General features: G+C 68.0%; 52 protein-coding genes and 3 tRNA genes (2 of these 55 only partly in view). 21 read left to right on the top strand and 34 right to left on the bottom strand.

The genetic code is table 11. The annotated features are described in order from the left end of the window. The 3 genes in view from E8D38_RS09090 to E8D38_RS09100 are tightly spaced (at most 10 nt apart) and all read right to left on the bottom strand, a layout consistent with a single transcriptional unit that may run on beyond the window. Positions 1-90, bottom strand: partial view of a two-component system sensor histidine kinase NtrB gene (locus tag E8D38_RS09090; RefSeq protein WP_140628184.1) — the start only. Its footprint begins 1848 nt before the window's first position; 90 of the gene's 1938 nt are visible here — the first part of the coding sequence; it begins with the start codon at positions 88-90; its stop codon lies beyond the left edge, outside the window. Continuing rightward, entirely contained in the window at positions 87-353 is a 267-nt protein-coding gene (locus tag E8D38_RS09095; RefSeq protein ID WP_140628187.1) for a PP0621 family protein, read from the bottom strand. The genes E8D38_RS09090 and E8D38_RS09095 overlap by 4 nt, the downstream gene beginning before the upstream one ends. Before the next feature lie 10 nt (positions 354-363). Further along, positions 364-1203 (bottom strand): cytochrome C assembly family protein, encoded by an 840-nt coding sequence (locus tag E8D38_RS09100; RefSeq protein ID WP_140628190.1) that lies wholly within the window; start codon positions 1201-1203, stop codon positions 364-366. A 76-nt stretch (positions 1204-1279) separates the two neighbouring features. Between E8D38_RS09100 and ffh the strand changes: the two genes are divergently transcribed. Both ffh and E8D38_RS09110 read left to right on the top strand, forming a co-directional pair. Continuing rightward, positions 1280-2647 (top strand): signal recognition particle protein, encoded by a 1368-nt coding sequence (gene ffh, locus E8D38_RS09105; RefSeq protein ID WP_140628193.1) that lies wholly within the window; start codon positions 1280-1282, stop codon positions 2645-2647. Positions 2648-2747: 100 nt separating this feature from the next. Beyond that, positions 2748-3476, top strand: a complete 729-nt coding sequence (locus E8D38_RS09110) for a DUF2726 domain-containing protein (protein WP_140628196.1) — start codon at positions 2748-2750, stop codon at positions 3474-3476. A gap of 18 nt (positions 3477-3494) precedes the next feature. On the opposite strand, the gene ftsY is transcribed toward E8D38_RS09110, so the two are convergent. Next, complete coding sequence (gene ftsY, locus E8D38_RS09115) at positions 3495-4565, bottom strand: signal recognition particle-docking protein FtsY (RefSeq protein WP_140628199.1); 1071 nt, start codon at positions 4563-4565, stop codon at positions 3495-3497. 69 nt (positions 4566-4634) lie between these two features. On the opposite strand from ftsY, the gene rsmD reads away from it, so the two are divergent. The 3 genes from rsmD to E8D38_RS09130 are packed head-to-tail and all read left to right on the top strand — an operon-like array spanning position 4635 to position 6055. Further along, positions 4635-5249, top strand: coding sequence for a 16S rRNA (guanine(966)-N(2))-methyltransferase RsmD (rsmD, locus tag E8D38_RS09120; RefSeq protein WP_246099412.1), 615 nt, complete (start codon positions 4635-4637; stop codon positions 5247-5249). After that, entirely contained in the window at positions 5246-5746 is a 501-nt protein-coding gene (coaD, locus tag E8D38_RS09125; protein ID WP_140628205.1) for a pantetheine-phosphate adenylyltransferase, read from the top strand. The genes rsmD and coaD overlap by 4 nt, the downstream gene beginning before the upstream one ends. A gap of 15 nt (positions 5747-5761) precedes the next feature. Continuing rightward, positions 5762-6055, top strand: a complete 294-nt coding sequence (locus E8D38_RS09130; RefSeq protein ID WP_140628210.1) for a YfhL family 4Fe-4S dicluster ferredoxin — start codon at positions 5762-5764, stop codon at positions 6053-6055. Positions 6056-6057: 2 nt separating this feature from the next. Here E8D38_RS09130 and E8D38_RS09135 read toward each other — a convergent pair whose 3' ends face one another. From E8D38_RS09135 to E8D38_RS09170, 8 genes are all read right to left on the bottom strand, one after another. Next, positions 6058-6510 carry a hypothetical protein gene (locus E8D38_RS09135; protein ID WP_140628212.1) on the bottom strand — a complete coding sequence of 151 codons (453 nt, stop codon included), beginning with the start codon at positions 6508-6510 and terminating at the stop codon, positions 6058-6060. 33 nt (positions 6511-6543) lie between these two features. Then, positions 6544-7164: an aminoacyl-tRNA hydrolase gene (pth, locus tag E8D38_RS09140; RefSeq protein ID WP_140628216.1), complete on the bottom strand. Its 621-nt coding sequence runs from the start codon at positions 7162-7164 to the stop codon at positions 6544-6546. A gap of 82 nt (positions 7165-7246) precedes the next feature. Then, entirely contained in the window at positions 7247-7873 is a 627-nt protein-coding gene (locus E8D38_RS09145; RefSeq protein ID WP_140628219.1) for a 50S ribosomal protein L25/general stress protein Ctc, read from the bottom strand. 87 nt (positions 7874-7960) lie between these two features. Further along, positions 7961-8923, bottom strand: coding sequence for a ribose-phosphate pyrophosphokinase (locus E8D38_RS09150; protein ID WP_140628222.1), 963 nt, complete (start codon positions 8921-8923; stop codon positions 7961-7963). Between the two features lie 86 nt (positions 8924-9009). Continuing rightward, positions 9010-9086: transfer RNA gene (locus E8D38_RS09155), tRNA-Gln, on the bottom strand. A 47-nt stretch (positions 9087-9133) separates the two neighbouring features. Further along, on the bottom strand, positions 9134-10012 hold the full coding sequence (gene ispE, locus E8D38_RS09160) for a 4-(cytidine 5'-diphospho)-2-C-methyl-D-erythritol kinase (RefSeq protein ID WP_140628225.1): 879 nt from the start codon (positions 10010-10012) through the stop codon (positions 9134-9136). A gap of 5 nt (positions 10013-10017) precedes the next feature. Beyond that, positions 10018-10533 (bottom strand): outer membrane lipoprotein LolB, encoded by a 516-nt coding sequence (locus tag E8D38_RS09165; protein ID WP_246099413.1) that lies wholly within the window; start codon positions 10531-10533, stop codon positions 10018-10020. After that, positions 10530-12353: a tetratricopeptide repeat protein gene (locus E8D38_RS09170; protein ID WP_140628228.1), complete on the bottom strand. Its 1824-nt coding sequence runs from the start codon at positions 12351-12353 to the stop codon at positions 10530-10532. The genes E8D38_RS09165 and E8D38_RS09170 overlap by 4 nt, the downstream gene beginning before the upstream one ends. A 179-nt stretch (positions 12354-12532) precedes the next feature. Between E8D38_RS09170 and mutM the strand changes: the two genes are divergently transcribed. From mutM to mutY, 3 genes are all read left to right on the top strand, one after another. Further along, positions 12533-13363, top strand: a complete 831-nt coding sequence (mutM, locus tag E8D38_RS09175) for a bifunctional DNA-formamidopyrimidine glycosylase/DNA-(apurinic or apyrimidinic site) lyase (protein ID WP_140628231.1) — start codon at positions 12533-12535, stop codon at positions 13361-13363. Positions 13364-13534: 171 nt separating this feature from the next. Next, on the top strand, positions 13535-15610 hold the full coding sequence (locus tag E8D38_RS09180; RefSeq protein ID WP_140628234.1) for a dynamin family protein: 2076 nt from the start codon (positions 13535-13537) through the stop codon (positions 15608-15610). Positions 15611-15632: 22 nt separating this feature from the next. Continuing rightward, complete coding sequence (gene mutY, locus E8D38_RS09185; protein ID WP_140628237.1) at positions 15633-16745, top strand: A/G-specific adenine glycosylase; 1113 nt, start codon at positions 15633-15635, stop codon at positions 16743-16745. Here mutY and E8D38_RS09190 read toward each other — a convergent pair. Genes E8D38_RS09190 through E8D38_RS09205 form a run of 4 tightly spaced genes read right to left on the bottom strand, consistent with a single transcriptional unit; the run spans position 16742 to position 20869 of the window. Further along, on the bottom strand, positions 16742-17365 hold the full coding sequence (locus E8D38_RS09190) for an LON peptidase substrate-binding domain-containing protein (protein WP_140628239.1): 624 nt from the start codon (positions 17363-17365) through the stop codon (positions 16742-16744). The two genes, mutY and E8D38_RS09190, sit on opposite strands and share 4 nt — an antisense overlap. After that, entirely contained in the window at positions 17362-18306 is a 945-nt protein-coding gene (rapZ, locus tag E8D38_RS09195) for an RNase adapter RapZ (RefSeq protein ID WP_140628241.1), read from the bottom strand. Before rapZ ends, E8D38_RS09190 begins: the two co-directional genes overlap by 4 nt. After that, positions 18303-19991, bottom strand: a complete 1689-nt coding sequence (recN, locus tag E8D38_RS09200; protein WP_181179005.1) for a DNA repair protein RecN — start codon at positions 19989-19991, stop codon at positions 18303-18305. Before recN ends, rapZ begins: the two co-directional genes overlap by 4 nt. Next, complete coding sequence (locus E8D38_RS09205) at positions 19991-20869, bottom strand: NAD kinase (protein WP_140628246.1); 879 nt, start codon at positions 20867-20869, stop codon at positions 19991-19993. The genes recN and E8D38_RS09205 overlap by 1 nt, the downstream gene beginning before the upstream one ends. A gap of 68 nt (positions 20870-20937) precedes the next feature. On the opposite strand from E8D38_RS09205, the gene hrcA reads away from it, so the two are divergent. From hrcA to E8D38_RS09220, 3 genes are all read left to right on the top strand, one after another. Then, complete coding sequence (hrcA, locus tag E8D38_RS09210) at positions 20938-21963, top strand: heat-inducible transcriptional repressor HrcA (protein ID WP_140628458.1); 1026 nt, start codon at positions 20938-20940, stop codon at positions 21961-21963. A gap of 30 nt (positions 21964-21993) precedes the next feature. After that, a tRNA-Ile gene (locus E8D38_RS09215) sits at positions 21994-22070 on the top strand. Between the two features lie 204 nt (positions 22071-22274). After that, positions 22275-23261, top strand: coding sequence for a sigma-54 interaction domain-containing protein (locus E8D38_RS09220; protein ID WP_140628248.1), 987 nt, complete (start codon positions 22275-22277; stop codon positions 23259-23261). Between the two features lie 44 nt (positions 23262-23305). Here the strand turns inward: E8D38_RS09220 and E8D38_RS09225 are convergent, their stop codons facing one another. From E8D38_RS09225 to E8D38_RS09290, 14 genes are read right to left on the bottom strand one after another with little or no spacing between them, the layout of a single operon-like run. Further along, a complete protein-coding gene (locus E8D38_RS09225) occupies positions 23306-23689 on the bottom strand; it encodes a DUF3467 domain-containing protein (RefSeq protein ID WP_140628250.1) in 384 nt (127 codons plus the stop codon). Between the two features lie 10 nt (positions 23690-23699). After that, positions 23700-27839 (bottom strand): hypothetical protein, encoded by a 4140-nt coding sequence (locus tag E8D38_RS09230; RefSeq protein ID WP_140628252.1) that lies wholly within the window; start codon positions 27837-27839, stop codon positions 23700-23702. A gap of 31 nt (positions 27840-27870) precedes the next feature. Then, complete coding sequence (locus tag E8D38_RS09235) at positions 27871-29154, bottom strand: hypothetical protein (protein WP_140628255.1); 1284 nt, start codon at positions 29152-29154, stop codon at positions 27871-27873. After that, complete coding sequence (locus tag E8D38_RS09240; RefSeq protein WP_140628259.1) at positions 29139-30764, bottom strand: hypothetical protein; 1626 nt, start codon at positions 30762-30764, stop codon at positions 29139-29141. The genes E8D38_RS09235 and E8D38_RS09240 overlap by 16 nt, the downstream gene beginning before the upstream one ends. Further along, on the bottom strand, positions 30761-31774 hold the full coding sequence (locus E8D38_RS09245) for a hypothetical protein (RefSeq protein ID WP_140628261.1): 1014 nt from the start codon (positions 31772-31774) through the stop codon (positions 30761-30763). Before E8D38_RS09245 ends, E8D38_RS09240 begins: the two co-directional genes overlap by 4 nt. A gap of 14 nt (positions 31775-31788) precedes the next feature. Next, the gene (locus E8D38_RS09250) at positions 31789-33012 is read right to left on the bottom strand and encodes a hypothetical protein (protein ID WP_140628264.1); all 1224 of its coding nucleotides are present in this window, start codon (positions 33010-33012) and stop codon (positions 31789-31791) included. Between the two features lie 19 nt (positions 33013-33031). Beyond that, entirely contained in the window at positions 33032-34357 is a 1326-nt protein-coding gene (locus E8D38_RS09255) for a hypothetical protein (protein WP_140628267.1), read from the bottom strand. Positions 34358-34382: 25 nt separating this feature from the next. After that, entirely contained in the window at positions 34383-35492 is a 1110-nt protein-coding gene (locus E8D38_RS09260) for a hypothetical protein (protein WP_140628269.1), read from the bottom strand. Between the two features lie 15 nt (positions 35493-35507). Continuing rightward, complete coding sequence (locus E8D38_RS09265) at positions 35508-37538, bottom strand: hypothetical protein (protein WP_140628271.1); 2031 nt, start codon at positions 37536-37538, stop codon at positions 35508-35510. Between the two features lie 3 nt (positions 37539-37541). Further along, a complete protein-coding gene (locus E8D38_RS09270) occupies positions 37542-38912 on the bottom strand; it encodes a S8 family peptidase (RefSeq protein ID WP_140628274.1) in 1371 nt (456 codons plus the stop codon). Then, on the bottom strand, positions 38909-40000 hold the full coding sequence (locus E8D38_RS29295; protein ID WP_140628277.1) for a hypothetical protein: 1092 nt from the start codon (positions 39998-40000) through the stop codon (positions 38909-38911). Before E8D38_RS29295 ends, E8D38_RS09270 begins: the two co-directional genes overlap by 4 nt. A 4-nt stretch (positions 40001-40004) precedes the next feature. Then, the gene (locus E8D38_RS09280) at positions 40005-40235 is read right to left on the bottom strand and encodes a hypothetical protein (RefSeq protein WP_140628280.1); all 231 of its coding nucleotides are present in this window, start codon (positions 40233-40235) and stop codon (positions 40005-40007) included. Position 40236: 1 nt separating this feature from the next. Then, positions 40237-41472, bottom strand: a complete 1236-nt coding sequence (locus tag E8D38_RS09285) for a hypothetical protein (protein ID WP_140628283.1) — start codon at positions 41470-41472, stop codon at positions 40237-40239. Positions 41473-41490: 18 nt separating this feature from the next. Continuing rightward, positions 41491-43626 carry a lysozyme family protein gene (locus E8D38_RS09290; protein WP_219851695.1) on the bottom strand — a complete coding sequence of 712 codons (2136 nt, stop codon included), beginning with the start codon at positions 43624-43626 and terminating at the stop codon, positions 41491-41493. Between the two features lie 347 nt (positions 43627-43973). Here E8D38_RS09290 and E8D38_RS09295 point away from each other — a divergent pair. The 9 genes from E8D38_RS09295 (at position 43974) to E8D38_RS09335 (ending at position 52362) form a co-directional block, all read left to right on the top strand. Next, positions 43974-44050, top strand: a tRNA-Met gene (locus E8D38_RS09295). 77 nt (positions 44051-44127) lie between these two features. Continuing rightward, positions 44128-45858 (top strand): site-specific integrase, encoded by a 1731-nt coding sequence (locus tag E8D38_RS09300; protein ID WP_140628288.1) that lies wholly within the window; start codon positions 44128-44130, stop codon positions 45856-45858. 66 nt (positions 45859-45924) lie between these two features. Further along, complete coding sequence (locus E8D38_RS09305) at positions 45925-46902, top strand: hypothetical protein (protein ID WP_181179006.1); 978 nt, start codon at positions 45925-45927, stop codon at positions 46900-46902. Between the two features lie 11 nt (positions 46903-46913). Continuing rightward, complete coding sequence (locus E8D38_RS09310) at positions 46914-47675, top strand: AAA family ATPase (RefSeq protein ID WP_140628294.1); 762 nt, start codon at positions 46914-46916, stop codon at positions 47673-47675. After that, a complete protein-coding gene (locus E8D38_RS09315) occupies positions 47672-47908 on the top strand; it encodes a hypothetical protein (RefSeq protein WP_140628298.1) in 237 nt (78 codons plus the stop codon). The genes E8D38_RS09310 and E8D38_RS09315 overlap by 4 nt, the downstream gene beginning before the upstream one ends. Positions 47909-48064: 156 nt before the next feature. After that, positions 48065-49111 (top strand): ParB/RepB/Spo0J family partition protein, encoded by a 1047-nt coding sequence (locus E8D38_RS09320; protein WP_140628300.1) that lies wholly within the window; start codon positions 48065-48067, stop codon positions 49109-49111. After that, complete coding sequence (locus E8D38_RS09325) at positions 49108-49800, top strand: hypothetical protein (protein WP_181179007.1); 693 nt, start codon at positions 49108-49110, stop codon at positions 49798-49800. Before E8D38_RS09320 ends, E8D38_RS09325 begins: the two co-directional genes overlap by 4 nt. A gap of 10 nt (positions 49801-49810) precedes the next feature. Beyond that, positions 49811-51241 (top strand): DEAD/DEAH box helicase, encoded by a 1431-nt coding sequence (locus E8D38_RS09330; protein ID WP_181179008.1) that lies wholly within the window; start codon positions 49811-49813, stop codon positions 51239-51241. A 296-nt stretch (positions 51242-51537) separates the two neighbouring features. Beyond that, positions 51538-52362: a hypothetical protein gene (locus E8D38_RS09335; RefSeq protein ID WP_140628310.1), complete on the top strand. Its 825-nt coding sequence runs from the start codon at positions 51538-51540 to the stop codon at positions 52360-52362. Here E8D38_RS09335 and E8D38_RS09340 read toward each other — a convergent pair. Genes E8D38_RS09340 through E8D38_RS09350 form a run of 3 tightly spaced genes read right to left on the bottom strand, consistent with a single transcriptional unit; the run spans position 52300 to position 54419 of the window. After that, positions 52300-53511 (bottom strand): DUF4417 domain-containing protein, encoded by a 1212-nt coding sequence (locus E8D38_RS09340; protein WP_181179009.1) that lies wholly within the window; start codon positions 53509-53511, stop codon positions 52300-52302. The genes E8D38_RS09335 and E8D38_RS09340 overlap by 63 nt on opposite strands. A 7-nt stretch (positions 53512-53518) precedes the next feature. After that, positions 53519-53866: a hypothetical protein gene (locus E8D38_RS09345; protein WP_140628316.1), complete on the bottom strand. Its 348-nt coding sequence runs from the start codon at positions 53864-53866 to the stop codon at positions 53519-53521. Next, positions 53859-54419, bottom strand: coding sequence for a hypothetical protein (locus tag E8D38_RS09350; protein ID WP_140628319.1), 561 nt, complete (start codon positions 54417-54419; stop codon positions 53859-53861). Before E8D38_RS09350 ends, E8D38_RS09345 begins: the two co-directional genes overlap by 8 nt. Before the next feature lie 149 nt (positions 54420-54568). Here E8D38_RS09350 and E8D38_RS09355 point away from each other — a divergent pair, with 149 nt between their 5' ends. Then, complete coding sequence (locus E8D38_RS09355) at positions 54569-55282, top strand: NYN domain-containing protein (RefSeq protein ID WP_140628322.1); 714 nt, start codon at positions 54569-54571, stop codon at positions 55280-55282. A gap of 314 nt (positions 55283-55596) precedes the next feature. Here the strand turns inward: E8D38_RS09355 and E8D38_RS09360 are convergent, their stop codons facing one another. Then, positions 55597-56111, bottom strand: partial view of a hypothetical protein gene (locus E8D38_RS09360; RefSeq protein ID WP_140628325.1) — the 3' portion only. It continues 289 nt past the right edge of the window; only the last 515 of its 804 coding nucleotides appear in the window; the start codon falls outside the window, past its right edge — the gene reads right to left on this strand; it ends in the stop codon at positions 55597-55599.

Consider the following 56111-nt stretch of genomic DNA (forward strand, 5'->3'; position numbering starts at 1 on the left):
GGGTGCGGTGCGTCCTTCCTTGCGGGCTGCCGCCTGGTGGGCCGACTGCCGCCGCGCCCCTCGACTGCTCGGCCGGGTGCCGGTGCTCAAGCCTTGCCCTCTTGCAGGTGTCGATGCGACTCGCTGCAGTAGAGCCGGCCCCCGGACCCGGTCAGGGCTTCGCTGCGGGGCAGGTGCACGCCGCAGTGCGAGCAGGCCACCACCTGCTGCAAGCCAGGCTCCGCGCCACGTCTCGCGGGGGCCTGGGACGGCGCAGCGCCTGAGGCGTCCTTCGAGCCCGTGCCGGCACCCCGGCCCGAGCGCATGAGCCACAGCACTGCGACGACGATCAGCAGCAATACCAGGTACTTCACGAGGGCACCGTCACATCGTCGCCGAGGCGCGTTTCAACACGACCTCGAGCACGAAACGAGACCCGACGTACCCGAGCAGCAAGAGCACGGCGCCGAAGTAGAGCCAGCGGGTTGCGTTGCGCCCACGCCAGCCGAAGGCAGCGCGCCCGGCCAGCAGGCCGGCGAACACCGCCCAGCCAAGCACCGAGAACACCGTCTTGTGGTCCCAGCGCCAGGGGCTCGCGTACCACCAGCCCAACAGCAGGGCCATCGAGAGCACGACGAAGCCGGCCGCCACGAATCGGAAGGTGAGTGTCTCCAGGCGCAGCAGCGGCAGCCCCATCGGCGTGGGCGGCTGCCTGAGCGTGCCCGCGCCGTTGGGCTTCAGGCGCATCTGCCGCTCTGCGTTGCTCAGCAGCGCGGCATGCAGCACCGCCGCGCCGAACAGTCCGTAGGAGGCAATGCCCAGCACCCAGTGCAGCGGCGCCCACGCCGAGCCGGCGTGAGGACGAAACTCCCCCGGGAAGAGCAGCGCCAGCAGCACGGCCGTGGCGCCCAGCGATGCCAGCACGCGGCGCACGCCGGGCAGCGGCACCAGCCGGCTTTCCACTGCGTAGACGGCCAGCACCAGCCACAGGGTCACCGACAGCGCCGGCGCAAAACCGAAACGCGCGCCGGGCTGCGCCGAGCCGATGCCGAGGGTGTCGACCAAGATCGCGGCGGCATGCGCCACCCAGCCGGCGAGCAAGCCCACGCGCAGTGCGTGGGCTTCGCCGCGCAGCGTCGCCGCCGCATAGCCGGCCAGCGCCAGCACGCTGGGCAGGGCCAGGGCCCACCAGCCGGGCGAGTCGAGACGGGGCAATAGAATCATCGGCCACAGTGTACTTTCGGGTACGCGCCCTCACGCCGAGCATTCACGTCCGCTGGCTCCAACGTTCCGCTTCAGCATGGCCACCTCCGCCCTTTCCGAACGCCTGTCGCGCCTGGTCAAGACCATGCGGGGGCAGGCCCGCATCACCGACTCGAACGTCCAGGACATGCTGCGTGAAGTGCGCATGGCGCTGCTGGAGGCCGACGTGGCCCTGCCCGTGGTGCGCGACTTCATCGCGCGGGTGAAGGAGAAGGCGCTCGGGCAGGAGGTGATCGGGTCGCTGTCGCCGGGTCAGGCGCTGGTGGGCATCGTGCACAAGGAACTGGCCGCCACCATGGGCCAGGGCATCGCGGACATCGATCTCGCGACCCAGCCTCCGGCTGTCATCCTGATGGCCGGCCTGCAGGGCGCCGGCAAGACGACCACCACCGCCAAGCTCGCCAAGCACCTGATCGAGAAGCGCAAGAAGAAGGTGCTCACCGTCTCGGCCGACGTCTACCGCCCGGCCGCCATCGAGCAGCTCAAGACCGTGACCCGGCAGGCCGGTGCCGAGTGGTTCCCCTCCTCGCCGACCGACGCCCCCCGCGACATCGCGCACAAGGCGCTCGACCATGCACGCAGGCACTACTTCGACGTGCTGCTGGTCGACACCGCCGGCCGCCTGGCGATCGACGAGGCCCTGATGGCCGAGATCCGGGACCTGCATGCCGAGCTCAAGCCGGTGGAGACGCTCTTCGTCGTCGACGCCATGCAGGGTCAGGACGCGGTCAACACGGCCAAGGCCTTCAAGGAGGCGCTGCCCCTCACCGGCATCGTCCTCACCAAGCTCGACGGCGACTCCCGCGGCGGCGCGGCCTTGTCGGTGCGCACGATCACCGGCGCGCCGATCAAGTTCGCCGGTGTGTCCGAGAAGATCGACGGGCTCGAAGTCTTCGACGCCGACCGGCATGCGGGCCGCGTGCTCGGCATGGGCGACATCGTCGCGCTGGTCGAGGAAGTGCAGAAGGGCGTTGACGTCGAGGCCGCACAGAAGCTCGCCGCCAAGGTGAAGGCCGGCGACAACTTCGACCTCAACGACTTCCTGTCCCAGATCTCGCAGATGAAGAAGATGGGCGGGCTGTCCGGCCTGCTCGACAAGCTGCCCACCGAGCTGGCCGGCAAGGCCGGAGCCGGTGACATGGACCGGGCCGAGCGCGACATGCGGCGCATGGAAGGGATCATCAATTCGATGACACCTCTTGAGCGCCGCAAGCCGGAGCTGCTGAAGGCCAGCCGCAAGCGCCGCATCGCCGCCGGTGCAGGCGTGCAGGTCCAGGAGGTGAACCGCCTGCTCAATCAGTTCGAGCAGATGCAGGGGATGATGAAAAAGATGAAGGGCGGCGGCCTGATGAAGATGATGAAGCGCATGGGCGGCCTGAAGGGCCTGCCCGGTATGGGACGCTGACGGGCCGCTGACGACCTGCCAAGGCGTCGAAGTTCGGATTGACCGCAATGCGGGCGCCCGCTAACGTAATTTGCTCCGTTTTTCCTGGATATCGGTACCGATGGATCCTCTATTGATTGGCCTGGTCGTGGTGGCGGTTCTGGCCGTCCTGTGGCTTGCGACACGCAAGCGCCAACCGGCTGCGCCTGCCGCAAAACCCAAGGCCAAGGCACTCGATGCCCTGGACACCGTGGTCGCGTGGCCGCCATCGGCCACGCGGCTAATGACCAACTCCGAGCGCAAGGCCTATGCCGTGCTGCGCACGGCCCTGCCCGAGCACATGGTGCTGGCCCAGGTCCCGCTGGCGCGTTTCATCAAGGTGCCCACCCGCTATTCGTATGCCGAGTGGATGCGCCGCGCCGGCCAGCTGTGCGTGGACCTGCTGGTGTGCGACTCGAGCTCCCAGGTGGTGGCGGTCGTCGACGTGCGCCAGGCCGACATCGACGAAAGCGAGCGCGCGCACAAGCGTCATGCCCGCATGGACCGCGTGCTCAAGGCTGCCGGCATTCCGGTGCACGTGTGGCGCGAAGGCCACCTGCCCAGCGCCAATGCGGCACGCGAGCAGGTGCTGCAAGGCATGCCGCCCGAGCTGTCCCAGCAGGAAGGCGGCGCCAGCGTGCGCACCCGGTCGGCAGCCGCACGGCTGGCCCCTTCGCTCGACTCCGGGCTCGAGGACGACGACGCCGTGCCGCGCGATCCGCCGCCCTCCACCTGGTTCGACGAGCTCGATTCGGCGCCCGCGCCACTCGATGGTGGGGCCCCCACCAACCGGCCGGGGCCCCGGCCCTGAACCGGCCGCCGGCCGACCTCAGCCCATCAGCAGCGCCTGCGCGAATTCGCGGGCGCCGAAGGTCTCCAGGTCTTCGAGCTTTTCGCCCACGCCGATGAAGTAGACCGGCACGGCTTTCGCGTGGGCACGCGACCACAGCGCGATGGCCGCCAGCACGCCACCCTTGGCCGTGCCGTCGAGCTTGGTGACGACGAGGCCGGTCAGGCCCAGCGCCTCGTCGAAGGCCTTCACCTGGGCCAGCGCGTTCTGGCCGGTGTTGCCGTCCACCACCAGCAGCACCTCGTGCGGTGCGCCATCCATCGCCTTGCCGATGGTGCGGCGGATCTTCTTCAACTCTTCCATCAGGTGCAGCTGCGTCGGCAGGCGCCCCGCGGTGTCGGCGATCACGACGTCGCAGCCGCGCGCGGCGCCGGCCTTCACCGCATCGAAGGTCACCGCCGCGGGGTCGCCGCCTTCCTGGCTCACGATCTCGACCTGGTTGCGGTCGGCCCACACCGCCAGCTGCTCGCGGGCCGCGGCACGGAAGGTGTCCGCCGCCGCGAGCAGCACCTTCTGGTTGGCGCCGGCGAGGTGGCGCGTCAGCTTGCCGATGCTCGTGGTCTTGCCCGCGCCGTTGACGCCGGTGACCATGATCACCGTCGGCGTGTGCTGCCCCACCACGAGCGGCTGCTCCAGCGGCTTGAGCAGGTCGGCCAGCGCATCGGCCAGCAGGTTTCGCACCGCGGCCGGCTGGGTCGCCTTGGCCTCCTTGACGCGGCGCTTCAGGTCGGTGAGCAGGTATTCAGTCGCGGCCACGCCGGCATCGGCCATCAGCAGGGCCGCCTCCAGATCCTCGTACAGCGCGTCGTCGATCTGCGTGCCGGTGAAGACCTGGGTGATGTTGGAGCCGGTCTTGCGCAGTCCCGACTTGAGCCGGTCGAGCCACGAATCGCGTGCGGGTGCCAGCTCCGGTGCAGGCGGCAAGGACGGAGCAACCGCCGAGGGAACCGCAGACGCAGCGGGTGCCGCAGCGGGTGATGCAGCGGGCGTCGGAGCCGGTGACGCAGCAGCAGGCGCTGCTGCCGGTTTCTTCTTGAAGAAGCTGAACATGGGATTCCTTGGATCGCGTTCGATTCTAGGAGGCCGCCGCAGGCACCCCCGCTCTCTAGAATCGCGGCCGTGAAACCCGCCCAGCGCCCCCCCGCCGCCCCCCGCCATGCGCCGCACGAGGTACGCGTGATCGGCGGCCAGTGGAAGCGCAGCAAGCTCCCTGTGGCCGACGCGCCCGGCCTGCGGCCGACGCCGGACCGCGTGCGCGAGACGCTGTTCAACTGGCTCGGCCAGGACCTGACCGGCTGGCGTTGCCTGGACGCATTTGCCGGCAGCGGCGCCCTCGGATTCGAGGCCGCATCGCGCGGCGCAACGCAGGTGGTCCTGCTGGAGCGGGACGCAAGGCTGGCGGCCTCGCTGCGCGCGTCCAAGGCCCGGCTGGGCGCGTCGACGGTGCAGGTCGAGACGGCGGATGCGCTGGCCTGGATGCGGCAGGCGCAGCGCGCCAGCTTCGATGTCGTCTTCATCGATCCGCCGTTCGATGCAGACCTGTTCGAGCCCGCATTGCGCGCGGCCGTCCCCCTGCTCGCGCCGGCCGGCTGCATCTATCTGGAGGCCGGGCGCGCCTTCGACGAAGCCATGCTGCGCCCGCTCGGCGTGCAACTGCACCGCAGCGGACGCGCCGCTGCGGTGCATTACCATCTGCTGCACCCTGTGCCCGACGACCTCCCCTCGCCATCATGACTTCCGCGACCCGCCTCACCGCCGTCTACCCCGGCACCTTCGACCCGATGACGCTGGGGCACGAAGACCTGATGCGCAGGGCCAGCCGGCTGTTCGAGCGGCTCATCCTGGCGGTGGCCGCGGGCCACCACAAGCGCACCATGTTCACGGTGGACGAGCGGCTCGAGATCGCGCGCGAGGTAGCAAAGCCCTACCCGAACGTCGAGGTCATTGCCTTCCGCGGCCTGCTGCGCGATTTCGTGGTGGCCAACGGCGGCCGCGTCGTCGTGCGCGGGCTGCGGGCGGTGAGCGACTTCGAATACGAGTTTCAGATGGCCGGCATGAACCGGCAGCTCATGCCCGACGTGGAGACGCTGTTCCTGACGCCGAGCGACCAGTTCCAGTTCGTGTCGGGCACCTTCGTGCGGGAGATTGCCAGCCTGGGCGGTGATGTTTCCAAGTTCGTGGCACCCTCCGTGCTCGAGCGGCTGAAGAGCCGCGTCAAGAGCAACCCCTGAAGGAGAGCGTGCTGTATGGCGCTCATGATCACCGACGAGTGCATCAACTGCGACGTCTGCGAGCCCGAATGCCCGAACCAGGCCATTTCGATGGGGCCCGAGTTCTACGTCATCGACCATCGCAAATGCACTGAATGCGTAGGGCACTTCGACGAGCCGCAATGCGTGCAGGTCTGTCCGGTGAGCTGCATTCCGGTCAACCCGGCACACATCGAGACGCCTGAGCAGCTGATGGCGAAGTACCTGCAGCTGCAAGGCCGCGCGGCGCTGCCTGCAGCGGGTCAGGCAGACGGCAACGAGCGGGACTGACTTCAGTCGCGCGGCCGCTTCTTCCGCTCGCTGCCGGGCTCCTCGGCCGTGAAGAGGTCCGGCTCAGCAGACTTGCTCGCTTTGCCCTTGCGTTTGCGCGACTTGCCACCGGACTTGCCCACCGGCTTTTCCTCCGCCTCCACAGTGCCGGGCCCGCTCAAGGACGTGGCACCGCCGGGCCGCAGCGAACGCTCGAACCGGCGGTTGTCGCGCGCCAGGCTTTCCGCAGCGCGCGCCTGTCGTTGCTCCACCTCTCGTGCTGCCGTCAGTTCGGTGTCGCTGCGCGAATCGTCCACGCTCATCGTGCGGCCGCTACCGTCAGCGCACGGCTTTTCGCTGAAGCTGCGCCCATCGGGACCGCAGCGGTAGATGGTCGCCTGTGCGGCCGCGACGCCCGCGGCGAGCGCCAGCCATGCGCCGCAGCTCCAGCGCAACGCTCTTGCTTGTTGTCTCATCGTCCCCTCCCTTGATGTGTTCTCTACTGCCGGTCAGCCCGGCGGCGGCAGGTCCGCCGGTCTGGGTGGCTTGGGCCTGGGCGGCTTGCTGGTATGCAGCAGCAGCGTGGCGCGCTCCATCTCGCCGGCCAGGAGCGCATCGAGCGCCGGCAGCGAACGATCGATGCAGGCTTCGATGGCCTCGCGGTGCTCGGCCTGCGGCTTGCGCAGCACGTAGTTGGCCACCTCGGCCTTAGCGCCCGGGTGCCCGATGCCCAGTCGCAGACGCCAGTAGTCGCCGGTGCCCAGTTGGGCATGGATGTCACGCAGGCCGTTGTGCCCGGCGTGGCCGCCGCCGAACTTGAGCTTCATCTGGCCGGGAGGCAGGTCGAGCTCGTCGTGGGCGACGATGATTTCCTCCGGCGCGATCTTGAAGAAGCGCGCCAGCGCAGCGACCGACTTTCCCGACAGGTTCATGAAGGTCTGCGGCTCGAGCAGCCACACCGGGCCTTCCTTGCGGTTCACCCGCGCCACGAGGCCGTGATAACTGCGGTCGGCCACGAGCGTGGCGCCAAGCTTGCGAGCCACAGCATCCACCCACCAGAAACCGGCGTTGTGGCGCGTGGCCTCGTATTCCGGCCCGGGGTTGCCCAGGCCCACGAAGAGTCGAATCATGATGGCCTCGATTATCGAGTGGCCCTGCAAACGACAAAGCCCCGCCGAGGCGGGGCTTTGCAAGGCGGCACAAGGCGGGCTCTTACTTCTTGCCCTTGCCCTTGGCAGGCGCGGGAGCCGGTGCGGGAGCCGCTTCGGCCGGAGCCTCTTCGGCTTCCTGGGCCACCACGGCAGCGATCACCGGGTTCTTCTTGCCGTGCAGCACGACCTTGATGCCGGCGTCGAGCTTCAGGTCGCTCACGTGCAGCGACTGGCCCTTGGCCAGGCCGCCCAGGTCCACCGTCAGGAACTCGGGCAGTTGCGAGGCCAGGCACTCGATCTCGAGGTCGGTGGCCACGTGCGAGATCAGGCACTTGTCCAGCTTGACGGCCTGCGAGTTCTCTTCGTTGATGAAGTGCAGCGGCACTTTCTTCGTGATGCGGGTGGTGGCGTCCACGCGCTGGAAGTCCACGTGCAGCACCAGTTGCTTCCAGGCGTGCATCTGCACGTCGCGCAGCAGCACCTTCTGCACCTGGCCGTTCAGTTCCATGTCGAGGATCGACGAATGGAAGGCCTCTTTCTTCAGCGCATGGAACAGCGCGTTGTGATCGAGTTCGATCTTGGCGGGCTCGCCCGCGCCGTAGACGATGCCGGGCACCTTGCCGGCATTGCGCAGGCGGCGGCTCGCTCCGGTCCCCTGCAGTTCGCGCGTGAATGCGACGAATTTCATGGTTTCACTCCAAGTAGAGAAGCGCCCGCGACCAGGCGCTGCAAAAAGGCCGCCCGCCCCTTCAGGCAAGGCAGCCGCGACAACGGATCAGAAGTTGTTGTTCTGCTCCGAAAACAGCGAGGTGACCGATTCACCGTCGGAAATGCGGCGAATGGTCTCGGCAAACAGGAAAGCCACCGACAGCTGGCGGATCTTCGGCGTGGTTTGCGCCTCGGGCGACAGCGGGATGGTGTTGGTGATGACCACCTCGTCGAGCTGCGACGCCTTGATGCGCTCGATGGCCGGGCCGGAGAACACGCCGTGCGTGCAATACGCGAACACGCTCTTGGCGCCCCGGTCCTTCAGCACTTCGGCAGCCTTCACCAGCGTGCCGGCTGTGTCGATCATGTCGTCCATGATCACGCAGTTGCGGCCTTCGATCTCGCCGATGACATGCATCACCTCGGACACGTTGGCCTTGGGGCGGCGCTTGTCGATGATGGCCAGGTCGCAGCCGAGCTGCTTGGCCAGTGCACGGGCCCGCACCACGCCGCCCACGTCGGGCGACACGACCACGAGGTCCTGGTAGTTCTTGGACTTGAGGTCCGACAGCAGCACCGGCGACGCGTAGATGTTGTCGACCGGGATGTCGAAGAAGCCCTGGATCTGGTCGGCGTGCAGGTCCATGGTCAGCACGCGGTTCACGCCGGCCGACTCGAGCATGTTGGCCACCACCTTGGCCGAGATCGGCACGCGCATCGAGCGCGGGCGGCGGTCCTGGCGGGCATAACCGAAGTACGGGATGACGGCGGTGATGCGACGCGCCGACGCACGCTTGAGCGCGTCGACCATCAGCAGCAGTTCCATCAGGTATTCGTTGGTCGGGGCGTTGGTGGGCTGGACGATGAAGACGTCGCGCGCGCGCACGTTCTGCTCGATCTCGATGTCGACTTCGCCGTCGGAGAAGCGGCCGACCTTGGCCTTGCCGAGAGTGAGACCGAGATTCGCACCCATTTCCTGCGCGAGGACAGGGTTGGCGTTGCCGGTGAAAAGGACGGTATCGGAGAGCATGGCAACCCTCGGTGCTGACGCTTTGCGGGTACTGGCCTCAGTGCGGCCGGGCCCCGTGCCAGCCGGCCCGGGAACAGGAAGAGGTTTGGCAGGGGAGGAAGGACTCGAACCCTCGCATGTCGGAATCAAAATCCGATGCCTTAACCAACTTGGCGACTCCCCTACACAGGACTCCGGCTTGCACCGGCGCCCTCAAAAAACTTCTGTCGCCTAGCCCGCGCACCACCCGACCAGCGGATGCTGCTCCAGGCTGTTGCACAAACGCCCCACCCATTGCGACGGCAGCTCATGCTGCTCATACATCGGCGCGACGGGTGCGTCGCTGTCTGTGCCCAACTTGTCCGCTCTCGCGAACACCGCGCTGCCCGACCCCGTCATGCGGCTGTTGCCGTACCGGGCTTCGAGGAGCGCCAGGGCTTCGGTCACTTCGCTGCTGGCGGCTTGCGCCGGCTTCTGCAGATCGTTGTGGCCAAACCCGTAGGGGTCCGCGAGAAAGTCCGAGAGTATAGCAGGCTGTGTGTCGCGAGCCAAGTGCGGGCTGTTGAAGATTGCCGCAGTCGGGATCGCAACCGCAGGTTTGAGCACCGCCAGGCGCCGCGGCGGCAGATCGATCGGCGTCAGCCGCTCGCCGATTCCTTCGACCCAGGCATTGCGCCCGCCCACGAAAAACGGCACGTCGGCGCCCAGGCCGAGCGCGAGCGAAAGCAGCCGCTCGCGTGGCCAGTCGAGGCCCCAGAGCCGGTTGAGCGCGAGCAGCGTGGAGGCGGCATCGGAGCTGCCGCCGCCCATGCCCGCACCCCAGGGCACGCGCTTCTCGATGGAAATGTCGGCCCCCTGCGCGACACCGGCAGCCGCCTGCAGCGCACGGGCGGCGCGCAGGCAGAGGTCGTCTTCGGGCAGCGCCGCGCCGAGGTCGTGACGGGCGATGCGCCCGTCGGTGCGTCGCTCGAAATGAAGGGTGTCCGACCAGTCGATGAGCACGAACACCGACTGCAGCAGGTGGTAGCCGTCGGCGCGCCGGCCAATCACGTGCAGGAAGAGATTCAGCTTGGCGGGCGCGGGAACGCCGTGGATGGAGCGAAGGGCCATGGGCATCAGGAAGCGTCGAGCTTGACGCGCAGCGTGACCGCAGGCGCCTGGCGGGTGACAACGATCAGGCCTTCGCCGGCCTTGCGGCGGTCGACCTCCCAGCCGAGCTGCTCGAAGCCCGCCGCGGTATCGCGCGACGGCGCCCCCGCCCAGGGGCGGCCGCGCAGCCAGTCGAACAACGCGACCAGCGGCACGCTTTCACCCAGCGCATCACGCGAGAGTTCGTCGAGGTCGCCATACACCCGCTCGCCGCCGGAGCCGGCCAGGACCACCTCGCCGGGCGACCAGCGGGCCTGGGCCACCTGCGTGCCCAGCGGCGTGGTCAAGGAAAGCCGGCCGCGCTGCGCACCGCCTTCGAGTTCGAAGCCGGCGGACATCGACCTGGCTGCCTCGCCCTCGACCTTCAGTGCCAGGCGGCCGCTGAAACGGTCGCCTTCGAGGGTTGGAAGAGGCGGCCTGGTCGCACAACCGCCCAGCATCGCCGCCGCAGCGATGACGGCGGCCAGCGCGCCACGGATCACAGATCGACCTTCAAGCGGGCCAGGGTGGACTTCAGCACTTCGTTGCCGGCGTCCTTGTCGCGGCCTTCGCGCCAGACCTTGCGAGCCTCGTCGCGCTGGCCGAGCGCCCAGAGCACTTCACCCAGGTGGGCGGCGATCTCGGTGTCCGGCTGCGCCTGGTAGGCCTGCTTCAGCAGCCGCAGCGCTTCGGCGCTGTTGCCCAGGCGGTATTCCACCCAGCCCAGGCTGTCGGTGATGAACGGGTCGCCGGGCGACAGCTCGAGCGCCTTGGCGATCAGCTCGCGCGCCTCGGGCAGGCGCTGGTTGCGATCGGCCAGGCTGTAGCCGAGCGCGTTGTAGGCGTGGTGGTAGTCGGGTCGCAGCTCCATCACCCGGCGCAGCAGCGACTCCATCTCGGTCATGCGGTCGAGCTTCTCGGACATCATGGCCTGCTCGTAGAGCAGGTCGACGTTGTCGGGCGAGCGCTTCAGCGCATCGGCGAGCACTGCATGCGCTTCGCGCCACTGGCGCATCTCGCGCAGCAGCTGGGCCTCGGCCAGCAGCTTCGCGCGGGCATCGTCCTCGTTGCGCTCGGGCGACTTGCGGATGAGCTGCCGCGCATCGGCCAGCTTGCCCTGGCGCGCGAGCAGCGAGGCCCGGCGGGAGAGCACCGTCAGCGCACTCGACGGGCTGTCGATCTTGCCGAGCCATGCCTCGGCCGCCTTGTAGTCGTTGCGCTGCTCGGCCGCCTGGGCCAGCAGCAGATAGGCTTGCGTGCGGCTCGCCTCGACCGACCCCTCCTCCACCTTGCCGCCTTCGGCCGGCGGCTCGGCAGAAGCACCGGAGGACGGCGGCAGCAGGTTCACATAGCGCTGAAGGGCAGCCTCGGCCTCGCGCGGGCGCTTGAGTTCGAGCTGCAGCGCGCCCAGGCTCAACCATGCCGCTGCATAGCCAGGCTCCTGGCGGGTCAGCACCTGCAGCTGGGACACCGCATCGGCATAGCGCTGCGCGCCCATGAGCCTGCGCACGTACGCCATGCGCAAGGTGTGCCCGGCCGGCTGCACCTGCAGGTAGGAAGTGACCAGCGACTCGGCTTCCGGCGTGCCGCCCATGAGTTCCAGACCGAGCAGCGCCGGCCCTTCGGCCGTGCTGTCGAGACCTTGCGCCTGCCTCGCGAGCCCGAGCGCCTTCTGCGAATCGCCGGCGTTGAGCCAGCCGCGTCCGGTGGCGACGATCGCGCTGACCCGGGCATCGGTGCCCTGTACCGGACCGGCACGATAGGCCTGAAGCAGGTCCTCGAGCACGCCGGCGGCCAGGCGCTTGTCGTTCGCCCGGGCCAGCAGCCGGGGCAGCGACGCGATCACGCCGGGCCGGTCGGCGGCCGGCGTGAGCTCGAGCAGGCTGCGCAGCGGCTCCGGCACCTCGCTCAACCGCCCCATCGCCATCAGCAGCTGCACGATGTATTCGTGGGCCTCGCGCGACTCGGGCACCGCGGTGCGCCAGGCGCGGGCGGCGGCCAGCGCCTGGTCGCCGGCGCGCGCGCGCAGCGCGATGTCGATGGCACGCCGGAACAGCCCTTCGTCATTGCTGCGCCGGGCGGCGTCGAGTAGCACCTGGTAGGCCGCGCCGGCCTCGCCTGAACGCAACTCGAGCTCGCCCACCAGCAACTGGAAGAACAGCGATCCGTCGAGCGACGAATTGACGACGGGCGCCGCAGGATCGCCGGGCGCCTCGGTCGGTGCATCGGGGGTTTGTTGTGCCGTCACAGCGGTCGGCACACACAGGGCCCACAGCGCGGCTGCAATCGAGGCGGCGCATGTGGCCAGACGGAAGGCGGGCATCTACAACTCCTGTGACCCGAGGGCCATGGTCGATTGAATTCTAGGCTTCGACCTGCACCGGCCGGTCGCGTTCCTGGGCTCGACTGTTCGTCAATCGGCGGCGTCGTGGTGTAAGGCTGCGCAACGGCCGCACCGGCACTGCGGCGATGCCGGGCCATCTCGCCCTGATAATCCGCCGCATGCCTGAGCTACCCGAGGTCGAAGTCACGCGGCAGAGCTTTGCCGAACGCATCTTCGGCGCCCAAGTCACCGGCGCGAGCCTGGGCAAGCCGCTGCGCTGGCCGCTGGGCGTTGCGCCCGAGGCGCTGCGCGACCAGGTCGTCGGTGCGGTCACCCGCCGGGGCAAGTACCTGTGGCTGCCGCTCGAGGCACCGACAGCGGCACGCGGCGGGCTCCTGCTGCACCTGGGCATGTCGGGCTCGCTCAGCTTCGCGCCCGCGCTGCCGCCCGCCGGCGCGCATGACCACTTCGAGCTCCACACCTCTCAGGGGACGCTGCGCCTGACCGACCCGCGCCGCTTCGGCGCCGTGCTGTGGTCGAGTTCGCAGGCGGAAGGCCTGGCCGGCAAGCTGCTGTCGACCCTGGGCGTGGAACCTTTCGACGCCGCCTTCACCGCCGGCTACCTGCACGGACTCCTGCACGGGCGGCGGGTCGCCATCAAGCAGGCGCTGCTCGCAGGCGACATCGTCGTGGGCGTCGGGAACATCTATGCGTCGGAGGCCCTGTTCCAGGCCGGCATCGACCCGCGCACCCCGTCATATCGCGTGAGCCTGGCGCGATGCGAGCGGCTGGTCGAGGCGGTGCGCGGCACGCTCACCCGGGCGCTGGCGCTGGGCGGCTCCACGCTGCGCGACTTTCGAGACACGCACGGCATGGGTGGCGAATTCCAGCTCCAGGCACAGGTGTACGACCGCGAAGGCCTGCCCTGCCCGCGCTGCTGCACCGCGGTGAAGCGCCTCGTGCAGGGCCAGCGCTCGACCTACTTCTGCCCTCGCTGTCAGAAGCGCTGAAAGCCCGGCCGCAGTGCGGGCCGACGACTCCCCGGCCGCGCCGGTCGTAACAAACGCACACAAGGTGCGTGGCGCAGGTGTGACGCGCTACGCAACACCCTGATTGGGGGGAGCGGGGCCTTAGGCTACGATGCCCGCACTCCCCTGCCCGCAAAAAGAGAAACGGCCGCCATGTCACAGTCTTTCGCCCGCAGCCTTGACGCCCTCGGTAGCTGGCGCGTCAACGTGGAGTCGCGGCTGAAGGAGCTGACCCGCTTCCTGGGCGAGCACGAGCTGCTCGACGAGCCGGCCAACGACCTTCTCGACACGCTGCGGCTGCGCCTGTCGGGCGACAAGCTCGTCGTGGCCTTCGTAGCCGAGTTCTCGCGCGGCAAATCCGAGCTCATCAACGCCATCTTCTTTGCCGACGCCGGCCGACGCATCCTGCCGGCCACGCCGGGTCGCACGACCATGTGCCCGGTCGAACTGGGCTACGACGCAGACGAGGACCCCGGCCTCGCGCTGCTGCCGATCGATACGCGGCTCGACAACCTGTCGCTCGCCGAACTGCGCCAGCAGCCCAAGGCCTGGAAGGTGCTGCCGCTCGACCTGTCCGACCCGGACGCGCTGGCCGAGTCGCTCACCGAGGTGATGCGCACCAAGACCGTGCCGGTGGACATTGCCAAGGCGCTCGGCTTCTGGGACGACGAACGCCCGCAGGACAACCCGCCGGTCGACTCCCATGGCCTGGTCGAGGTGCCGGCCTGGCGCCATGCGCTCATCAACGTGCCCCACCCCCTGCTGCGCCGCGGCCTCGTGGTGCTGGACACCCCGGGCCTCAATGCAATCGGCGCCGAACCCGAGCTCACCGTCGGCCTGCTGCCCAGCGCACACGCCACCGTGTTCATCCTGAGCGCCGACACCGGCGTCACGAAATCCGACCTGGCCATCTGGCGCGACCACCTGGGCGGCCAGGGGCTGGCCCGCTATGTGGCGCTCAACAAGATCGACGCGCTGGTCGACCCGCTGAGCCCGAAGGCACACACCGACGCGCAGATCGCCCGCCAGTGCGAAGAGGTGGCCCGCACGCTAGACGTGCCGCACAGCTGCGTGTTCCCCATCTCGGCGCGCCAGGCCCTGGCTGCGCGGGTGGCAAAGGACGACGCCGGTCTCGCCGAAAGCCGCCTGCCCGCGCTGGAATCCGCGCTGGCCGACGAGCTGTTGCCGCAGCGCCGAGAGGTGCTCGAGCAGGTGACGCTCGAAGGCGCACAGCAGGTGCAGTCGCAGGTGACTCGGCGCCTCAACGACCGCCGCCGGCAGCTGGCCGAGCAGATGCTCGAGCTGCGCGGCCTGCGCGGCAAGAACACCTCCAAGGTGCGCCTCATGGTGTCGCGCGTGGAAGCCGAGGTGGCCGAGTTCGAGCAATGCACCTCGCGGCTGCAGGCCATGCGCATGGTGCACACCCGCATGCTGAAGGACGCGCTGGTGGGGCTGTCGAGCGACCGCCTGCGCGAGCAGGTCGATGCGATGCAGGAAGCGGTGCGCGGCTCGCTGCTGCAGCTGGGCGCCAAGAAGGCCTTCGTCGACATGTGCGCCGGGCTGCGCAAGCTGATCGAGAGCGCACAGGACCGCGGCAACGAGATCCACGACATGCTGGCCGCCTCGTTCAACAAGCTCAACGCCGAGTTCGGTTTCGGGCTGTCGGTGGCCAAGGGGCCGGACCTCAGCCGCTTCGTGCGCGACCTCGAGCTCATCGAGCGCAACTATGTGCAGTACCTGGGCATCACCCAGGCGCTGCGGCTGTCGCAGCCACGCTTCATGGAGCAGTTCCGGCGCATGCTGGTGTCCCGGCTGCGTGTGGTGTTCGAGTCGGCCTGCGGCGAACTGGAGCTGTGGAACAAGACGGCCTCGGCGCAGATCGACTCGCAGCTGCGCGAACGCCGCCGCGCCTTCAAGCGCCGCCGCGAGTCGATGGAACGCATCCAGCAGGCGGCCGGCGAGCTGGAGCACCGCCTGAGCGAGCTCGAATCGCAGGACCAGCGCCTGCAGCAGCTTCAGGCCCGCTTCAAGCAGGTGGTGGACGTGCTCGTGGCCGCCGCGCAGGCGAAGCCCGGTGAAGCCCCTGCCGCGGCCGCACCGGCCCCGCTCGCCGACGGCGGCGAAAAGGCCGCCCCGCTGAACATCAAGCTGGTGGACCTGCCAGAAGAGGCCAGCGTCGATGTCTTCATCGACGTCGAGGAACCCACGGCCCACCTGATTCGCGCGTGATTCCGCGCCTGACCCGCGCCTGATGCCTCGCCCTCGCAGAGAGGCCGCTTCCAGGGCGGCCGAATCTTCTTCTGCAACCGAAGTCGACGCCGACCTCGCCCGTCAGTTCGCCTCCCTGGTGGTGGCCTGGCAGCGGGAGCACGGCCGCCACGGGCTGCCCTGGCAGCGCACCCGCGACCCGTATCGCGTGTGGCTCTCGGAAATCATGCTGCAGCAGACGCAGGTGAGCACCGTGCTCGCCTACTACGCCCGCTTCCTCGAGCGGTATCCCGACGTGCCGGCACTCGCCGCCGCGCCGCTCGACGACGTGCTCACTGCCTGGGCTGGCCTGGGCTACTACAGCCGCGCCCGCAACCTGCACCGCTGTGCGCAGGCGGTGGTGGCGGTGCATGGCGGCTCGTTCCCGACCAGCGCCGCGCAACTGGCCGAGTTGCCCGGCATCGGCCGCTCCACCGCAGCGGCCATCGCGTCGTTCTGCTTCGGCGAGCGCGCCGCCATCCTCGACGGCAACGTGAAACGCGTGCTGAGCCGCACGCTCGGCTTCGGCGACGACCTCGCCGAGACGCGCCATGAGCGCCGGCTGTGGAGCCTGGCCGAGGCGGTGCTGCCCCAGCAGGGCGACGACATGCCGGCCTACACCCAGGGCCTGATGGACCTGGGCGCCACCGTCTGCCTGGCACGCAAGCCGACCTGCCTGCTGTGCCCGGTGCAGGCGCTTTGCGCCGCGCAGCGTGAAGGCAGTCCCGAGCGCTACCCGGTCAAGACCCGCAAGCTCAAGCGCAGCCGCCGCGAGCATTGGTGGCTGTGGCTCGAATGGCAGGACCAGGTGTGGCTGCAGCAACGCCCCGCCACCGGCGTGTGGGCCGGGCTGTGGGTGCTGCCGCTGTTCGATGACGAGGCGCAGTTGCAGGCGGCCGCGCAAGGCCTCGGCTCGACGCCGGAGCCGCAGCCGCAGATCGAACACGCCCTCACCCACTTCGACTGGGTGCTGCATCCGCGGCGGGCCCGGCTGGCAGCGCTGCCGGCGGCCGACGGCGGAAGCGGCGTGCTGGGCGAAGGTCGCTGGGTGGCGCGCGACCAGCTGGGCGGAGTGGCCCTGCCGTCACCGCTGCGCAAGCTGCTGCTCGGCGCCTAGGTCACGACGCCCTTGCTGCGCAGGAACTCGTCGACGAGCTTCAGGCGCACCAGCGGGTCGGGCAGCTCCATCAGTTTCTGCTTCGCCGTGATGGAGATCGGCAGCAGCTCGCACCAGCGGTTGGCCACCCAGCCCGCGCTTTCGAAGCGATACGGCTCGAGGATGTGCACCACGCCCTGGCGCTTGAGTGCGGCGATCGCGTTGGCCAGACCCTTGGCGGTGCCGACCAGCTCCTCGGTGGGGAGCACGGCTTCGTCGCCGGGCAGGTCGGACACGTCGCCCACCCACAACCCGTTGGGCTGCTGGCGGCTGGCGTGGGTCTCGAACCTCACCGTGCCGCGGCAGCGCACCTGCAGGATGCCGCTTTGCGGGCTGTCGACGTCGATCAGCTCGGCCTGGCAGCCAATGGTTTCGAGCTCGACGGCGTCGCCTGCGCGCTTGACCTCCTGGCCGCGCTTGAGCGCCACCACACCGAACGGCCGCTGCTCGCGCATGCAGGTGCCGATGAGGTCGAGATAGCGCGCTTCGAACACCTTCAGGCTCAACAGGCCGTCCGGGAAGAGCACCGACTGCAGGGGAAACAGGGGGAGCTCTCGAGTACTGCTGGAGGATGCTGTCATTTGGGGGTTCGATGGCCCTCGCGTGCACCGAGTTCGCGGTGCCGCACGAGGGTGACGCCGCGCGAGGCGAAGCGTCGGGCAAGCTGCTCGGCGCAATACACCGAGCGGTGCTGGCCGCCGGTGCAGCCGATGGCCACGGTGAGGTAGCTGCGCTGGTCCTGCTCGAAGGCAGGCAGCCAGCGCACCAGGAAGGCTTCGATCTGCGCCACCATCTCGGCCACCTCGGGCTGCTCTTCGAGATAGGTGATCACCGGGGCATCGCGCCCGGTCAACGGCCGCAGCTCGCGCACGTAGTGCGGGTTGGGCAGCATGCGCACGTCGAACACGTAGTCGGCGTCGAGCGGCACGCCGTGCTTGAACGCGAAAGACTCGAAGATCAGCGTCAGCGTGGACGAGGCGGTCTGCACCAGGCTGCGCATCCAGGCGCGCAGCTGCGCCGGGCGCAGCTGGCTGGTGTCGATGGTGGAGGACACGTCGCGCAGGTCGGCCAGCAGCTCGCGCTCGAGCTCGATGGCCTCGGTGAGCACGCGATGCGCGTCCTCGCGCAGCTCGCCGGTGGCGGCTTCGTCGAAGTCGTCGGACAGCGGATGCCGGCGCCTTGTTTCGGAGAAGCGGCGCACCAGCGTGTCGGTGCTGGCGTCGAGAAAGATCGAGCGCACCGCCACGCCTTCGTCGCGCAGCTGCGCCAGCACCGGCAGCAGCTGCTGCACCGAGCCGGCGGTGTGCACGTCCACACCGACGGCGACACGGCGCGCCGAGCGGGCGTGCTCCAGCTTGATGAACTCGCGCAGCAGTTGCGGCGGCAGGTTGTCGACGCAGTAGAAGCCGGCGTCCTCGAGCGCGGCCAGCGCCACCGACTTGCCGGAGCCGGAGATGCCGGTGACCAGCACGACTTCACGCGGCTCGAGCGCGGGCGCTGGTGCGGAAACAACCGTGTTCATGATCTCTTTGCGCGGGCCTTGGCCGGTGCCGGCGCGGCAGCCACCGCGGTGGCCAGCATTTCCTTCGCATGGGCGAGGCTCGCGCCCGAGAGCTGCTGGCCGCCTAGCATGCGTGCGATCTCGGCCACCCGCGCCTCACCCAGCACCAGCGACACGTCGCTGGTGGTGCTGCCGGCCCGGCTGGTCTTGGAAACCACGTGGTGGTGGTCGGCACAGGCGGCCACCTGCGGCAGGTGGGTCACCGCCATGACCTGCCGGTCGCGGCCCAGCTGCTTCATCAGCCGGCCCACGGTTTCGGCCACGGCGCCGCCCACGCCGGAATCGATCTCGTCGAAGATGAGCGTGCCGGCTTCGCCCAGCTCGCTGGTGGTGACCGCGATCGCCAGCGCGATGCGCGAGAGTTCGCCTCCGGAAGCCACCTTGCCCAGCGGGCGCGGTGTGCTGCCTTCGTGACCGGCCACCAGGAACTCGGCCGATTCGAGGCCATGCGACTGCGGCTCCGCCAGCACCGACAAGGCCACTTCGAAACGGCCACCCGCCATGCCCAGCTGCTGCATTGCGACGGTGACGGCCTGCGCCAGCCGGGGCGCGGCGGCGCGACGCAGCTTCGAGACGGCCTTGGCTTCGGTGTCGTAGGTGCTTCGCGCTGCGGCCGCCTCGCGCTCCAGCGCCTCGAGGTCGCTCGCGGCTTCGAGCGCCTGCAGTTCGCTGCGCCAGGCCTCCAGCGTGGCCGGCAACTCTTCGGGCTGGCGGCGGTAGCGTCGGGCCAGGCTCATCCAGGCGGCGAGCCGCTCGTCGAGCGCCTGCAGGCGCTCGGGTTCGAGATCGGTGTGGCGCAGCGCTGCGTTGAGGCTGTGGGCGGCGTCCTGCAGTTGCGCCTGAGCCCCCTGCAGCACCTCCAGCGCGCTGGCGAGCGCCGTCTCGTAGCCGGCCACCGGCTGCAGCGCATCGATGGCGCGGCCGGTCAGTTCGTCGGCCGAGCCTTCCGCCTCGGACACAGCGTTCAAGGCCAGTTGAGCGGCATCGAGAATCGCCTGTGCATGGGCCAGGCGCTGATGCTCGGCGTTGAGCTCGGCCCACTCGTCGGCGCCTGGCGCCAGCTTGTCGAGCTCGCCGATCTGCCACTGCAGGCGCTCTCGTTCGCGCTCCAGGTCGGCCTGCTTGCCGCGGGCTTCGTCCAGCTGCTGCCTGGCGCCGCGCCAGCCGGCCCAGGCAGCCGCCATGGCGCTGGAGTCCACGCCGGCGTAGGCGTCGAGCAGCGCACGCACCGAATCTGCACGGGTGAGGCTCTGCCAGGCGTGCTGGCCGTGGATGTCGACCAGCTGTTCGCCCAGCTCGCGCAGCTGGGTGACGGTGGCCGGGCTGCCGTTGATCCAGGCCCGGCTCTTGCCCTGCGCATCGAGCGTGCGGCGCAGCAGCAGCGTGTCGTCGCGCTCGAACCCGGCGGCTTCGAGCCACGGGGCGAAGGCGTCGCGCATGTCGAACTCGGCAGTGATCTCGGCGCGCGCGGCGCCTTCGCGCACCACGCCGGCGTCGCCGCGGCTGCCCAGCGCGAGCTGCAGCGCGTCGATCAGGATGGACTTGCCGGCGCCGGTTTCGCCGGTGAGCACCGAAAAGCCTTCGGCCAGATCGACCTCCAGCGAGGTCACGATGACAAAGTCACGCAGCGCGAGACGACGCAGCATCAGCCCACCACCCCTTCGTTCCAGTGCAGCTTGCGGCGCAGCGTGGCGTAGTAGCTCCAGCCGCGCGGATGCAGGAAGCGTACGCGGTGTTCGGAGCGGCGCACCGTGATGCGGTCGCCGTGCAGCAGGCTGGCGAGGCTTTGCATGTCGAAGTTCACGCTCGCGTCGCGCCCGGCGACGATCTCGACCGACACGCAGCCCGCGTCCGGCAGGACGATCGGCCTGTTCGACAGCGTGTGCGGCGCGATCGGCACCATCGACCAGCCGGCGATCGCCGGATGCAGGATGGGCCCGCCGGCCGACAGCGCGTAGGCGGTCGAGCCGGTGGGCGACGCGATGATGAGCCCGTCGGCACGCAGGTTGGCGACGAACTGGTCGTCCACCGAGATCTTGAGCTCCACCATGCTGGAGGCGGCGCCGCGGCTCACCACCACGTCGTTGAGCGCATAGCCCTCATAGATGACTTCGCCGTCGCGCTCGACCGCGCCCTCGAACATGCTGCGGTGTTCTTCCTCGTAGTCGCCGGCGATCATGGGCGCCAGGACTTCGGCGGTTTCGCTGACCGGGATGTCGGTGATGAAGCCGAGCCGGCCCTGGTTGACCCCCGCCAGCGGCACGTTGTAGCGCGCCAGTTCGCGCGCGATGTGCAGCATGGTGCCGTCGCCGCCCACAACCACGGCCAGGTCGCACTGGCGGCCGAGCTCGGCGGTGGGAAGCGCGGGGTAGTCGGTGAGGCCGGTGTTGAGGGCGGTGGCGCGCTCGAGCGTCACCTCCAGGCCTTGGCGCACCAGAAACTGGGCAAGCTCGTCCAGCACCGAGCGGCTGCCCTGAGCCTGGTATTTGCCTATGAGTGCGGCATGTCGGAAGCGCGTCGGCATGTGAGGAATTACACCATAGCGATTGCCCCTGGATTCTCTTGGAGCAAGGCGAACCTAGAATGACTTTCATGCTGGACGACCGCGCCAAGACGCTGCTGAAGACCCTGGTCGAGCGATACATCGCCGATGGCCAACCCGTGGGTTCGCGCACGCTGTCCAGGGCTTCCGGCCTCGAGCTGTCGCCGGCCACCATCCGCAACGTGATGGCCGACCTCGAGGAACTGGGCCTCATCGCCAGCCCGCACACGTCGGCCGGGCGCATCCCCACGGCACGGGGCTATCGCCTGTTCGTAGACACCATGCTCACCGCACGCTCGCTGCAGCGCGACGACGAGGCGGCAGTGCCGCCCGACGCCCGGGGGCAGCTGCAGCCCGACCAGCCGCAGAGGGTGATCGCCAACGCGGCCCACCTGCTGTCCGACCTGTCGCAGTTCGTCGGCGTGGTCACCGCGCCGCGCAAGGCGTCGGTGTTCCACCACATCGAATTCCTGCGCCTGGGCGAGCGGCGCATCCTGCTCATCCTGGTGGCGCCCGACGGCGACGTGCAGAACCGGGTGATCTTCACCGCCCAGGACTACACGCAAAGCCAGCTCATCGAGGCCAGCAACTACCTCAACGCGCACTACGCCGGCCTCACCATCGAACTGGTGCGCGAGCGGCTCAAGGGCGAGATCGAGGCCCTGCGCGGAGAGATCGCCGCGCTGATGCAGGCGGCCGTGCAGGCCGGCACCGACGCCATGGAAGAAAGCGACCAGGTCGTCGTGTCCGGCGAACGCAACCTGCTGGGGGTGCAGGACTTCGGCAACGACATGGGCTCCCTGCGCAAGCTGTTCGACCTGTTCGAGCAGAAGACGCAGCTGATGCGCCTGCTCGACGTCTCGAGCCGCGCCGACGGCGTGCGCATCTACATCGGCGGCGAAAGCCAGGTGGTGCCGTACGAGGAACTGTCGGTAGTGTCGGCGCCCTACGTGGTGGACGGCCAGGTGGTCGGCACGCTCGGCGTGATCGGGCCCACCCGCATGGCCTACGACCGCATGATCCAGATCGTCGATATCACGGCGCGGCTGGTCAGCAACGCCCTGAGCCAGAAGTAGGGCCGCCTACAATGCCGCCTCTTTCCCCGGGGGCCGTTAGCTCAGTCGGTTAGAGCAGAGGACTCATAATCCTTTGGTCGTTGGTTCAAGTCCAACACGGCCTACCAATGAGCGGGTGAGCATGCCACACAACAGCGGCGGCGAACAACGGGTGTTCGACGTCCGGCTGCCCGATTGGCTACAAGTCATATACGCGAGCGGCGGTTCAGTTTTTGGGGCTCGTCGCGCTTGCGTTCGCACATGTGCCTCGCTAACGTGCCGTCCCAAAGCACAGCAATAACGCGGTGCAGGTCCGATCCGGGAGGTGGACCATGCAGATTCGATCGAGTGCGAACCTCGGCCTCATCGGCCGGAACCGCACGTTCGACACAGCCCTGTCGTTCGCACGCAAAGCCGCGCGCCATGATTGCCCCTTGCTGATCGTCGGCGAGACCGGCACGGGCAAGGACGAGGTCGCGCGCCTTGTCCACGCGCACAGCACGCGCGCCAGCGGCCCGTTCGTCAGCCTCAACTGCGCGGCACTGCCCGAGGCGTTGATCGAAAGCGAGCTGTTCGGCTACGAGCGCGGCGCGTTCACCGGCGCGGGCCGTTCCTACGCGGGCCGATTCGTCGCTGCCGACGGCGGCACCCTGTTCCTCGACGAACTCGGCGACCTGCCGCTCGCAAGCCAAGCCAAGCTGCTGCGCGCGATCGAGCATCGCGAGGTCACGCCGCTGGGCAGCATGCGAGCGCGCAAGGTCGATCTACGCATCGTGGCCGCGACTCATCAGCCGCTCGAGGCCATGGTGCGCGAGCGGCGCTTTCGCGAGGATCTGTTCTACCGGCTCAGCGTCGCGCGTGTGCAGCTGCCACCGCTGCGCGAACGCCGCGACGACATCCTCGAACTGGCCGCACATTTCATGGCACCACTCAAGCGCAGCGCCGACGGTGCGCGGGTCGGCTGGTTCGATGCCGTGGCGCTCGAGTGCCTGCTTGCCCACCGCTGGCCCGGCAATGTGCGTGAGCTGCGCAACGTGATCGAGTCCATCTTCATCGACCCGCCCGACGGCCCGATCACCCTGCGCTCGCTGCCCGCCTATCTCGCGCAGCCCTTCGACGATCCCAACACGGCCGCAGTGCCAGGCCGCAACGAGCGCCAGCGCATCCTTGACACCCTGCTCGCCACCCACTGGAACAAGGCGGCCGCCGCGCGCGAGCTCAAATGGTCGCGCGTAACGCTCTACCGCAAGATGGCCAAGCACGCGATTCCATGCGCCAGCGAGGCGCAGGCCGACCCCGTCCGTTCGCACGCCGGCTAGTTCGCATCAACGCCAATCAGGCATGTGATGGCTGCCGCCCCGCCTCATGGAGAGCCCGAGCGAGGAGTCCGCCGAACGTGCTGTCCGCTCCGCGTTTGCCCGCCGGCATCGTCTGTGGCGGCGTTGCCCTCGACCAGCGGTGTCCGCGCCGGCGTGGTGATCGCGCCGAACTGCGCTTCATAGTTGCCGATGCTTCGGTCGAGCAGGTCGAGGAAGACCTTGGCATAGGCCGGCGCCGTGACGATGCGCGTATGCGTCGCCGCGCCGCTGTTGCCGTCGGCATAGTCCTGCGCGAAGTCGAACAGGAACTCGAAGGCATTGAAACCGACCTCGAACTGATTCGCGTAGCTCGCCAGTTCAGCCGCCAGCTCCGGTGTCAGGCCCGAAGGAGGCCGGGCCTGACGGCGCGGATGGCGCTGACGGCGCATGGCACGGCTGTCAGAGCGTCAGGAAACCGTGCAGCAGTGCGAGCACGCGCTGGCGGTAGATGCCGCCACCGTAGGCCCGTTTGCCGGAGATTCTGCGGCCCATTGCATAGATCGAGCCCGCGGTACCGATCGCATTGCCGTCCGACTCGGGCGGCACATGGAGCAGGGTCGCGGCGGTCCGGCTCATCTCGCGGTAGTCGCCCTTTCTGGCATCGAAGCCCCTGGCATGCAGAGCGACGCCCTTGGCCAGCATCTCGGACTGGCCGAAGATCCGGTCCCAGTCGTCGGTCGTGCTGCGCGTGCAGGCAACATCGTTCGAATAGGAGGCCCAGCGACGCGCATAGTCGGCCAGCACCGTGTTGCTGCCGCGATAGCCCTTGATCCAGTTGACGACACTGCGATACGCCCCTCGGCTGGTCGTCTGGATCACGCCGCGTCCGCGGAACTTGTAGAAGTCGGCCTGCATGATGAAGCCGTTGGCGGCCGGATCCTCGTTGGTCGAGAAGTCGCCCTGCGGGTAGTAGCTGCCGTTCCAGGCACCACGGAAGTCGCTGCCGTGATTCGCCAGTTGCGCCGCGCCGGCGAGCGAGCCGTGGGCGTCGATGAAATCGGCGTCGTTGAACAGCGATCCGGCCGTGCGGCCGCCACGCAGCATGTTGTAGCTCGATTTCACGCCGATGATGCGATCGAAGAAATAGGCAAGGCCGGGATGACGGCCGCTCGCATCGGTGCGCCCGCCACCGCGGCGGCCGCTGTTTTCCGGGTGGGCCCAAAGATGACCGCCTGTTTCGTTGATGGAGATGGCGGTGAACGCGGCGAAGTCGAGGGCCGTAATCTCGTCGCGATCGAAGGCCGTGCGGATCTGGTTCCAGAACGCCGTGAAGCGCTCACGCGCGATGCGGCTCGTTTCGGTCGCGCCACGCTCCCTGAAGGGCGCGCTGCGCGCGAGGCCGGCGTTGTACCAGTCGATGAACGAGGCTTGGCCGCCGCGGCGGAAGAAGGTTTCGATCTCGGCCGCGTTGCGGAAGCGGATCGCCGCGAGGCGATCGACCTCGGCCTGGGTGAGGTCGGTCGTGATCGCCGTGCGCGGCGGCGCGTCGAAGGCCGTCACCGCGTCCGACAGGTCGAGCGCCGTCGGCGTCACGCCGGCCGCACCGAGCAGGCGGCGCAGCGGGCGATAGTGGCCGTAGCGATGTTCCTTGCCGGACTCCGGGACAGGCCCAAAACCGGTCCGCCCGGCGGGATCGTCGGTGCGTTCGAGCCGATGGCCGACGAAGTCGGCCGAGCGCGCGGCCCGATCGGGGACCAGGCGCCACCAGCGCGCGGCCGGCCCGATATCGTCCGGCGTCGAGCGCGACTCGGCCGTGCAGAAGTAGATGCCGTCGGCGCGGCGCTCGGCCCTCGACAGGATGCGGATATGGCCATTGAGCCACATCGTGTCGCCGGCGCAGAGCTGGGCCGGATCGGTCACCCGCTCGAAATTGGCGGTCCCGCCTTGCAGACCCGATGCCGGCGTGTTGTGCGGCTGGGCGATCCGGTCGGCCGCGGTGGCGCCTGGGCATTGGTCGACGATGCGGTTGATCGCCTGCGAGACGAACCCCGAGCAATCGATGCCGATGCCGTAACGGGCAAGGAAGGCACGCAGGGTCGCCGAGCTGGGGTGGCCGTTGATGGCCGGGTCGGTCGTGAGCACACCTTGCGCGTCGGCGGCCTGCAACAGGTCGCGGATCTCCTCGGGCGTGCCCTTGCCGATCGTCGCCTGGAAGAAGCGCCGCTCGTTGATGATCGCCCGCAGCCTGGGCGGCGCGGCGCGGCGATGGCCTTGTGCCGCGTCGTGGCGATTGCGCGTGCGACCGGGGCCCGTGGTCGGCCGCACGTTCATGAAATAGGGCGGATGCACGGCAATCGTCTGCGTGCCGACACGCACCGGAATGCCGCGCCAGCCGGCCAGGAAGCCCTCGACGATCTGGCAGATGCGCTGATCCCAGGTCGTACCGTAGCCGAGCGCGCTGCCGTACTGATCGGGGGCGAGGCCGAGCGGATCCTCGTAGGCGGCCGCCGCCGAGCGCGCGGTGACCGTGTGGCCGGCGCGGTCGAGCGTGTAGCGCGGCTCGTTGATCGGTCCCTCGGCTGCGATCAGCACGCTGAGGTTCGGATCACGCAGCACCTCGGCGATGCGGCGCTCAGCGCCGTCGACCTTCATAGTCGGCCAGACCAGGCGCACGCCATGGCTGTAGTCGACGAACACCGGCTCATGCGCGAACGACGGATAGCCGCGCATCACCTGCCCTCCGTTGCGCGGCGCCTGGATCGGCACGCCGCCGGTTGTGTAGGCGCCGTAGAAGGCCAGCTTCGGGCGCGCCGGCCCCATCGCGCCGGTCGTCTTGTTGCGCGAAGCGCGCATGTAGCCGTTGCTGATCACGATCTCCTTCTTGTGCCCGGCGGTCAGGATCGTCGGCGGGCGGCGCAGCTGGCCGTCGATCTGCTGGCTGTGCCACAGATAGCTGCTCGACGCGTCCTGCAGATGGGCGCGCGGCGTGCCGGCGTAGTTGCCGGGGATGAAGGCGAGCTTGGTCGGGGCGGCTTGGTAGAGCTGCTCGACCATGCGGGCCGTCGGAAGCAGGCAGTCGAACAGATCGGCGATGCGTTGCGCGTTGACCGGGTCGGTCGGGATGCGCACGTTGTCGCCGTCGCTGCCGATCGTGATCACATCGGGCGTCACGTAGAACTCGATCTCATGGCGCTGGCCGGCGCGGTCGTTGGCGCTTGTGCGCACCGTATGGAAGGTGCGCAGCCATGACGGCATATTGCCGGCGCGGATCTGTTCGAAGATCCGGTTCTCGCGTTCGACACCCTTGCGGTCGCCGAGGCTCGCGATGAAGGCCGAGCCGGACGGCGCATCGCCCGGGCGCGCCGGCGCGTGCACCTGCGGCATCGTCACGTCGAAGGCTTCGCCCTCCCAAGCGGCGGTTTCGTAGCTGCCGTCCTCCCATTCGTCGCTCAGCGAATGGCTACCGCCGTAGCCCTGGCCATGCCCATCGGCGTGGCCGGCGCCGTAGCTGTCGCCATAGCCATCGCCCTCGTCATCCTCTCCGTAGGCATGGGCGCGCACGGCGGCGGCCGGCAGATCCTGCGCCTGCGGCGACAGGTCGTTGCCAGGGTCGGCGAGCAGGCGACCGCCGAACGAGTTCGGCACGTCGTTGTGCTGGATGCCTCGATCGACGACACGCTGGGCGCGGTAGAACTTGCGCAGCAGCGTTCTCAAGCCGGCATCCGGGGCCTTCGCGGCCAGCACGTCCACGAGCATGCGGTCGATCGCCTGGGCCTGCGTCGACGTTCCGCCGAGGAACGCCACGCGCAGATAGTGCCCGGACATGCGCATGCGCTGCAGCGCCGTGTCGCCGCGCGCCGCGCCGATCAGCGCGATGTCGGCATCGAGCGCGGCCTCGACCCACGGACGCAGCGCGACCGGCCAGTCGGGCCCGCCGTAGGTCGCGTCGAACAGCTGCACGCCATGGACGGCCGTGGCGCTGCCGACGGTCGACCGCAGCAGCTGCAGCAGACGCGCGCCGCCACCCGAATGCGCGGTCAGGATCACGCGGCCGCGCGTCAGCGCGCCGCGCCCCGGCCCGAAGGCGCCGAGCACCTCGCCGAGCACGGTGTCGAGCTGCTGCGCGGTTGACACATGCGGGAAGTTGAAGCTCTCGCCCTGGAACCGACCCGTCCGCGAATTCACCCAGCGTCCGGCGACGCCATGCGGCACCAGGCCGACCGTCGCGCGGGGCACGCCCGGGTTCGTCAGCAGCAAGCCGCTGATGCCGGCCTTGGCGCCGAGGTTCATGCGCGGCGGATGGCTTTCGTCGGCGTAGCCAGTGAACCCGTGCAGATGAACGACCATCTCGACATTGCCGCTGTAGCCGGGCGGCAATTGGGTCCAGCGCAGCCAGCAGTTATTGCGCTGCAGGTCATGACTTGGATAGCGCGAATCCCGCGACCGGCGCAGCGCCGCCACCGTCTGCGCGCCGTCGCCCTGCGCGGCGCCGACATTCAGCGTCCCGTCGAAGGCCGAGACCTCGGTGGTCGCATCGGCGCCGAACACCAGGGCGCTGGCCGTGGTTGCGCCGACGTAGTTCGTGTAGGTGCTGCGCATGGTCGATCTCCTTGCTGTCGGGTTCGTTCTCTCAGGCGCTCGGCGCGGGCGCTGCCGCCTTGCCGTCGCCGCCATGGGTGTTGACCGGCGTATTCGCGGTCGGGTTGGGCGTGTTGCCCATGATCAGAGACATCAGCTCCGGCTTGGCGAAGCGCTCCATCGGGAAGTAGTCGCTCTTGAACTTCAGATCGACCTCGCCGGTCAGGTCGGCATGGACGTCGATCGCGTCGCTGCTGTTGGCCTTCTTCGACGAGACGTAGGCGACGCTCGTCGTCTGCTCGCCGCTCGGGCCACCGAGGAAGCCGGCGATGCCGCCGCCGAAGCTGAGCTTGTTCTGGTGCTTCACGTCGAACTGGCTCGCGCTTTCGGCCTGGGCCAGGTCCTGCGCATTGATCTGGAAGCCCATGCGTGCGTAGATGCGACCGCTGGTGATGACGATACGGTTGATGCCCATCAGCATCATGGTCGACAGCATCTGGTGGCGGCTCTTGGCCAGGTAGCGGCGTGCGGCCGGCACGAGCTTCTCCTCGGCTGCCTCGTCGGACAGGTCCACGTCCTCGTCGAGCCCCAGCGTGCCGCGGAGGTCGGGCTTGCCGGCGCTGCCGGCGCCGTCGCGCACGGCGACGCGGGGCCTGTCGCCGCCGGTCTCGACCTTGAAGTGGCTCGGGTAGGCGTTGACCAGCCAATCGCGCGCGTTGTTGTCGCTGATGTTGTCGGCCATGAACTGGTCGACCGTCTTCGACACGTTGGCGAGCAAGGCGCCGTAGGCCTCCATCTGCTGGATGCTGGCGTTGACGATCGCCTGGAAGGTGCCCTTGATCAGGTCGGCGACGAAGGTCGGGAAGGCGATCGCATTCAGCGTGTCGCGCGTGATGCGGCCGACCTGGCCGGTCGCGCGCGTGTCGAAATGCTCCTGCTGCTTCTTGGCCAGGGCCTGCACCGGCGGCTGCTGTGGCAGCACGGCGGCGACGGCCGCCTGCGCCGCCGCCGGCGCCCAGGCAGAAGCCTCTTGCGCAGCGACCGGAAGCGTCTCGCGCTGGTGGATCACCGGCGTCTGGCCAAGCCGCTTGGTCTGCGCCCATTCCTCGTGCACGAGTGCGGCCGTGTAGGCGGCGATCTTCTCGAGGTCGTGGCTCATCGCCTCCCGGCGCGTGGCCGGCAGGTCGTGGAAGGCCGGGCTCGATTCGAGCAGCGCACGCACTTGCGCATGAACGAGCCGCGACACCGGCGGCGTGATCGTCATGCCCTGGGCCGGCGGCACCGTGTCGAACGGGCCGGGCAAGGCGGGAGCCGCGGCGGTCAATGGACGGTCCATGGCGGTCCTTTCGCGGCATTGAACGAGGACGAGAGCCCTGCCTCCTCGGCGGTCGATTCGCCGTCGGCCTCGGCAGCCGGCCCGGTGCCGGCCGCTCGATTGGCATCGGCATGGCCGGCGCCGCCGCTGCTGGCATTCCCCCCATCGGCATGACCGCCGCCTTCGGCGGGCGTCGTCGCCTCGGGTGCGGGCCTGTTCGCGCCGGGATCGAGGGCGCCGCGCTGGATCGGTGCGGTCGGCAAGCGCGGCTCGGGCAGCGGCGAGCCGACCGGCGTCATCGTCGGCGGCGCCTCGCGCGTGCGGCGCTGCCGGGCCGGCGCAGCCGCGGCCTCGCCCGGCGGCGGCGCGCCAACACGCGGTGGTGCGAACGTCGGCGGCGGATTGGCCTCGGGCACGGCCGTGTTGCCCGAGATCGTGCGCAGCATGCCGGCATTGGCGAAGCGCTCGACCGGGAAGTAGTCGCTCTTGAAATGAAGCTCGACCTCGCCGGTCAGGTCGGTCGAGGTGTTGATCTCGGCATCGCTGCCGGCGCGCCTGCTGCTGACGTAGGCGAGCGAAGCCGAGGCCTCGACGCCCCAGACCAGCGCGTTGTAGTGGCCGCGCATCGCAACGCGGGCGTCGATGTCCTCGGCCGTTCGCTCGAACGCGCTGTCGCTCGTGTCGATGTGGAAAGCCATCGTCGCGCGGATCTTGCCGGCCGTGACGACGATGCGGTTGATGCCCATCAGCACCATCGTCGACAGCATCTGCAGCCGCGTCTCGGCAAGGCGCCTGCGCGCTGCGGGCAGCAGCGTGCTCTCGATCGACGCTTCGTCGAGCCCGCCGCTGACGTGGAGCTCGCTTTCGAAGTTCGGCGGCGGCAGCGCTTCGGCACTGTCGCGCGGCACGGCCTTGCCACCGCGCACCGTCAGATGACGCGGGTAGGTCTGGGCGAGCCAGCCATGCGCCTGGTCGTCGGTGACGTTGTCTTCCATGAACTGGTCGACCGTCTTCGAGACGTTCGACAGCAGCTTGGAGAACGCCTCCATCTGCTTGACGTTGGTCTGGAAGATCGCGTCGAAGGTGCCGCGGATCAGGTCGGCCACGAAGGTCGGGAAGGCGATCGCGCGCAGCGTCTGCTGAGTGACGTTGCCGATCTGGCTGGCCGCGCGAGGTGCAAAGTCGTTGGCCTGGGCGCGCGCCAGCTGCGCGGCGCGCGGCTCGCCTGAAGAAGGCTCTGGCTTCTCCCCCGCCGGGGGCAGCGCGCGGCTGACCCGCGTTTCCTTGAGCACCGGCGTCTGGCCGAGCCGCTCGGACTGCCAATAGATGTCGCGCAGGCATTCCGCCGCATAGCCGGCGACGCGGGCGAGCTTGGTTTCGAGCTCGTCGCGCTCGGGCTCGGCGAGCTGGTGATACGACGGCGTCGCTTCGAGCAGGCTGCGCACCTGTGTGCGCACGAGTGCCTCGGTCGCCGGCGTCGGCAAGATGCCGCGCGGATCGGGCGGCGTCGCGAACGCGCCGGACAACGCGACCGAACGCGGCGCACCGCGCGGGCCGGCGATCGGCCGGGCCGCGGGCGGCACCACCGGTCGTGCCGCGCCGGCCGGACGGGCGAGGATCGCTGCGGTCATGCACGCCTCCTGGCGCGGGCGATCGCCGCACTCGATGCAGCAAACGCCGTGTCGGGCAGCCGCGTCGGTCCGATGTTCCGGAACTGCGGCAGGTTGTCCGGCACCGGCAGGCCGCTGGCGATCAGCCAGCGCAACGCCGCCTGCACGCTTTCGGCGTCGGGCAGCTCGGCGTCGAACGCATCGGCGAGCGATCGCAGGAGCTGCTGTCCGGCCGCGCCGCGCCGCGCGGCCGCATCGCGGCGCGGCGCGCCGTCCTCGGGCAGCAGCTTGGCCAGGCTGTCCCAGGCCGAGCGCGAACCGAGCTGTCTCATGAGGCCCTCATCGCCGAGCAGCTCGAAGGCTTGCAGGATGCGCGCATGGAGGCGCCGCGCCCATTGCACGAGCGAGCCGGCCGGCGCCGTCGCGACAAGGGCGAGCAGCTCCTGCGCCGCAGCGCGCCACGCGGCCTGGCTGATCGGGCCGGCCTGGCTGCCCGTCGAGGGGCGAGCGCCGCGCTGGCGCTCGAGATCGGCGCGCACGACCGCGGTTGCGAAGCGCAGCAGCCGCTGCTGGAAATCGAGCCGCGTGCCGTCCTCGCTGCCCCAGCCGCCGAACGGCCCCTGGTTGGCTGCGCCTTGCAGATGGCGCACGGCCGCCGTGCCCAGGCCGAACAGCCGCGCGAAGACGGCTGCACGCTCGCTACGCGTCGGATAGTCGCGAGCGGTCCGTGCGAGCCGGTCGAGCTTCTCGGCCGCCGGTCGCTCGCGTAGGGCCAGCGCATGGCGCTGCTCGGTCAGCGCATCGACGGTTGGCAGCACGCCGGCCTCTTCGAGCTCGGCCTGCAGATAGAGCGCCGCATAAGCGGTCAGCACCTCGCGCTGCGGCGCGGTCGCAGTCGGGCTCGGCAGCGGCGGCAGTGCCAGGCGCAGCGGATCGTCGGCCAGCGACTGCGGCATCGCCAGCGACGCAAGCAGGCGATGAACATCGCGCAGCGCGGCGGCGAGCACATCGGGGCTGGCGCGGCGACCCATGTCCTTGATCCTTCTCAGCGGGCCGCCACCGGGGCGGGGGCAGGCTTCGCGGCGCCTGGTGTCGCGCCCGGGGCGGCCGCATTGGCATCCTGGCCGGCCGGCGTCTTGCCGCGGATCTGGTTGATCTGCATGACGTCGACCATGCGCTCCATCGGAAAGAAGTCGCTCTTGAACTGGACATTGACCTTGCCGGCGAGCTTGGCGTGCATCTGCACCTTGGCGTCCGAGTCCTCGCTGCGCGTCGTGCGCACCGAGAAGTTGGCGGTGTCTTCGGAACTCGACTTGCCGTACCAGCTCTGGTTCAACCGGCGCCTGGCGCCCAGGCCGAGAAAGCCCGATCGCGAGCTGCCGTAGCCGCCGTGATAGCCGGCTTCTGCCTTCCGCTGCGAATGCCAGTCGGCCGAGCGCTCCTGCTTCATGCGCCGGCGCACCGCATCGGTCGTGTTGAGCTCGAACATGCAGGACGCCTCGATCGAGCCGTTGGTCACGACGAGCCGGTTGACGCCCATCATCACCATCGTCGCGAGCAGCTGCTGGCGATCAAGTGCCATGCGCCGGCGTGCGGCCGGCACGAGCTTGCCCTCGATCACGTCGTCGTCCACCGAAGTGACCGGCTCGGGCAGGCCGAGGTCGCCCTGCAGATCGGGCAGGTTCTCGTCGCTGGCGCCCTGGCGGCGGCGCACCTTGGGCTTCTCGCCATCGAGATCGATCTCGAAATGCTCCGGGTAGCGGTCGACCAGGTAGTCGCGCGCGTTGTTCTCGCTGACGTTGTCTCGCATGTACTGGTCGACCGATTTGCTGACGTTCCTGACCAGCTCCGCGTAGGCCTCCATCTGCTGGATCGACGAGTTGACGATGGCGTTGAACACGCCGTCGATCAGCCCGGCGACGAATTGCGGGAAGTCCACCTTTTCGATCATCTCGGTGAAGGCCTCGCTGCCCTCGCGTGCGGCAACCGAACCGGCCTCGCCAAAGCGCTGGCCGGCGGTATCGCCTTCCGGCACCGGGGCCTTGCCCGTCAGCGCCGACACGGGGGTGTGCCCTGCGAGGGTCACCTGATCTGGCCTCGTCCGCCCATCAGCACCGCCGAGGATGTAGTGGAAGGCGCGCACCGTGTCGTTGGCCACGGCCACGCGCTGTTCGGGGCTCAGCCGCGAATAGGCAGGGCTGGAGAGCAGGCCCTGCCTGACCCGCTGGCGGATCAGCGGGAGGAGCTTGTCATCGTCGAGGCTCGGCATGGCGATGTCCTCGTTTCGATCAGCGTGCTGGCGGGGCGGGCGCAGTCACGCCGGGCACCGGCGGCAAGGCAGGCATCGGCGGCAGCGGCGGCGCGGCGGGAACGGCGGGCGCCGGCGCGGCGGCAGGCGCCTTGTCGCGGATCTGGTTGATCTGCAGCGCGTCGATCATCTTCTCCATCGGGAAGTAGTCGCTCTTGAAGTTGAGCTTGACCTTGCCCGTGAGCTCGGCGTGGAGCTTGATCTCCTCTTCGCTCTTGTTCGTGTCGATGGTCGAAACGCTGAACGAAGCGGTGCTGTCGCGCGTGTGGCCGTCGTACCAGCTCCGGTTGCCTGAGTACTTGCCGCTCTTGAGCCGGTCGCCTTCCTGGAGCGCTTCCTCGTACTTCTGGTCGCCCTTGTTGCCCCACTCATCGTGGTTCTTGCTGGTCCAGTTGCCACCGCTCGTGTAGGTGCGGTTGCGTGTTCGCGTGTCGCGCGTGTCGAGCTGGAACAGGCAGGAAGCCTCGATCGAGCCGTTGGTCACGACGAGCCGGTTGACGCCCATCATCACCAGCGTCGCGAGCATCTGCTGGCGGTCCATGGCGATGCGCTGGCGCGCCGCCGGCATCAGCTGCTGCTCGGCCGAGTCCTGGTCGAGCCCTCCCAGGGGCACCTTCAGGCCGAGGTCGGCAAAGAAGTCGGGCATGTTCGATTCGTCGGCGCCCTCGCGCGGCTTGAGCTTGGGCGTTTCCTGCGAAAGGTCCATCTCGAGATGCTCGGGATAACGCTGCACGAGATAGTCGCGTGCGTTCTGCTCGCTGACGTTGTCCTTCATGTACTGGTCGACCGACTTGCTGACGTTCTTGACCAGCTCGGCATAGGCCTCCATCTGCTTGATCGAGCTCGTGACGATCGAGTTGAAAACCCCGTCGACGAGACCGCCGACGAAGGACGGGAAGTCGACCTCCTGGATCAGGTGGTCCAACGCGTCGCCACCGCGACGCGCCGCCTCGCCGATCGCAGGCTGCCTGTCGACACGCTGCCTGCGCGCCAGATCCGCGCGCCGCGCTGCTTCGCCTGCCGGTGGCAGCTGTGCCATGCCGCGGCCCCCGCCCCCCGCACCGGCCTGCGCCTCCACGATCGGCGCATAGCCGGCGACATTGCCGCCGAGCTCCACTGCACCGGGCCGCGAAGTGCCGTCGGCACCGCCGAGGATGTAGTGGAAGGCGCGCACCGTGTTGTGGGCGATCTCGGTGCGCTTGACGGGTGGCAGCGCGTTGAACGCGGCGCTCTGGGTCAGCGCCTGCCGCACGCGCGCACGGATGTCGCCGAGCAGGCGGTCGTCGGGAGCGGCGGCAGCGGTCATGGCGTTCTCCGTCTTTGGCGATGAGTCAGGCCGGCTGCCACGCCGACGAGGACCAGAGCGCCTGGCCGGCGACGGTTTCCGGCATGTGTACCGGCGCGGGGCTCGGCGCCTGGGCCGGCTGATGTGCTGGAGCTTGGCGCATGCCTTCGAGGCGAGGGTCGAGCGATGCGGGCCGCAGGTAAAGGGCGACCCTTGCGGGCAGGTCGGGCCGAACCCAGACCGACAGCACCGACACGGTGCCCGGGCCCGGGTAGCCATCTGGGGTCAGCGCCATCAGCCAGCGGTCCATGCCCTGCACGCTGCGCGGCCGCTCGGTCATCTGCAGGCGGGTGAGCGCCATCAGCTGCGAGGGCAGATCGGGGATCGCATCGAGGCTGACGTCGAGCCTCAGCTCGACACCCTGGCGCAGCGGCCGCAGCGTCAGCATCGCGGCCTCTGCCGGCAGCGTGAAGCGCGCTCCGAGAATGAAGGCGACCGCGCTCATCAGGCCGGCATGGCGATGGCCGAGGCCGAGCTGGTCCATCAGCGGCTGCAGCGCCGCCAGCGACAGCGGCCGTTCCGATTCGAACGACAGTTGCTGCGCGCCGGCCGAACGGCCGCAGCGCACCGACATGATGACGGGCCGCAAACCCGGCATTGAGTCGAGCGCTATGCGGACGATGCGATGAAGCGGCGCCGGCAGCGCATCGATCATGCTCGGGCCCCATTCGCAATGCACGTAGGACTCGGCCAGGCCGTTGCGGTCGAAAGCGCTGCCGAAGGCGGCGCCCCACGACGCGCTGCCGCTCGTCTCGAGACCTCGGATCGGCTCCAGCTGGTTGTCGAGCCAGCGGCGCGCGGCACGGCCGAAATGTCGATCGACCACACTCGCCATCGCGTGGCTCGAGCTGTGGATCCGGTCGGCACCGGTCACGCCGCGGCCGGTTGCCCGCATGACGAAGTTCAGGTGCTCGGGCGTCTGCTCCGAGAAATGGGTCGACAGCGGCATGTCGTCGGTCGGATCGCCGTAGGGAACGTCGAGCTGCTCATCGAGCGCCGTGCCGACGTCGTCGAGCGGATCGGCCGTACCGAGCCGGCGCGCCGACTGCGCGAGCAGCCGCCGCGCGCGCAGGGCAAGGGTGTCTCGCGGTTTCATGTCGGGCTCCCGATCTCAATGGAGCTGGGCCAGCAGCTGCTGGAGCTGCTCGGGGCTCGGCGTGCCGCCGGCAGTCAGCTGCTTGAGCTTGTTGACCACCTCGAGACCGTCGCCGCCGGCGGTCGGCAGCGCCGGCAGGCTCGGCGCCGTGCTGATCTCGACCGGCTGCGCGTACTGCTTGACCTGTTCGTCGCGCACACCATTGACCGCCAGCCAGGACTGCACGCCGATCAGCAGGCGGCGGGTCGTGTCGCGATCGAGATCGCCATCGACGCCGCTGTAGCCGTCGCTGTTCAGGTCGGACAGGAACGGTCGCGGGCTGCTGGTCGCAGCCAGCGCGGTGGTGTTCTTGGCGAGGATGTCGAACAGCGTGCTGGCCGACTGCGCCATCGTGCTGTACTTGACCCAGTTCGGCGCGCCGCCGAAGTCCTGCTGCGCAATCCGCTCGACCACCTGCCAATGGTTGGAGGCGGCGTAGGTCTTGAGCACCTGCGGCTGGTTCAGCAGTCCGAGCGCGCGGTCGAGATGCTTGTTGATCCTTGTTGCGACATAGAAGCTGCCGCCCCAGGCATAGAGTGAAGCGTTCTTGGCCAGCTCGAACGCGCACTTGCGCACCTGCTCGCCGGTCATCGACAGGCGCGAGCGCTGGGCCGTGAACATCTGGTCGACCTCGCGCTGGCGCGTGTACTCCGAGATGCTTGCGATGAAGCGCAGGAACAGCTGCTCGAAGTTCTTGTTCGGCGCGACCTCCTTGGAAACCTCGCCACCGGGCATGCCGAGCATGCGGCTGTACTGCGAGCGGCGCTGCGATTCGGACAGCCGGTCCTCGGTGTCCCAGTAGTACTCGTCGAGCGCCTTGCCGGCCGCGTCGTGGCCAAACGGCAGCAGGCCGTTCATGAACAGCTCGCCGAGGCGATCGGCGGCGCGCAGCACCAGCGTCTTTTCGAGCAGCGCGAGCGAATAGGTCAGGCCGGCGACGCGGATGTTGTCGGAATTGAGGTCGGCATCGCCGCCCGCATTGGTCGTGCCGCCCGGCAGGCTGCCCGGCGGCAGGCTCAACGAGTCGCCGCTCGAGCGCGTCTCGACATAGCGGTCGAGCGCGATGCGGATCGCCGACTCGAAATTGGGGTGGCCGAACGGAATCGACGAAGCACCCGCAATCACCTCGCGAGCGACGAAGGCGAACTCCTGCACCGCCAGCGCCTTCACGTTGCCGTTGAGCTTCGGGATCGTCTCGGCGATGAACTGGTAGACGATCGACAGCGCCACCTTGCCGCTGTCGCCGGCGCGCAGGCTCGGGATGTCGCCGATCGACTCGAGCCAGCTGCGGCGCAGCGCATCGGGCAGGCCGCTCGAGGCCGGATCGACCTCGCCGTCGAGCACCGTCATGCCGAGCACGGCTGCGGCTGACGGCACCTTGGTCACGTCGGCCTTTTCGGCCGGCACGCCGAAGCGGTCCTTGAGCTCGGCGGTCACTCGGGCGATGTAGGCGTTCTTGACACTGTCGTTCTGCAGGATCGGGATCGAGCTGACGTCGATGAAGAAGGTGGTGATATCGGCCATGGAGGTCTCCTTGATGAACTGAACCAGCCACTCGTTGAGCAAAGGCGTGTCCTCATCGCGTGGCTTGCCGATGACGAGGCGCAAGGCCGGCCCCATGAGCGGCCGGAGCGAATCCGTGCTGTGCTGGGAGAGCCACTGCTCGAGCGGCTTCAGCTGTTCGGCGCCCGCGTTGAACGGCGCCTGCAGCAAGACGCGATGCAGCAGTCGCGCGAGCATCAGTGCATAGGCGTTGCTCGGCGGGGGCGCCGGGCCGCTAGCCCTTGCCATGCCGGCGTCAAGCGCGCGCAGCAGCTGGGTCGGCGCCAGTTCGTCGACTGTTTCGAGCGCGGCTTGCAGCAGCCGTTTGGCCTCGTCCAGATCGGGCGCGCTGGGGCGGCCACCGACCACCAGAGCCAGCAGCTTGATCCATGGGTCGGCCATCGGTGCCGCCTTCGGTGCAGCGGACTTCGACCGAGGCGGTACGGGTGGGTTTCTGGTCGCCATGGATCACCTCCTCGAGGGGGTTGTTGCATGGAGCGCGTCGAGCGCATCGAGCGCCGCGCTGCAATCGAGCAGGCCGGCGCCGACCTCCTCGGCCGGTCCTGGCAAGCGTTGGGCACTCGAGCACAGCAGCTGGCGTACGCCGCCCGCATCGAGCGCCTGGCCGCGCCTGCGTGCGCGCGCCATCAGCAGCGCGGCCGCGCCGGCCACATAGGGCGATGCGAACGAGGTGCCCGAACTTGCCTGGTAGCCGCGCCGGCCGACACCGACGATGGACTCGCCTGGCGCACACAGCGCGATGTGCGAGCCCCAGGTCGAGAAGCGTGAGCGCTGCCCTTGTGCATCGACGGAGCCGACTGCGATCACCTCGGGCAACGCCGCCGGGTAGAACTGCTGGCGCTGGCCGCTGTTGCCGGCCGCGGCGACGAGCACGCAGCCGTGCGCCAGCGCGTAGCGGGCGACCGCGCGGTGCGGCGGCGCTGCATGGACGTCGCGCTCGTCGCGCGGCGAACCGAGGCTCATGTTGATGACCGTCGCGCCGAGATCGACCGCGACCTTGATGCCCGCGTCGATGTCCGGCAGCGCGCCGACGCCGACCAGCCGCGCACCGGCCGCTTCGCGCCGCGCTGCAGCGAGCACGCGGATCGGCAGCAGCATCGCAAGGCCGGCGAGGCCCCGCGGCAGCCGGAAGCCGCGAGCGCCGATGATGCCGGCGACGAGGCAGCCGTGGCCGACCTCGTCGTAGGGGTTGTAGTCCCAGCCGCGCGAATCGCCGATCAGGCGGGTGCTGTCGTTGAGGCGGCCGAGGCCGAGGTCGACCGTGTCGTAGCCGGCCATGCAGCGGCGTTGCAGTTCGGGGTGACCGACCACGACGCCGGTGTCGACGACCGCGACCGTGATCGTCGCGTCGCCCGGCTCGCGTGCGAGCGCCTCGGGCGCGCGGATGCGCCGCTGCGCTTGGAGCGCCTGCTCGTAGCTGAGGCGGCGCCCGGTCGGGGCGAGATCGAAAGGCGCACAGGCGAGCGTCTGCTCATCGCATTGCTCGACCGGGCCGAGATCGCGCAGCGCCTCGCGCAAGTTCGAGGCAGCCTCGGGCCTGCCGAGCTCGACCTGGTAGCTGCGCGACATGCCGAGCGCTTCCTCGTCGTCGGCAAAGCCGACATGGTGCTCGCCGGGCCGGCCGAGCGAGCGCCGCGCATGGAAGATGCGGCGGTAGCGCGCGCCGTCGGCCCAGCGGCTGACGAGTGCATCGATGCGGCCGCCGTCGAGCCGCGCAGTCGGACGACCGGCCCCCGACAGGCAGTCGAGATGCGCAGGCACCACTGCAGCCTCGACGCCGCTGCGCAGGGTGAGGGTCAGAAAGCCATCGCGCTTCACGTCTGCCCTCCGCCAGCCGGAGCCCAGGGGTCTGCCGCGGCGATTGCCAAGGCATCGTCGGCCGTGAACGGGTGGACCAGCGCGAAGCAATGCGGGTCCAGATCGCCGAGCTGCACCTCGAGCTCGCCAAGCTCTAGGTGCTCAGGCAGCCGCACGACGAGTCGGTCGTCGTCGAGCTCCTCGATCGCGAGCGCCTCTCCGTTCAGCCGCACCGCCGGAGGATAGGCCTCGTTGAGCAGGTTGCTGCCCGACAGCGCGAGGCGGCGCGTGCCGGGCGCAACCTCGAGGATTTCGGCGGCTGCTTCGACAGGCGCGTCGCCATACCCTTGCGCATAGGCTGTCTGGACCTGGTCGGCCGGCGCTGCCTCGAGCATGCGGCCCGGTCGCCGCCCCGGCACGAACACCGGCGCCGAACGCACGGGCGGCCGCGTCACCCCCGGCGGCGTGAATGGTGGCGCCGGCCGCGGCGTCGCCTTGATCGGCGGCGGCATGGCGGGCGGCCGTGCCACGGGCGACAGGACCGGCGGACCGGCGACCGGCGGACGCGGAGCGGGCTGCGCGACCGGGCGCGGGACTGGCGGCTTCACGGCGCCACCGAGCCTGGGCTGGCCGGCCTGCAGCGCCTGGCGCAGCCGGTCGATCGGCATGTCGGCCATGCGCGCGACCGTGTTGACGCCGGTCGAGCCCTTGAGGCGCTCGAGCTGGGCCAGGTTGGTCACACCGAGCCGCTCGAGCTTCATCTGCTCCTCGGGCTTGAGGCCGAGGTTGTCGAGCGGGGCCGAGCGGGTTGCGGCAAGCGAGATCGTGTTCTCCTCGATCATCGGCTTGGTGATCGTGGTGAAGTCCATGGCCAGCGTGCTCGCGCCCGATTCGTTCGGTCCGGCGGCGCGCAGCAGCACTTGGCCTTGGGAATCCATGTCGACGAACACCTTGAGCTCCAGATGCAGTTCCTTGAGGGCGTAGGTCAGCGGCCGGTTGACGGCCTTGATGCGCAGCGCGTCCTGCACGCGGTCGAGCTGTGTCGTGATCGAGGTGATGAACTCCTCGACCAGGAAGCCAGCGACGGCAGGGTTGTTGCGATCAGCCAAGTCATCACTCCTCCAGGCCAAGCTTCAGATGCAGCCGCTGCACGGGCGGCAGGAAGCCAGCTTCCCAGCGCGAATGCGGCGCCTGTGCGAGAAGCACGAGCTCGTCGCCGCGCGTCGCCGCGCTCACCTCGAGCGGCATGTCGACCTCCAGCTCGGTCACGACCAGGCCCGAATGGGGCGGCGCGTCGAGGCCATCGAACAGTTGCAGCAGGGTTTCGGCCAGTTCGGTTCGCATGTCACGCTCCCGCCGGCACCCAGGGGTCGAACGCGAGGGCCTGGGCCGGCGTCACGGGCGCGGCTTTCGGCGCGGCGGCCGGCGCCGTTGCCACCGGCGCGGGCAGCGCCGGGGCTGCAGCCGGCGCTGCGGGTTGCGGTGCCCCGGGCGCAGGCGTCGGAGCCGGGACCTTGGCGTTGTTGTTGATCAGCTGGATCGCCGCCGAATCGGCGAAACGCTCGAGCGGAAAGGTTTCGCTCGCGAAACGCACGGTCACCTGGCCGGTTAGATCGGCGCGCACGTTGATCGCACTCTGCGCGTTGAGGCTCGTCGTGTTGACCATCACGCCGGTCGCGCCGAACGGGCTGCGCCCGCCCATGCTGATGTTCCCGCTCGTGACCTTGTTCTCGTCGAACTTGATGTTGTTGGTCTCGCTCGCGTCGATATGGAACATCAGCTTGGCGCTGATCTCGCCGTCCTTGACGATCACGCGGTTGATGCCCATCAGCACCATGGTCGCGAGCGTCTGCTGGCGCCGCTCGGCCATCTGCCTGCGCGTGGCCGGCACGACGACTTCGTTGAGGCTCTGCTCGGTCAGCTGATCGGGCGAGTCGAAGCCAAGGTCCTTGAAGAAGCTCGGCAGCGATTGCGCGTTTCGATTGACGGTCAGGCGCGCGGTACCGCTGCTCGTGTCGCGGCCGATCACACCGCTGTACTGGTCGGCCAGGTAGTCCTTGGCCATGCCGTCCGACACGTTGTCGTTCATGAACTTGTCGACGGTGCCGGCTACGTTCTTCAGCAGCTCGGCGTAGGCCTCCATTTGCTGGATCGACGCATCGACGATCGCCTGGAACGTGCCCTGGATCAGCGAGGCGACGAACGACGGGAAATCGATCGCGTTGAGCGTCGCGCGTGCGACCTCGCCGACGCGGCCGACCGGGCCGGTGCCGGCGGTCGGCGCCTGACTTGACGAGGCAGCAGGCGGCGCAACGGCCGGCTGCGGGCCGGGGCTCGGGGATTGCACCTCGCCGGGAGCAAGTTGCGAGCGCAGGTCTGGTGCCATCTGGCGCGCAAGGCCAGGCCCTCCGAGCGGAGCCAGCATCTGCCCGATACGGCCAAGCGAGCGGTCGAGCTCGCGGCGCGCATCATGGTTCAGCTCACGGTAGGCCGGCGCCTGCCGAAGTGCCTGACCCAGCTGGCGGACGGCGGCGACCTCGTGCGAATCACCACCAGGCAGGAAGGACGGCTCGGCGCGCATGGCGGCTGCCTCCGCCACTTAGAACTGGAACAACCGGGTCGCCGAGGTCGCGTCGCGCAGACGCGCCATCCGCTCGGCCCAGGGCAGACCCTGCGCGTGGCGCAGCATCGCCGCGACGATCTCGTTGCCGCTGAGCACCGGCGTCGGGCTGCGCGGGCTCGCGCGCAGTGCAGCGATCAGCGCCGCATGGGTCGCGACGTCCCAGATGCCGGTCAGCGGAACCTGCGCGGCGCGCTGGAAAGCCGCGAGGTCGGCATGGCCGAGGCTCGCAAGAGCCTGCTGGCGCAGGGCCGGGGTCTCGACCGGCGTCGCTGCCTCGAGAGCCCAGGCCAGTGCGGCCGGCGCACCCATCTGCACGGCACGGTCGATCAAAAGAGTCAGCCCTTGTTCCGACTCGAGGCCGATCTGCCTGGCGACCTGCAGCACCGGGTGCACGTAGAGCCTGGCGGCCAGCTCGTTCTGCGCGCCCTGGAACGGCGGATGCTGGCCGGCGCGTCGGAAGCGGCCGACCCAGGGCTCCTCCCAGAGCGGCTGTCCGCCGACCGGGCGCAGTCTGGGGGACATGCCGTCGGGCGATTCCCAGGCGCGCGGACCATCGGATGCATTGGTCACGCGCAGCAGCGCTTGCGCCTCGGGGAACAGGCTGTCGAAGGTTGCGCGGTCGCGCTCGCGCATCAGCGCGAGCAGCTGGCCAAGCGTGCCGTGTTCCTGCACGAACGGGAATGCGCCGAACGTGAGGCCAAGGTGGTAGCGCTGGTAGGCCGGATGGCCGGTGCCGAAGCGGCCGGCGAATTCGCCGTCATCGACGATGCGGGCAAAGCCTTCCTTGCCCGACTCGAACGGCATGATCCTGGCGAGGATCGCCTTGCATGCCTCGATGTCGAACGGCGCACGGGTCGCGGCAGGCGGCGCGGCGACATTGGGGGCGTCCGACGCGGCATCCGCATAGGACTCGCCATGGCCGTCGTCGTCATCGTCGCTGTAGTCGTCGCCGTACGCCGAGGCATGCGCCTGGGCCTGGCCGGGCGGCGGCTCGATCTCGACCTCGTCATCTTCGTACTGCCTGGCCTGCGCCGCATGGGCACCGTCGGCATCCTCGTCGGGCAGCATCTCCGGCACCGGCTGGCGCGACGGCGCATCGAACGCATGCACTTCATCGTCGTAACCGCCGGCGCAGGACTGGGCGGTCTCGTGTTCGGCGCCATAGCCGGGTTCGTCATCCTCGGCCTGCGTCTCGTAGGCGCGCACGCCGGCCTGGGCGGGGGCGCCGTAGCCATCGTCGTAGTCGGCATCGGCCGCGCCGAGCCCGGTATCCACGTCGGCCGCGTCGCCGTTGCCTTCGTCGAACGCGGCCGCCGCTTCGGCATCCTCGAACATCGGCGTGCGCCAACCTGCCTCGGCAGCGAGCGAGGCGCTCGCTCCATGGCGGTCATCGTCGGCGTCATCTTCGGCATCGAGCGCCGCGGCTTGTTCGAGCCCTTCGTCGCCGTAGGGCTCCCCATAGCCCTCATCACCGTCGGCATCGCTCGCCGCCGCCTCGCCGACCTCGTGGTCGGCATCGGCATGGCCATCGTCGGCGGCCAGCCCGATCGATTCGGGCAGTTCGGCTGAGACGTCCTCGCCGTCCTCGTCGGCGGCAAAGGCGAGGACGGCACTGCGGCCGACGGGCAACAGCCGATTGACGGGCGTGCCGAACATCAGGCTCAGGCTGGCGGACAGTTCGTCCGCGATATTGACCGACGGCGCGGCAGTGGCGAGCGCTTCGGGCGCATGGGCATAGGTGGCGCGCGTGCCGTCGCTGTCTTCGTAGGCGATGACGGTGTAGTACAGCCGTTGCGCCGGCAGCATTGCGTGCAGCACGCTGCGCGGCACGAGATAGAAGCAAGGCGGGCCGTCGTTCTGCTGGAGGCCCTCTCGCTGGCTGTCATAGAAGTTCGACGCGTTGCGTGCGCCGGCCTGCTCGGGCGCGAACAGCGCACGGTCGCGCGCGATCAGCACGCGATAGCTGGGCCGCCCGCCCGTGTCGATACTGAAGCTGAGGTCGCTGTAGCGCTTGTCCACGAGATCGCGGATAGGCGTGATGCGCGGCACGCCGGCCGCCAGCGGCTGCTGCGCGCGCGAGGCAGGGGCCGCGGCAGCGGGATCGATCGTCATCAGCATGTCGATTCCTCTCGAAGAGCCGGGCACACGCCGAGGGTGCGCACCGGACCCGGCCTTCGATGCAACCCGGATGCCACAACGCAAGCATTTGATTCGCAAAGGATTTCACGAACGGCCGGAGCAGGGGTTTACGGTCGGGTGTTTACAGGCCAGCGCGCCGCGGAGCAGAAGCGCTGCAACAGCGGTGTTGCAGCGGTGTAAACAAGGACCGCCCTGGTCGCAGGTGCGGGCGAGACAACCACGCTCTTCGAGAAGAGAGGTCGCTCGGGATCTCGGTGACGCCGCCGCTTTTCGGGCACTTGCTAAACCCCCGGCAGACCCGGCTATAATCGCGGGCTCTTGGCGCTTTAGCTCAGTCGGTTAGAGCGACGGAATCATAATCCGCAGGTCCGGGGTTCGAATCCCTGAAGCGCCACCAAAGTCTACGAAAGCCTCGCAGGTCAAGCACTTGCGAGGCTTTTTTCTTGGCCGGGGTATCCACTTTGGGTATCCACCTTGTCCGCCAAGCCATCACGACTGACGAAGAACCGCCACGGCACCTACTGCCTGCGCTGGATCGTCCCAGTCGGCCTGCGTTCTGACGGCTCCCCGCGAGAGATCCGCTTCTCGCTGCGCACGACCGACCCGGCCCGTGCCCGTATTCTGGCGCTCGAGTTCAACCTAGCGCTCGAGCGAGTACGTGCCATGACCCGAGATAAGCATCCCCACGCCGGGGTGACCCCACTCACCGTCACCATCGGCCAGACGCAGTGGGACATCCGCGACGACAACGACCGTCGCCTCTTCGACCAGCTCATGCATGACAACCCGGACATCCGGCAGGCCCTCCTGCAGTCGGTCCGCTCGGGCGTCGCACCCGCCGAGGCGATGGCGGCCTTGGTCCAGCAGGTCAAGGCCGCAACGGTGTCGGCAGCATCCGTAGCCAATCCCATGCTGTTGAAGACGGCGATCGAAGTGTTCGAGCAGTCCCGCGGCACCCTCGACAGCAACCGACGCAGTACCGCGGGGGAGAAACGCCGGACCATGGACCTGCTGCAGGCGCATCTCATCGCCCACGGCCGACCGGCCGATTCCACCCATGTGCACGAAGTCCGCCGCGACGAACTGCTCGACTTCGTCAATGCGTATGCCCAGCGGCCCGCAAAAGCCGGGATCGACGCCGAACCTTCGGAGCCGAATTCCAGCGGCAGCGAAACAAGCGCCGGCGGCACGGGCGGAACGTTGTCGCCCCGGACGGTTCTCAAGGCGATCAGCCACCTCGAGAACTTCTTCACCTTCGCTCTGGGTAAGAACATGGTGGCGTCCAGCCCTCTGGACAACGCGTTCTATGAATCGCTGGAAGGCCTGCGCAGGAAGGCCGCCGGCGCCAAGCGGAACAACAGCTACGACGGTTTCCCCGACAGCGACCTCCGAGCCATCTTTGAACCGGTGCGCTACCTCGCCAACCTTCGCGCAGCGGACGACTTCTGGACCCCGTTGATGGGCGCCTACCTGGGCATGCGGCTGGCGGAAATCGTGACCCGGAAGGTCAGCGACATCTACCTCGACCAGGAGCAGGGCGTCTACGTCGTCGCCGTCAGGCAGGGCAAGAACGCCAACTCGGTGCGCCATGTGCCGATTCCTGAGCCCCTCATCCGGCTTGGACTGCTCGACTACGTGGAGCACGTGAGGGCCCTGGGAGCCACCGCGCTGTTTCCCCACCGGGAACTGAACGAGACGCGCAAGGACGACCCCTCCAAGCATGTCAGTCGCGTCTTTGGTCTGCACCTCGACGACGTCGGCATCACGGCGCCGGAGAAGGTGTTCCACAGCTTCCGACACACCGTCATCACCCGCCTTCACGTGCACGGCACGCCCGTCGGCGACGCGGAGCTCATCGTCGGCCACGCCGCGCAGGACGTCCACATGCGGCTGAGCAGCGCCTCGGGGCAGTTCGGCGGTAAGTCGTCCACGCACCTGAAGACCTACGTGAACGCCGGCGCCTACGGTCAGGAATCGCTGTATGGACGTCTCAAGGCACACCTGGAAAACAGCCTGCACTATCCGCTCGACTTCGGCGGCCTGCGCGAAGCCGCCCGGATCGTTCAAGAGCTGACTGTCAAAAAGCCGGACGGAAGCTTCTCTTCCGGCTGGCACACGAACAACCGGGCCCTTGCCCAAGCCATGCTCGACCGCGTCTGCGCGACTGCGAGCCAGCCCAACGGCGCGGTGGCCGGCAAAGCCTGAGCCGCGTTTCAGCGCTACCGGGACGCCCGCATTTCAAGCCCTCGAGCACCTTGCATTAACGACCAGATGAGGAAGATTGAAATGCGGCCTGCCATCCCAACACAAACGCCGGATACCCAGAGCTTCTACCAACGCGTGATCGGTCGGCTCGAGCGGCACGCCGCGGAGATGGTCGTCGCAGGCGAGATGGTCTACAACGAGGACCGGAACCTGCGGATTGCAATCGCGTTCACTGACCTCGAGCCCAAGGTCACGGTAGCAACAGCGCGGCTGTATCGAGCGGCCGTGCGTCATGCGATGGCAACGAGCCCCGGCGATTTCGACCACGACGTCGATCAAATTCTCGACCCCGAACACAACGAGACCTGGTTCGATCGGCAGGAACAAGTACGTCAGGAACGCGCCGCGAATCTCACTGAACTTCGCGGTGCCCAGCAGAAGGCGCGCTGGATTCCGATGACAGACTGGGCCAAGCTCAACGCCGCACTGCGCGCGTCCGGCAGTGTCTGGGCAGAACCGGCATGCAGCTGGATTGGGGCGACCCTGGTTACCGGCCTGAGGCCATGCGAATGGCGCGGGGCCCAGCTAGTCGACAAGGCTCTCGTCGTCTGCAACGCCAAGCAGACCAACGGTCGTGCGCACTCAGAGACCCGGACGATCGGCTTGGCGAGGTGCCCGCGGGAGGACATTGATCTCGTCTCCGGGTTCCTGAGCCGGGTGAAGTTGGCCGGCGATGAGTACGAAGCGATGTACGACGGTGTTCGCGAACTCATTCGCATCGTCGCCCGGCGAACCTTTCCGGGACGCACTACGTTCCCCTCTCTTTACACGGCCCGCCATTGCTTCGCCGCCCGAGCCAAGTCGACCTACACCAAGGCCGGAGTGGCGGCGCTGATGGGTCACGCGAGCACCGACACGGCCGGTCGGCACTACGCCCAGGCTCGCCACGCTCGAGGTGGCCGACCGCTCGACGTCGAACCATCCAACGCCGACATCACGGCCGTGCGCCAGGCGAAAGCGGCCAGGGCGTTGCTTGAAACGTGAGAGGACGTCCGATGACACACGTGCTACTCGACCGGGCGGCGGCAACGCCACACGACACCAACAACAGTGATGACGTGGCAGCAAGCCGCCATGACATCAACTCGACCAGCCACGCCGTTGATCGCATGCTGACGATCGCCGTCTTCTCGCAAAAAGGGGGCGCTGGTAAGTCGACCCTAGCGGTGCATCTCGCCGTTGCCGCCAGCGTGTCGATGAAGGTGGTCCTCATCGATGCCGATCCGCAAGCCACCGTCGCTACGTGGGCCGCTGATCGCGCCAAGCATTCGCCGTTCGTCGCCCGCGCCGAATCGTCCACCATCGAGCAATTGCTGGCGAGTGCGCGTGACGAAGGGTATGACCTGGCGATCATCGACTGCCCTCCCCACGCCGCGCCCGGAACTGCCGCGCTGCTGCGCAGCGCGGATCACGTGGTCATCCCCGCGCAGCCAACGATGCCGGACCTCACGGCCACCGCCCGTTCTGTCGCTCTGGCACGCGCGGCCGGCAAGCAATTCTCATTCGTGGTGAATCGAGCGCCAAGCCGGGCGCCGGAGGTATCGCAGGCGATCGAAGCGTTGCGCACAGGTGCGCCTGTGGCGCCGGTGGTGATCGGCGATCGGCGCGCGTTCTCGCGGGCGCTGACCGATGGACTCGCGGTCACCGAGTTTGCGTCCAGCACGTCGAAAGCAGCGACCGAGATCAATGGTTACTGGCAGTGGCTGTACGCGCAGATCAGGAGAGAGCAATGGCAAAGGCAACAAGCAGTAGCTTGAGCAAATTCGCGGTCAACAAGCCGACCGATTCGACGACATCCAACGACAACGCCCTCGTTCAAACCCGCGGCAAGAACAAGCGGGTAGGCATCGCCGTACGGCTCAGTCACGACGACTGGCACAGGGCCACTGAGTTCGCGATGCGTGAGCAAACCTCGCTGCAACGCCTGCTTGTTGCCGGCATCAGCGAGTTGCTGAAGCAACGCGGCCTACCGCCGCTGACTGGGGATTGATTGCACGGTGACACGTCGCCGCGTCGCCATGTCATCAACAAGCAACGGTTGACGCGGAGTGCAGGCAGCGCGCTGCCTGCGATTGGCGCGTTCTGATCGACAAATTTGCGGTGACTCGCCAGACTTTCCCTCCATCGCAACCGTCCCGCGACCTCAATGATCGATTCGAATCAGTGCCCCGCCGCCGCCATCGTGGGCAGTACGTCTAACGCCGGCTCCAGTCGCCCACGAGGCAGTCGACTGGAGCAAGGCCTCCGGGCCAAGGCTCGAGCGGCGATCAAGAGAGGCGACGACGTCGTTCATATCTACACGTCGATCCGCACGACCAAGTCCAAGCCTGCATGCGAGTCAGGCGAGGAACGCGCTGGATCGATCCTCCTCGACCCTGAGCTGGTCGGCCTTTCGCGCTGGGCCAACCGGCACGAACACAGTTATCTCAGCAGCGCCTTCCTCGAACTCAAGCAGAGCATCCAGCATGACGGTGGAAACCAAGTCCCCATCCTCGTACGTCCACAGCCAAACGCCGATTCGTCTTCGCCTCCCTACGAGCTCGTCTACGGTCACCGTCGCCTCCGTGCCTGCCGTGAGCTGGGGCTGCTTGTCCGGGCCATCGTCGAGGAGTTCCCCGAGAGCCGGCGGCTGGTAGAGCGCATGCATGCTGAGAATCGCGACCGGGAGAGTCTCTCGGCGTTCGAGACGGGCGCTTTCTATAAGCGCCTCCTCAGCGAGCGCATGTACGCCAGCCAGCGAAAACTGGCCGAGGCGCTGGGGGTGGACCAGGGGGACGTCAGCCGCAAGGTTTGGCTGGCATCGCTGCCGGCCGACTTCTTTCGACTCGTGGGGTCGCCTATCGAGATCACCTGCGACGACGTCAAACGTTTGCAGCCTGCCTGGAACCGTGATCCGGAAGGAATGCGGCGCCACATCAAATCACTGCTGGATGAGGGCATGGATCAGACCGCCAAGCAGATGGTCTCGAAGTTGGTCGCCGGCCCAGCCAGAAAGGGTGATGGAGCCTCCATCACTCGGGACCAACAACTCGTGGAGATTCGCGGCTCTCATTCCACCGGCATGACGATTAAGGTGAACGCCCCACTGAGCGAGAACGACCGGGAGCAGTTGCAGCAGCAGATCGAAGCCTTTCTCTCGGCGCGAGGATTCTGTGAAGCGCCTGCCACCAGCCATGCGGAGCGGGTTCTGTGATGCTTCAGGATCGGCTTTCGTCGAGCCTTTCGTCGAGCACCGACAGCAACCCATCTGCGGCGTCGCACTGCGACGTCGCTCCATCGCAATCGGGACTGATCATCCACCCCACGGAAGTGGAACGGATGGCCCGCCAAAGCGTCCGCGACGCTCGTCGACAAAGCGCTGTGGCGATCCGGCTTGCGATGGCCGCGTCAATCGCGCATGGGAATTCTTGGTTCTCTGTCTCGGAAGCTGCGCGCGCGCTTGGCAGTGGTCTCGTCGAGCAAGCGACTTCCCTGGCATCGCGCCTCAGCGCTCTTGGGGTGGCAGAGACTCGCAAGACGTTCGTGCAGCACGGCCAGTACCCCCGCGTCGACGCTCGCCTCACTTTGCGACTGTTTGATGTGCAGCACCCGCTTGGCCGCATCTCTGTGCGAATCAGACGCGACGTGGAGCTCTATGGCCGAACCCATCCGTTGGCCACGCCGCTGCCCGCACTGCTGAGCGTCGGCATTCATCTGTATGGTTTCGTGACGTCGATCGAACTGGCTCACTTCCTTGAACCCGAATTCGACCGCAAGCGAAACCCATCGGCAGCGAGGAAGCCACTCCTATGCATGGAGCAGTTAGGCGTCGTGACCATCGTCCGCGATGGACCGCCGCCCAATCCATTCTTTGTCACGCCCATCGAACGTGCGTTCTGCTAGACCTCACCCAGTGGCCGACTGTCACGCAGGACCCGGACTGAAGCTGCGTGACTACCAGCAGGAGGCTGTGGCCGCGGCTGCTTCCCGGATCGCTCCCGGAGCGAATGTACTGCTGGTCATGCCAACCGGCTCCGGCAAGAGCATCGTGATCTCCGCCATCGTGGATTGCTTGGACGGCAGGCAGATCCTCATCATCACGCCGCGGAAGCGGTTGCTCTTGCAGACCTGCACTCGCCTTCGCCATCACGGCGTCTTGTCAGCCGGTCTGGGCAATGACCTGGGGCACGGGCATCGCGTGGTAGCCGGCACGTACCAAACGATGGTGCGTCGCAGCGAAATGGCGGCCCCCGACGTGATCATCATCGACGAGTGCCACCTCGTGCCTCCCGACGGAAGCTATGCCGAGCTTCTGCGGCGATTCCCCCGAGCGGCGGTCGTCGGACTCACGGCGACGCCGTTCCGAGCCCAGAGGCACATCAGGTACTGCGGGATCGATTGGCAGCAGGGCTTCGAAGTGCCGATGGTCGATCTGATCGATCAAGGTGTGCTCGTTCGCCCCATCAGCATGTCGACGGGCAAGGGCTTCTCGATGCCGGAGGACGAGACCGCCTCCCTTGAAGAAGTCACTACGCGCATCGCCCCTGGTCTGCGCGCTTCGGTCGCCTCGGAGCGACGCAGTCGCTGCGTCGTCTTCTGCGCAGACATCGCTCATGCCGTGTTCACTGCCGGGCAGTTGCGCGCCCAAGGCGAGGCCTCGGTGCACGTCGTTCACAGCAAGCAACGGGGCGACGTTCAGGAGGCCGAGATTCAGGCCTTTCAGTCGGCCGCGGGGCGGTCATGGCTCATCAACGTGAACCTGATTAGCGTTGGCGTGGACATCCCCTGCATCGATGCCGTGGCCATCCTGCGCAATGTATCCAGCCTTGCTCTTCTCATTCAAATGATCGGGCGTGGTCTCAGGATCTTCGATGGGAAGGCGGATTGTCTGGTGTGGGACTACGGAAACGGAACACGCAGGTTCGGCTTCATCGACGATCCAAGACTCGATGCGAACGAAGCAGGCACAGCCCCGCCATCGCAGAAGACTTGCCCAACTTGCAGCGCCTTGTTGCTAGCTTTGGCAAGGTCGTGCCCACGATGCGGCCACGAGTTTTCGAGATCCGTATCGCTGAACGACGCTGCATCTGGATCGCCGCTCCTTTCCGCCGACTACCGCGTAGCCACCTATGGGGGTGCCAGGGTCACCCGAGACGCCCGCGGCATCTGGATCGTTCAGCACGAACTCATCGATGATGGGGTGCGGTTGGTTTCAACCACGTCGGCGCGTAGCGAGGCCGATGCCCGTATGGCCGTACGGCCAGCCGGCACATCGGTGCTCGTTCGGCGGCTGGCCGGCCGGCAGGTCAAGATCTGCTGCACGCATCGCCATCCACCGTCATGAGGAATCTTGGTCAAGCACGACAGGCCCAAGTTCTCGCACACCCATATGGGCCTGCTGCTTCAGCTTCAGATTTCCGACGATCTGCATTTCGCTGCACGGCGGTACGCCGAGGCGAACCGCCGTGACACATGGATCGACGTTGCCTAAGGCTTGGCATGCGGGCTTTTCGCAGTTTCTGCGAACAAGGCCGTGGAGATCTGCTAGTTCGCCGTTCGTCTTACCGCCCGCCTCTGCCCGCAGACTTTGCCGTGCTACATCAGCGGTCGTGTGCCAAGATGGTCCCGGGAGGCAAGAACATGGCAAAGCAAGACGACTTCGAACGTGTCCTTGTCATCGAGTCCGCTATGCACCGGGCGGAAGCGCCTGGTACGGAGCTCTTTGACGCCTCGAAGGAGAGCTTGCTCGCTCTCGGAGAGCTCCTAGCGCTGAGGCGCCAGTGGGAAAGGCAGGGGAAGGTTGTGCGGTTACGCGGCACTGCACGGCGACCAGTCTTAAGCGTAGTTCGCGAGGTTTCGACGACACCAGGCTGCTCCTTCGCCGCCGGCCAGCACGCGGGATGTCTGAGGCTCCCACCGGTATCCTCCCCGCTTGCAGAGCGCGACGAATCCTTCGACGAAAACTTGAATCGCTACTTGATGGGCGCCTCCGGCGTTCTCACCGGCGCAGGTTTCCCTGACAAGGCACGTCAGCGCTTGCTCGGAGCTCTCGGCGAGTTGCTCGACAACGTGTTTCAGCATACGGGCGGCTGCCAGTGGGCGCTGTCGGCCTATGAGGTGGACGACGGTGGCCGGTTCTCGGCAATCGTCGCCGATGACGGCGAGGGCGTTCTTGCCAGCTACCGTCGGAACGGGCAGCTAGGCTCGCAGGACAACGCCAGCCAGGCGCTCGACTTGGCGGTGCTGCAGCACCGCTCATGTACAGGCCGCGCTGACCGCGGCTTGGGCTTCAAAGAGCTCATGGACGCCTTGCGCTCGCTTGATGCGCTCGTCCGCGTGCGCAGCGACGATGCCAGTCTCACGCTGGCCGCTGGCGCCGCGGCCAGTGGTGAGCCGGCTCGCCTAAGCGAAGAGTTTGAGTTGCGAGGCTTCGTCGTTGGGTTCGTTGCGTCTGTCTGCAGGTGACTTCGAGGCGGAGGGCGACGCTTCGTAGTCCAGAGGCCTCTGCGCCCGAAGACCCTTGTGGCTGGGCTCGAGTGACGCCTTCCACACGTTGAGGTTGTGTCTCAGCAACGCCGTCAGTTGCTTTGGACCTTCTGTTGGCGACTTGCTGAAGCGAAGGCGGCCACTGGATGTCAGGTGACCTGCGCGGCGATGAATCGTCTTCTGGTACGGATTGGCGTCGAGCACGATGACGCGCTCGAAGTCCGCGGCGAGCTCGTGCCGGAGTTCGTTGTGCCCCCGTACAAGCAGCCACAGCGGCCGGCCAGCCTCTCTGGCGAAAAGCTTGAGGCGTTTGAGATACACGGGGATGTCATCGACGCCGCTGGTCCCGGTGAGGAACTCGAAGGCGACCGCACGCAGCTCAGGGTGCTGGCGGGCGAACGCCGCCCATCGCATGAAGTCGTGCTCGGTCCGGCCGTTGATGTGCAGCGCCGCGGGAATGCCTGCCTCCTGCAGCAGATACCACATCCACGCGATGCGCTTCATGGCATGCAGGTTGTCGTGGCGGGGCGCGTCCAGGTACAGGCTGAAGTTCGGCGTGGTCGCCATTGCCACGCCGGAACGCTTAAGCCGTGCGAGAACCGCCGCAGCCTGACGCAGCCGCCAAGTGCGCTCTACATGGCTGTCCTGCTGCACGCCGGTGAGGACCCAACCGATGCGTGGTTTGACACCGAAGGTGTCTCTGAGCTCGCTCGCCGTCCTGGCTCGGTCGGTGCCATCTTCTCGACGCAGCGCCTTGGTGAAGGGTAAAGCGGCGAAGTCGAGGGACGTCAGAGGCTCGCCTCCGTGGTTGCCATCGAAGATCGGCAGAGCGTCGGGAAGCGCCGGCAAGGGCAGGTCACGCGCGATGGGGACGTTGTCGAGCGTTAAGCCGTGAACCTCGCGAATCCGGGCCGCGAAACGGCTGGGCGCAGTCGGGCAGACAAGATCACAGGCATCCGGGTTAGGGCACTGGCACTCACTGAGGCAGGTCATGTCGCCGAGGGCAATGGCCTTGCTATGCAGACCGCCGCAGGCCCCTCGGTCAAGGCATTCACTGCACCCGAGCCGAAGCTGTCCTCCATCCCGGTCCTTGAGCATCCAAATGTGGCGTTGCTGGACCACGTCCATCGGCGTCTCACTCGTCAAGGCGCAGGTCCGCGAGACCGGCTGCTTCGTGCATTGCATCCACCGTGGCACAGGCAACGCCGCTTCCTTGCTCTAGGGCTTGGATGAGCGCTCGTGGCGGCCGCACCAACGAGGCGACGCTGTGCGTCCCTTCGCAGGCCACCACGCCCTCGGGTGTTCGCCGAAGGAGGACGCGTTGACCGGCTTTCAGCGCCGTGCCACGACTGCAGGCCGCTCGAAGGGTTCGCCGGACAGAGGACTGTTGCTGCACAAACAGGTCAGGCGTGGCGAGCGTCGCGCTGTCGCGCCAAGCCTTGCGATGGGCCGGGCCCTTCTTGCGAATGAAGTCGTCACCCATGCTTCAGTCCTTTGACTATCGGCGAGTAGAACTTGGTCTTGCCCTGCTTTTCCTCGCGCAGCAGGCCCATTCTGTTCAGCGTGACCAGCCGGTTGTTCCACGCAGTCACCACGGTCGTTTCACCGGACGCCTTGGCAATGGATCCCGCATCGGCCACGCCTGCCTCGCACACGAGGCGAAGCGTGAGATCAAGCTTCTCGTCAAGCTCGCCGAGGATGCGCGGATGGGTCAGCCGGTCTCCGTGCCGGGCGCCGATGATGACGGCGCCCCCATATGCCTTCAGCGATACGGCGATGTCGTCAGCCACGGCACTGTTGACGTTGGCCAGAACGAGGGCGGCGCCGTTCTCCTGACACCAGCTTCCGAGTGGCCAAATGGCCTCTCGAAAGTAGCTGGCCGAAAGCACCTCCACGTCTGCCAGGTCGAGAACCACCATTGCGTCCTGAACGCCGCGCAGATGGCGCAGAAGAGCCGCGTGACCGGCTTGCCCGCGCGTGGCGCCGACAAGCACCGTTCCGAGCGTCTCGGAGAGGGGAAGCACAAACATGGTCATTCATTCACTCATTCACGTGAGTGAGAATAGACACTGGGAACCGCGATGTCAAGCGGTCGCTTCGCCCATTCAGGACGGGCGCTGACGGTCGGTAGCGCGGCGTTCGCACTGCAAGGAAGCTGCTACCCTGCCCGAAAGGAGCGTGGAGCATGGCAGGAGACAACCCGGCACGACTGGCGGTTCTCATCGACGCGGACAACGCCTCGGCGTCGGTAGCGCGGGAGCTTCTCGAGGAAGTGGCCAAGTACGGCACGCCGACAGTGAAGCGTGCATACGGCGACTGGACCACGCAGAACCTTGTCAGCTGGAAGGAAACCCTGCACCGGCATGCGATCCAACCGATCCAGCAGTTCGCCTACACCAAGGGCAAGAACTCCACCGACAGCGCGTTCATCATCGACGCCATGGATCTTCTGTACGGCGGCAACCTCGACGGGTTCTGTCTGGTATCGAGCGACAGCGACTACACGCGGCTCGCGACCCGGCTCAGAGAAGCGGGCAAGCTCGTCGTCGGACTCGGAGAACGCAAGACTCCCGAACCATTCATCTCAGCGTGCGACAGGTTCATCTTCCTTGAGGTGCTCAAGCGTCCCGAGGGATCCGCGGCGCCTGCACAAGTCGCCGACGTGCCAGACCTGAAGGAATTGCTGACCCATGCCGTTCGCGAAACCATGCGCGAGCCGGGATGGGCGTCTCTTGCGGCGGTGGGCTCGTTCATCGGCAAGACCAATGCCTCCTTCGACCCGCGCAACTACGGCTACTCGAAGCTCGGCGAACTTGTCCGAAAGCAGTCCTACCTCGAGATCAGGGAGACGCCCGACCAGTCGGGCTTTGTACATCTACACGTGAGGTTGAAGGGCTAGCGACAATGAACTCACTGGTCGGACCTGCCCGTCTGGTGGCGAAGGCCTTCGACATTGCCGTCCCGAAAATCGAAGCAGCACGGCACCGCCCGGATCGGTCATTCGTCGCGTTCGATGGCGCCAAGCGTGAGCGAAACCGCAGGCAGCGGAGTCACCTTCGGCGCCGACAACCCGTCGTCAAAGCGGCCATCAGCACTCAGCCGGGTGACAGCGACGTGGTCTACGACTATGCCCCGAGTACCTGGAGTTCGCGGTCTCCGGTCAGTCAGCGGGCGCCGGCGCCGGCGCCGAGATGTGCGCCAGTAGGTGACTCATCACAGCTTCGCGTCGCCGCCGCGCTTGTTGTCAGACTGGGCCTTAGCAGTGGCCGCGTTGTTCATGGATGCGAAGAACATCCGTCCCGCCTCGAGGTCGACGAGTTGGCCGCCGCCGGCGCCGATGCTTTTGACGCCAGCCGTCTTGGTGATGCTGTAGTTGACCCACAGCACCTTGTTGCAACCGGGCTGCAGGGCGATGCTGTCGGTGGCCATGTGACTCAGCGGGGTGCCGGTGCATTTGCCGTCGTACAGCTCGACGCCGGACGTGCCCTTGGAGCCGTCGCTGGTCCGCTTAGTGCCCTCGATGACGTCAAACATACTCTCGATCGGGCGAGCTGCCGCGTACTTTGTGGTCAGCTCGCCGACCATCTTGTCGTAGTCGTACTTGGACGACATGTCGTCGCGCCAGACGGCCCAGACCTTGCCGTCGTGGACCAGCAGCTTGATGAAGTCGTAGTTCGACTTCTGTTCCGGGCGTAGTTCAAACCGGACTCCGGCGCGCACCGGCTGAC

The organism is Methylibium rhizosphaerae, from assembly GCF_006386545.1.
GTDB classification, from domain to species: domain Bacteria; phylum Pseudomonadota; class Gammaproteobacteria; order Burkholderiales; family Burkholderiaceae_C; genus Pseudorivibacter; species Pseudorivibacter rhizosphaerae.

Bases quoted from the DNA above. Each gene is read 5' to 3' on its own strand.
- E8D38_RS09100 (WP_140628190.1), bottom strand. From the start codon at position 1,203: ATGATTCTATTGCCCCGTCTCGACTCGCCCGGCTGGTGGGCCCTGGCC.
- ffh (WP_140628193.1), top strand. From the start codon at position 1,280: ATGGCCACCTCCGCCCTTTCCGAACGCCTGTCGCGCCTGGTCAAGACC.
- E8D38_RS09110 (WP_140628196.1), top strand. From the start codon at position 2,748: ATGGATCCTCTATTGATTGGCCTGGTCGTGGTGGCGGTTCTGGCCGTC.
- ftsY (WP_140628199.1), bottom strand. From the start codon at position 4,565: ATGTTCAGCTTCTTCAAGAAGAAACCGGCAGCAGCGCCTGCTGCTGCG.
- coaD (WP_140628205.1), top strand. From the start codon at position 5,246: ATGACTTCCGCGACCCGCCTCACCGCCGTCTACCCCGGCACCTTCGAC.
- E8D38_RS09130 (WP_140628210.1), top strand. From the start codon at position 5,762: ATGGCGCTCATGATCACCGACGAGTGCATCAACTGCGACGTCTGCGAG.
- E8D38_RS09135 (WP_140628212.1), bottom strand. From the start codon at position 6,510: ATGAGACAACAAGCAAGAGCGTTGCGCTGGAGCTGCGGCGCATGGCTG.
- pth (WP_140628216.1), bottom strand. From the start codon at position 7,164: ATGATTCGACTCTTCGTGGGCCTGGGCAACCCCGGGCCGGAATACGAG.
- E8D38_RS09145 (WP_140628219.1), bottom strand. From the start codon at position 7,873: ATGAAATTCGTCGCATTCACGCGCGAACTGCAGGGGACCGGAGCGAGC.
- E8D38_RS09150 (WP_140628222.1), bottom strand. From the start codon at position 8,923: ATGCTCTCCGATACCGTCCTTTTCACCGGCAACGCCAACCCTGTCCTC.
- ispE (WP_140628225.1), bottom strand. From the start codon at position 10,012: ATGGCCCTTCGCTCCATCCACGGCGTTCCCGCGCCCGCCAAGCTGAAT.
- E8D38_RS09170 (WP_140628228.1), bottom strand. From the start codon at position 12,353: ATGCCCGCCTTCCGTCTGGCCACATGCGCCGCCTCGATTGCAGCCGCG.
- mutM (WP_140628231.1), top strand. From the start codon at position 12,533: ATGCCTGAGCTACCCGAGGTCGAAGTCACGCGGCAGAGCTTTGCCGAA.
- E8D38_RS09180 (WP_140628234.1), top strand. From the start codon at position 13,535: ATGTCACAGTCTTTCGCCCGCAGCCTTGACGCCCTCGGTAGCTGGCGC.
- mutY (WP_140628237.1), top strand. From the start codon at position 15,633: ATGCCTCGCCCTCGCAGAGAGGCCGCTTCCAGGGCGGCCGAATCTTCT.
- E8D38_RS09190 (WP_140628239.1), bottom strand. From the start codon at position 17,365: ATGACAGCATCCTCCAGCAGTACTCGAGAGCTCCCCCTGTTTCCCCTG.
- rapZ (WP_140628241.1), bottom strand. From the start codon at position 18,306: ATGAACACGGTTGTTTCCGCACCAGCGCCCGCGCTCGAGCCGCGTGAA.
- recN (WP_181179005.1), bottom strand. From the start codon at position 19,991: ATGCTGCGTCGTCTCGCGCTGCGTGACTTTGTCATCGTGACCTCGCTG.
- E8D38_RS09205 (WP_140628246.1), bottom strand. From the start codon at position 20,869: ATGCCGACGCGCTTCCGACATGCCGCACTCATAGGCAAATACCAGGCT.
- hrcA (WP_140628458.1), top strand. From the start codon at position 20,938: ATGCTGGACGACCGCGCCAAGACGCTGCTGAAGACCCTGGTCGAGCGA.
- E8D38_RS09220 (WP_140628248.1), top strand. From the start codon at position 22,275: ATGCAGATTCGATCGAGTGCGAACCTCGGCCTCATCGGCCGGAACCGC.
- E8D38_RS09225 (WP_140628250.1), bottom strand. From the start codon at position 23,689: ATGCGCCGTCAGCGCCATCCGCGCCGTCAGGCCCGGCCTCCTTCGGGC.
- E8D38_RS09230 (WP_140628252.1), bottom strand. From the start codon at position 27,839: ATGCGCAGCACCTACACGAACTACGTCGGCGCAACCACGGCCAGCGCC.
- E8D38_RS09235 (WP_140628255.1), bottom strand. From the start codon at position 29,154: ATGGACCGTCCATTGACCGCCGCGGCTCCCGCCTTGCCCGGCCCGTTC.
- E8D38_RS09240 (WP_140628259.1), bottom strand. From the start codon at position 30,764: ATGACCGCAGCGATCCTCGCCCGTCCGGCCGGCGCGGCACGACCGGTG.
- E8D38_RS09245 (WP_140628261.1), bottom strand. From the start codon at position 31,774: ATGGGTCGCCGCGCCAGCCCCGATGTGCTCGCCGCCGCGCTGCGCGAT.
- E8D38_RS09250 (WP_140628264.1), bottom strand. From the start codon at position 33,012: ATGCCGAGCCTCGACGATGACAAGCTCCTCCCGCTGATCCGCCAGCGG.
- E8D38_RS09255 (WP_140628267.1), bottom strand. From the start codon at position 34,357: ATGACCGCTGCCGCCGCTCCCGACGACCGCCTGCTCGGCGACATCCGT.
- E8D38_RS09260 (WP_140628269.1), bottom strand. From the start codon at position 35,492: ATGAAACCGCGAGACACCCTTGCCCTGCGCGCGCGGCGGCTGCTCGCG.
- E8D38_RS09265 (WP_140628271.1), bottom strand. From the start codon at position 37,538: ATGGCGACCAGAAACCCACCCGTACCGCCTCGGTCGAAGTCCGCTGCA.
- E8D38_RS09280 (WP_140628280.1), bottom strand. From the start codon at position 40,235: ATGCGAACCGAACTGGCCGAAACCCTGCTGCAACTGTTCGATGGCCTC.
- E8D38_RS09285 (WP_140628283.1), bottom strand. From the start codon at position 41,472: ATGCGCGCCGAGCCGTCCTTCCTGCCTGGTGGTGATTCGCACGAGGTC.
- E8D38_RS09290 (WP_219851695.1), bottom strand. From the start codon at position 43,626: ATGACGATCGATCCCGCTGCCGCGGCCCCTGCCTCGCGCGCGCAGCAG.
- E8D38_RS09305 (WP_181179006.1), top strand. From the start codon at position 45,925: ATGAGGAAGATTGAAATGCGGCCTGCCATCCCAACACAAACGCCGGAT.
- E8D38_RS09310 (WP_140628294.1), top strand. From the start codon at position 46,914: ATGACACACGTGCTACTCGACCGGGCGGCGGCAACGCCACACGACACC.
- E8D38_RS09320 (WP_140628300.1), top strand. From the start codon at position 48,065: ATGATCGATTCGAATCAGTGCCCCGCCGCCGCCATCGTGGGCAGTACG.
- E8D38_RS09335 (WP_140628310.1), top strand. From the start codon at position 51,538: ATGGCAAAGCAAGACGACTTCGAACGTGTCCTTGTCATCGAGTCCGCT.
- E8D38_RS09340 (WP_181179009.1), bottom strand. From the start codon at position 53,511: ATGGACGTGGTCCAGCAACGCCACATTTGGATGCTCAAGGACCGGGAT.
- E8D38_RS09345 (WP_140628316.1), bottom strand. From the start codon at position 53,866: ATGGGTGACGACTTCATTCGCAAGAAGGGCCCGGCCCATCGCAAGGCT.
- E8D38_RS09350 (WP_140628319.1), bottom strand. From the start codon at position 54,419: ATGACCATGTTTGTGCTTCCCCTCTCCGAGACGCTCGGAACGGTGCTT.
- E8D38_RS09355 (WP_140628322.1), top strand. From the start codon at position 54,569: ATGGCAGGAGACAACCCGGCACGACTGGCGGTTCTCATCGACGCGGAC.